Here is a 55,751-nt window from a genome sequence, read left to right on the forward strand (position 1 = left end):
ACATCGAGGCCGCCCGCGCCGGGTCCGAGGGCGACGGGTTCACCGTCGTCGCCGACGAGGTGAAGACCCTCGCCAGCGAGACGAAGCGGGCGACCGACGAGATAGCAACCTCCATCGACAGGGTCCACGACCAGGCCGACACGGCGGTCGCGGAGATGCGACACACCCGCAGCACCGTCGAGAGCACGCACGAGGCCGTCGACCGGGCCCTCGACGAACTCGACGCCGTGGTCCGGCGCGTGGACGACGTGGACGCGAGCGTCCAGGAGATAGACGACGCGACCGACTCGCAGGCCCAATCGACCCAGGAGGTCGTCTCGATGGTCGACGAAGTGGGCGAGATAAGCGACCGGACCGCGTCGGAGGCCGACACGGCGGCCGACGCCGCACAGGAGCAGACGACGGAACTGGCGGAGGTGTCGACCCGCGTCTCGACGCTCACGGAACGGGCCGACTCGCTGGAGCGCACGCTCGACCGGTTCGAACTCGCCGGGGCAGGGGCGTCGGCGAAGGGCGACGAGACGGTCGTGGAGTTCTGGCACGCGATGGGCGGTGAGAAGGCGCTGTTGCTCGAATCCCTCGCCGACGAGTTCGAGTCCCAGACCGAGGGCATCAGGGTCTCGCTGACCTCGAAGGGGAGCTACCGCGGGACGCTCGACGCGACGCTCGAGGCCGCGGCCGCCGGAGACGGCCCCACCGTGGCGCAGGTGTTCGAGATAGGCAGTACGCGCGCACGCGAGAGCGGGCACTTCGTGCCGGTCGAACGGCTGCTGCCCGCGGACCACGTCGACTCGCTCGTCGACCCGGTGTCGAACTACTACCGCATGGACGGGCAGTTGCAGTCGCTGCCGTTCAACGCCTCGAACCCGGTCCTCGCGTACAACCGCGACGCGTTCCGTGCGGCGGGACTGGACCCCGACGCACCGCCGAAGACGTTCGAGGCGGTCCGGAGCGCCGCCGAGCGACTCGTCGCCCGGAGTGGTGTGGACTACGGCATCACGTTCGCGAACTACTCGTGGTTCCTCGAACAGTGGTTCGCCGAGGCCGACGAGCTGCTGGTCGACGCGGACAACGGCCGCGCCGGGGTACCCAAATCGGCGTATCTCGACGACGAGTTCGGCCGGTCGCTCGTCGAGTGGTGGGTCGGCATGGAGGAGGACGGCCTCTATCTCGACCCCGGTATCGAGGCCCGCGGGGAGGCCCGAACCGCCTTCCACGCGGGCGACGCCGCGATGCTCGTCGGGTCCTCGTCGTCGTTGCAGGCCATCGAATCCGGTGCCGACTTCGACGTCGGAACGGGGATGCTCCCGGTCGAGGACGAACGGACCGGCGTCCTCGTCGGCGGGGCGTCGCTCTGGGTCAGCGACGGGGTACCCCGTGCGACGCGGGACGCGGTCGGGCAGTTCCTCACGTGGCTCACCGAGCCGGCCCAGCAGATGCGGTGGCACCGGGAGACGGGATACTTCCCGGTCCACGAGGCGGCGATTCCGGAGCTCCGCGCTGACGGATGGTTCGAACGGAACCCGCATTACGCCACCGCGTTCGACCAGCTGGTCGCCACGACGGACACGACGGCGACACGCGGAGCACAGATCGGCCCGTTCGACACGGTACGAACGGTGATAGAGGAGGGTATCGGACACATTACGAACGTCGAGCAGGTCGACGAGGAGTTGGCACGCGTCAACGAACAGGTGGAGAAACGGCTCCGAACGTACGCTAGAAACTGAAAGAACAATCGTTTCGTATTTTTTATCTGCGGTCGGCCGTCGTGAGTAATCTTTATAATGATTCACTATATTGTTTACTCACAAGGCGGGGTCTTGGATAAACAAGACTCGCCCGAACGGAGAACACACCAATGGCAGACACATACGTCGGCTCGATCGACCAAGGTACGACCGGTACGCGGTTCATGGTATTCGACCACAGCGGTCAGGTCGTCGCCAACGCGTACGAGAAGCACGAACAGATCTACCCGGAGCCCGGCTGGGTCGAACACGACCCGCTCGAGATCTGGGAGAACACGCAGGAAGTCGTCACCCGGGGCCTCGACGAGGCGGGCCTCGACGCCAGTCAGCTGGAGGCGCTGGGCATCACGAACCAGCGAGAGACGACGGTCGTGTGGGACGAGGAGACCGGCAAGCCGGTCCACAACGCGCTCGTCTGGCAGGACCGCCGGACGACCGACCGCGTCGAGGAGATCCAGGAGGCCGGCAAGGTCGAGGAGATCCGCGAGAAGACCGGCCTCGAGTGTGACGCGTACTTCTCGGCGACGAAGACCGAGTGGATCCTCGAGAACGCCGAGCCGCTGAAGATGCAGAGCTCCCGTGGGGAGGACCTGCAGGACCGCGCCGAGGCCGGCGAGCTCATGATGGGGACCATCGACACGTGGCTCATCTACAACCTCACCGGGAACCACATCACCGACGTCACCAACGCGTCGCGGACGATGCTGTACAACATCCGGGACCTCGAGTGGGACGACGACCTCCTCGACGAGTTCGGCGTCCCCGAGTCCATGGTGCCGGAGGTCCGCCCGTCCTCCGACGAGGACTACTACGGGACCACCGACCCCGACGGCTTCCTCGGCGAGGAGATTCCCGTCGCCGGTGCGCTGGGCGACCAGCAGGCCGCGCTGTTCGGTCAGACCTGTTTCGACGAGGGTGACGCGAAGAACACGTACGGCACCGGGTCGTTCTACCTGATGAACACCGGGACCGAGGCCGTCAAGTCCGACCACGGCCTGCTGACGACCATCGGCTTCCAGATGTCCGGCGAACCCGTCCAGTACGCGCTGGAGGGCGCCATCTTCATCACCGGCGCCGCCATCGAGTGGCTGGAGGACGTCGACCTCATCAACAACGCCGCCCAGACGGCGGAACTCGCCCGCTCGGTCGACTCGACCGACGGCGTCTACATGGTGCCGGCCTTCACGGGTCTCGGGGCCCCCCACTGGGACGGCCGCGCCCGCGGGACCATCGTCGGCATGACGCGTGGGACCCGGAAGGAGCACATCGTCCGTGCCACCCTCGAATCCATCGCGTACCAGACGCGCGACGTCGCAGAGGCCATGGAGGCCGACTCCGGCGTCGAGACGACGTCGCTGCGCGTCGACGGCGGTGCGGTCAAGAACAACTTCCTCTGTCAGCTGCAGTCCGACATCATCCAGACGGACATCGCCCGTCCGGAGGTCGACGAGACGACCGCGCTCGGGTCCGCCTACGCCGCCGGTCTGGCCGTCGGCTACTGGGACACCGTGGACGAGCTCCGCGACAACTGGCAGATCGACCGCGAGTTCAGCCCCGAGAAGGAGGCCGAGGAAGTGGACAAGCTCTACAGCCGCTGGGACGACGCCGTCGAGAAGTCCCTCGACTGGGCCAAGGAGGAGTAACGTATGGTGGCTGACCTCCTCCTCCAGATTCCGCTGTTCGGCGTGGAGGTGCCGCGCTTCATCGCGCTCCTGCTGGCCGCCTTCGCGGGCGGCGCGTTCGGGGCCGCGCTCGGCGCGCTCCCGGCGTTCTGTTTCACCGGGTTCATGGTCATCGCCGGCGAGGCCGTCAACATCCTCGTCGCCGAACTCGGTTCGGTGCTCGACATCGCCGGCGGCGAGATCGGCGTCGGCGTGACCGGCTCCATCGCCTTCGGTCCGGTCTTCGGCCCGCACGTCTCCTTCGCGGCCGGTGCGGCAGCGGCCGCCTACGCCGCGAAGAACGACGGCATGCCCGAACCGGCGGACGGTGACTACCACCCGGCGAAGGACATCGCGTACGCGCTGGGCACCCGCCCGGACATCCTCGCCGTCGGTGGGCTCTTCGGTATCCTCGGGCTGGTCATCACCCGCGTCTCGGCCGGCATCGGCGCGCCGTGGGACCCCATCGCCATCGCCGTGGTCCTCTCGGCCGTCGCCCACCGGCTCGCCTTCGGCTACCCGATCGTGGGTGCCGGCGACCGCAGCGTCCTCGACATGTCTCCCTTCGAGAAGGGCGAGGAACGCGTCGCCACCGACGGCGGAACCGTCGAGGCGACCCGACTGGCAGTCGAACCGTGGCTCCCCCACCAGTACAAGTGGGCGAACGTCGCCATGATCGGCATCGTCGCCGGCCTGCTGGGCGGCTGGATCGCCATCGTCACCGGCAGTGCCTTCCTCGGGTTCGGTATCTCCGCCGCGTCGCTGACGTTCCTGAACCTCGGCGTCGAGAAGATTCCGGTCACCCACCACATGACCCTGCCCGCCAGCACGGCGGCGCTCGCGGTCGCACCGCTGGGCGGCGAACCGGTCCAGATCATCGCTGCCGGGGTGTTCGGACTCATCGGCGCGCTCGCCGGTGAGACCATCCAGCGCATCTTCTACGCGCACTCGGACACCCACTTCGACCCGCCCGCCGCGGCTATCGTCGTCGCGACGTTCATCATCGGCGTGCTCGCTCTGGTCGGCGTCTTCCCGACGTCCGTCTGGATCCCGCTGCCGTAATTCACACGCCTTTTTGTTTATCAGAACGAGCGGTACATACCGAACATCCGAATCTAAGCATGGACATCGAAGCGCGAATCAAACGTCGGCAGCGCCGTGACGGCGAGCCGCGGCTGATTCAGGATTACGAATCGCTCTCGCCGGTGACGCACATCGAGGAACCGGCAGACCGGGGGCCAGTCCTCGAGCGACTGCTCGACCACCTCGACCCCGTTTTCGACGGGAAGCTGCCGCCGAACGCGTACGTCTACGGACCGAAAGGGGCCGGGAAGTCCGCGGTCGTGACCGCGCTCTTCACGCATCTCGAACAGCTCCCGACCGAGAACCGGGCGGTCATCCACACCAGTACGCGTGCACAGTCGCCGACCTCGCCGGCGTTCGTCTACGTCGACGCGCGCCAGACGACGAGCGAGTTCGCGTTCTACCACGCGGTGCTCGACGCGCTCGTCGAGGAGTCGGTGCCAGAACACGGCATCGGGACGGACACGCTCCGCTCGCGTCTCCACGAGGTGCTCGGCGGGACGCGCACCGGCGTCGTGGTCACCGTCGACCACGTCGGCGAGCCGCGAAGCACCAGCGAGAGCGACCTCGTGGACCTCTTCGCCGGCCTGCCGAGCAACGTCAGCTGGCTGGCCATCGGTCGGCTGAACCCGACGGAGACGGTCCTCACGGAGTACACCGCCGAGTCCATCCACGTCGACCACTACCAGCGGCAGATGCTGGTCGACGTCCTGATGACCCGGGCGTCGGTCGGCCTCGCTCAGCAGGCGCTGGACCACGGCCTCGCCCGCGACATCGCCGAGTGGGCCGACGGCGACTCCCACGACGCGCTCGCGGCGCTGTTCATCGCGACCGACCGGGCGAGCGCGGCCGGACGGGCCCAGTTGACGCCGGCCGATATCGAGGCGGCGTTCGAGGAGATGCCCGACCCCTGCGTCTCGCTGGGGGTCGTCCTCTCCCTGCCACCGAACCGGCAGGCGGTCCTCCGGGAACTGGTCGACCTCGGCCCGAAAGAGCGGTCCTCGGTCACGGCGACGACGGAGGCCATCAGCGGGTCGGCCGACGTCGACCTCTCGGCGGGGACGGTCAAGCGGTTCCTCTACGAGATGGCCGAGGCCGGCGTCGTCGAACGCGTCCAGTCCGAGGCACAGAGCGGGCAGGGACGGCCGCCCAGCAGGGTCGACCCGCGGTTCCCCCCGACGGTGTTCCGTCGGCTCTACGACCTGCGACAGTAGCGGGGCCCGCGACCACTGGGACGGCCCTCGGCGCGGGGCGGTGTGCGATGCGGTCCGCACCCGTCGAGACCCGTTCCAGTTCCCTTTTCACCATCCACGCGACCGTCGAGCGGTGCCGTCGCTCGCCGCCACAGAAGACGGAGAAGTAACGCCTCTCAGACCCCTCTGGCCGGGTCGCCGGTCCCCTCGGTCAGCGCCGAGGCGAGGGCGCCGCGGACGACCACGTCGTCCCCGAGCGTCGTCAACTGGATGTCGGGGATGTTCGACATGACCATCTGGTCCAGCCGGTCCCGGATGGGGTCGAGAATCTGTTCGGGGTTGTTGATGGCCACCGCCCCGCCGACGTAGATGACCAGCGGCGCGTACGAGTGGACGATGTTGGCGACGCCGATGGCGTTCCAGTGGCATATCTGGTCCAGCACGTGCGAGGCGAAGTCGTCCTCGCCGGCGTACTCGAAGACGTCCGCGGCGTCGAACCCCTCGGTCTCGATGGGGAGGGCCGTCTCGACGGGGTCCTCCCGGTGGAGTTGGGTGGCGTACCGCGGGATGTTCTCGCCGGAGCAGTACGCCTCCCAGTGGCCGTCGTGGCCACAGCCACACGTCATGAACCCGTGGGGGTCGATGGTCAGGTGGCCGACCTCGCCGGCGTTGCCGTCCCAGCCACTGAGGATGTTCCCGTCGACGGCGACGCCCGCACCGATGCCGGAGGAGATAGTCAGGTACACCATGTCGTCGGGGTTCCGGTCGGAGTTGTAGCGCTCCCCGATGACGCCGGCGTTGGCGTCGTTGTGGAGGTACACCTGCGAGGTGCCGAGCAGGTTCTCGACGGGACCGGTCAGCGGGATGCGGTCGATGGTGTCCGGGAGGTTCGCGGGGTTCTCGACGACGCCTTCGGCGAGGTCGAGCGGCCCGAACGAGCCGATACCGGCCGCCGTCACGTCCGTCGGTTCCACGTCGGCGGCGGCACACGCCTCGCGGAGTGCGTCCAGCACCGCTTCGGTGACCGCGATGCCGTTCGGCCCGCGCGGCGTCTCGCGCTTGAACGACGCTATCGGCGTTCCAGAGGCGTCACCGAGGACCGCACGGATGTGTGTCGCGCCGAGGTCGACCCCTGCGTATACGGCCATGTTGGTGGGTAGGTCGCCCTTCCGCTACTTAATAACACAGATTCGAGTACGCCCGTGTTACCGTGCGTCGTCGTCCAGTCGCTCGCGGCCGACGGCCTCCTCGTAGACGACGCCGCGTTCGGCGTCGAGCGTCACCACAGTCCCGTTCTCCACGTGCGCCGGGAGCTCGGCGTCCGAGACCATCGGGATGGAGAGTTCGCGGGCCACGATGGCGGCGTAGCTCGTGATGCCCTCGTGGGCATCCACGATGCCACCGAGACGGGTCGTGTCGCCGACGAACTCCCCGTCGAAGTCCTCCGAGACGGCGACGATGGCCCCGTCGGGAACGTCGGCGATGTCGCCGTCGTCGACGTGGTACACCTGTCCGGTGACCAGCCCGTCGACGACCGACCGGCCGCTCGCGACCGTCTCGGCGGCGACGTGGACCTTCAGCATGTTGGCCGTGTTCATCCCTTCGAGCTCCGTCATCATCCCGGAGAGGACGACGACGGTGTCGCCGCCGTCGGCCGCCTCGGTGTCGAGGGCCGACTGGACCGCGTTCTGGATGATGGCGTCGGCCCCGTCGGTGGTGTACTGGGTCGTGACGGGCGTGATGCCCCACGAGAGGGCCAGCCGCCGCCGGACGTCCTCGCTGGGCGTCGAGGCCACGATGGGAATCGACGGCCGGTACTTGGCGGCCTTCAGCGCGGTGTACCCGGACTCTGAAGCCGCGACGACGGCCGACGCCCCGATGTCACGGGCGAGGAAGCGGGCCGACCGGGCCAGCGCGTCCGTCCGCGTGTTGCCGGCCGTCGGGACACGCTGTTCGCGGGACTCGGCGTACTCCTCGCTGGACTCGACGTCCCGGACGATGCGGTCCATCGTCTCCACGACGCGAGTCGGGTGGTCGCCGATGGCCGTCTCGCCCGACAGCATCACCGCGTCGGTGCCGTCGAGGACGGCGTTGGCCACGTCCGAGGCCTCGGCGCGGGTCGGACGGCGGGAGTGGACCATCGAGTCGAGCATCTCGGTCGCCGTGATGACCGGGACCCCCGCCTGGTGGCACTTCCGGATGATGCGCTTCTGGATGATGGGGACGTCTTCGAGCGGGCACTCGACGCCGAGGTCACCGCGAGCCACCATGATGCCGTAGGCGGCGTCGATGATGGAGTCGAGGTTCTCGACGGCCCCCGCGCGCTCTATCTTCGCGATGATGGGGATGTCGACGCCGCGGTCCTCGAGCGCCTGATTTATCTCGTAGATCGCCTCGCCGTCGCGGACGAAGGAGGCGGCCACGAAGTCGGGTTCCATCTCCGCGGCGACGTCGAGCTCCTGCTCGTCGTTCTCGGTGATGGTCGGCAGGCCCAGTTCGACGCCGGGGACGTTGACCCCCTTGCGGGCGCCGAGTTCGCCGCCGTTCTCGACGTCGGCGTACACCACGTCGCCCTCGACGCGGTCGACCGTGGTCTCGATGCGACCGTCGTCCAGGAGGACGCGGTCACCCGGTTCGACGCCGGTGATGGACTGGGAGAGCCCGACCTCTTCGGGTGTCGCCTCGTCGCCCACCACGAAACGGATGCTCGACCCCTCGAAGAGGTCGATCGGCTCGCGGACGGGCGCTGTCCGGACCTCCGGGCCCGGCATGTCGAGCATCGATGCGACCGGGGAGTCGACGATGTCGTCGACCTCTCGGATGCGCTCTATCATCGTGCGCCGGTGCTCCGGCGACCCGTGGCTGGCGTTGAGCCGGGCGACGGACATACCCGCCTCCGCCAGCGACGCTATCTGGTCGACAGACTCGCTCGCCGGGCCGAGCGTACAGACGATTTTCGCGCTACGCATCGGTCGATACTCCCGACAACTGTCGTGAACGCACCGTTCGATGAATCATACTCGACCGTACCGAGCCAGGGGATAAGAAGCTTACCTGACGCCGCCAGTATCGCCGCCGTCACGCGACTTCAGCGCGAGATGGCTTCGGTGTCGCCGGCGATGACTTCGCGGACCTCGTCCGGGGAGACGACGGCGATGTCGCCGGGGACGGACCGCTTGAGCGCCGCCGTCGCCGCCCCCCAGGCGAGCCCGTCCGAAACGGGCGCGCCGGCGAGGTACTGCGAGAGGAACCCGCCCACGAAGGAATCGCCGGTCCCAACCGGGTGCGCGCTGGGGGCGTCGTAGGTCGGTTGTTCGTATACCTCGCCGTCTGCGAGCGCGAGCGCACCGTCGGCCCCCCGCGTCACGATCGTCACGTCGAACCCGTAGTCGTCGGCCAGACCACGGGCCACCGACTCGGCGTCGCCGCTCCGGCCGAGCACCGTCTCGGCGTCCCGTCGAGCGGCGACGAGGACGTCCACGTCGGGGAACAGGTCCGTCAGCACCGCCTTCGCCTCGGCCGGATCCCAGAGCTTCGACCGGTAATTGAGGTCGAAGCTCGTCACGGTGTCGGCGTCCTGTGCCCGGCCGAGCAGGTCCGCCGTCGTCGCCTCAAGCGTCTCGGAGAGGGCCGGCGTGATACCCGTGGTGTGGAACCCGGTCGCGTTCTCGACGGTCTCGGTGGGCAGTTCGGTTGTCGTCGCCGTCGTCACGCTCGCCCCCGCCCGGTCGTAGATGACCTCGTTGCCGCGGGGTGGCTGGCCCTGCTCGAGGTAGTAGGTGCCCTGTCTGGCCGCCTCGCTGTCGTCCCACACGACGTCGACGGTGACACCGTGGTTCCGGAGCTCACCGACGACGCGCCGACCGACGGAGGAATCGGGGAGCTTCGATGTCCAGACGGTGTCGAGGCCGAGGCGCTGTGCGGCGACGGCGACGTTGGACTCGGCACCGGCCGCCCGGACCCTGTACTGGTCCGCTGTCTCGAGGCGTTCCTCGTCCGGGGGCGACAACCGGAGCATGGTTTCTCCGAACGTGATCAGGTCGGTCATATGGCCCCCTCGTCGCCCGTTCGGTATAAATCCCTGAGAGTCGTCGCCGGTCGGGACGGCGGCGGCCGTTGACGTATCGTTTTCCGCCCATTTGTTGGCAGAATTGTACGTTTACGTTGATAATCTCCAAAGGCTTTTGTGCCCATCTTTTACACATCATGCCATGAATCGCAGGCAAGTGAGAAACAGGTCGCCGGTTTCTCGGCGTTCCTTCCTCGGGGCCGTAGGGGCGTCGGGACTCGCCGGACTCGCCGGCTGTGGTGGGAGCGGCGGGGGCGGCACACCCACCGGCGAACGTGCCGGGAACTTTCCCGTTACGGGGGAGACTGTCACGTTCGGGTTCGACGTCGCCCGCTCCGGCCCGTTCTCCACGATAGGCGAGGAGGAGCTTCGCGGCCACCGGCTCGCCGTCAAGCACATCAACGAGGGCGGCGGGTGGGTCTCGAACGAGTACTTCCGCCGCCTCTCCGGGGACGGCCTGCTCGACAAGACGGTCGAGGCGGTCGTGGGCGACACCGAGAGCGACCCGGAGGTGGCCCGCAGTTCGGCCGAGCGGATGATAGAGAGCGACGGCGCCATCATGCTCTCCGGCGGGTCGACGAGCGACACCGGACTCGCCCACCAGCGGGTGGCGGCCGAGAAGGAGACGGTCTACATGTCGACGATGGCCCACCTCGACACGCTGACCGGCGCGGACTGCAACCGCTGGACGTTCCGGGAGATGTTCAACTCCTACATGACCGCGAAGGCGCTCACGCCGGTCCTCGTCGAGGAGTACGGCGAGGACGTCAACTTCTTCCAGATGTACTCGCAGGACGACTGGGGGAACGGCCAGCGGGCGCTGATGGAGGAGTTCCTCACCGACGCCGGGTGGCAACCCGTCGGCAGCCTGAGCGCCCAGCTCGGAACGCACAACTTCGAACAGTACATGTCCGACATCGAGAGCGCCGACGAGGACGTGCTGGTGCTGAACCTCCGCGGCCTTGACGCGGCCAACGCCGTGCGTGCGGTTCGGGAGGCCTTCCCGGAGGAGAACGTGGTCATCCCGCTGTACACCCGTGCCGTCGCACAGACGGCGGGAGGTGCCATCGAGGACGTCATCGGGACCATCGCGTGGGACCCGTCCATCGAGACGCCGCTCTCCGAGCAGTTCCAGACGGCGTTCAGCAGGGAGTACGAGGGCGGGACCGGGTCGGCGTCGTCGTCGATACCCTCGGGCCCGGCCCACGTCGCGTACACCCAGACGCTCCAGTACGCACACGCCGTGGCCCGGGCGGGCACCTTCGACCCGGACGCGGTCATCTCGGCCCTCGAGGACTGGGAGTACGGGGCCGGCATCGGCGCACAGACCATGCGGGCGTGTGACCACCAGTCGATGCGTCCGGTCCCCATCGTCAGGGGGCGGCCCGGAGACCAGCAGGACTTCGGCCGGTACTACGACCTCATCGACACGACGCGGGAGGCGACCTACGAGTGTGCTGACGGACCAGCGGCAGCGTGTTCGCTGGGCGGAAACTAACAATGAGTGGACAGGATTCACCTTCGGCAGGGGCATCGGGCAGAGACGACGCGAGCGGGGGACTCCTCGCGACCATCGTTCCGGACGCGATCCGGCGCAACTTCGCGCTGAAGTTCGGTATCGTGCTCGTGGTGATGGCGCTGTCTGTCGGTGCCGTGGGTCTACTGGCGACCGACCAGGTCCGGACCTACACCGAGAACCAGGTGACCGACGAGTACCGCGGCATCGCCGCCCAGGAGGGGGACATCATCGAGCAGTGGTTCGAGCGGAACCGCCTCTCGGTGCAGTTCGTCTCGTCGAGCGACGTCTGGACCTCCGACGACGCCGAGGACCTCCGGGCCGAGCTCCGGAACCGGGAGGCCGGCCTCTCCGCGGACGTCGCCAGCGTCCACCTCGTCGAGCGGGAGATAACCGGGACCAGCATCGTCGCGAGCACGTCCCTCTCCGCGGGGACCAACGTCTCGACGGTCGACCGTGGCTGGACCACGGAGACGCAGTTCGACCGCGCCGGGGAGGTGGTCCACTCCGACGTCTACCAGACACAGACCGGTCCGGTCATCGGGTTCATGAGCCCGGTCGACGCGAGCCAGAACCGCTACATCGTCATCGAGTACGCCGCCGGGGAATCACCGAGTCGCTGCAGGGCTCCGAACGCTCCACGGGCGGGTTCACACAGGTCGTCAACGGCTCCAACGTCGTCATGCTCGACGAGGGACCGGACGGCGGCGTCGGTGACGCCCTCCTCCAGCCGTACGCGTCCGGTGACGAGGCGACGGCACCCATCAGCGCTGCCAACGACCTCCGCGGCCGGGACCGGGAGGCGGGCGTCGTCGCGACCATGCCCGCGAGCAGTGTCCTCGACGAGAAGTACACCGTCGGCTACTCCCCGATAGCGGGGACCGACTGGGTCGTGCTGGTCCACGCCCCCTACTCGGCCGTGTTCGGGTTCGTCGAGGACGTCCAGCTCTACGGCCTCGTCGGGACGGCACTGATGGTCCTGCTCATCGGGGGCGTCGGAGCGGCGCTGGGGTACAACACGGCGACGGCCATCGACCGCCTCACCCGCAAGACCGACCAGATGCGGCAGGGGAACCTCGACGTCGACATCTCGACGGCCCGCATCGACAACATCGGTCGCCTCTACGACGGGTTCGGCGACATGCGGAACGCGCTCAAACAGCAGATAGACGAGGCCGAGCGCGCCCGCAAGGAGGCGGAGGTGTCTCGCGCCGAGGCGATGGAGGTCAACAACTACCTGCAGGAGAAGGCCGAGGAGTTCTCCGACGTGATGGAGGCGGCCGCCGGCGGGAACCTGACCGAGCGCATGGAGACGGACGGCGAGAACGAGTCGATGGACCGCATCGCCGGCGAGTTCAACGGCATGATAAACGAACTCGAGAAGACCGTCGGCCAGCTGAAGAGCTTCGCCGACGACGTGGCCGACTCCGGGGACGTCGTGCTCACGAGCGCCGAGTCGGTCCGTGACGCCTCAGAGCAGGTCGCCGAGTCCGTCCAGAAGATATCCGACGACGCCTACGACCAGAAGGAGCGCCTCCAGACGCTCTCGGAAGACCTCGACCACCTCGTCGAGACGCTCGAACGACTCGAAGCCGAGAACCCCGAGGTCGACATGGGCGACTCGCTCGCCGAGTTCCGGACCACGGCGACGACGCTGCAGGAGGCCGCCGATACGAGCGAGGCCATGATGGCGGAGTCCGAGACGGTCGCCGGCGCCGCGGAGGAACAGGCCGCGGAACTCAACGAGGTCTCCACCCGCGCCGAACGGCTCAAGCGGTACGCCCAGCCGCTTGGTGACATCCTGAACCGCTTCGAGACGGAGGCCGAACACGAGTTCGTCTTCTCGGGCGGCCCGTCGCAGGGGCTGGCCGAGAACGACGACGAGTAGACGCCGCCGGCCGACGGCTCTCGGCACGCCTTCGTTCCGAACCAGTGGCCGGAATCCGGTGTCGGTGCTCAGGAGTCGGAGGTGCTGATGATGTCGCGGACCCGCGTCGCGGCGGTCAACACCGGGAACGTCCACGGTTCGTCGTCGTAGAGCAGCGAACAGAGGCTGGTCCGGTTCTCGCCGGGGAGAGACACCTGTCTGTCGAGGTGTTCCTGTCTGGTCGTGACGACGCCGTCCAGCGTCTCGGTGAACGTCGGCTCGTACCACTGCGGGACCGTCATCCCGTCGAGCTCCACGACGAGGTCGGACAGCGACTGCTTGGCTTCCGAGAGCGAGTCGGCCTCGTCGGCCAGCGTGTCGAGGAATCGCCGGCGCTCCGCGGCGGCGTCGCGAGCGGTCCTGACGAGCGCCTGTTTGTACGGCTCCGTGAACGCGCCCTGTTTGGTCCGGAGGCCCTCGGCCATCTCCTCGCCGAGTTCCAGCATCACGTTCTCGACGAGCGACTCCCCGTACACCTCGTCGTAGTGGGGCACGCTCACCACCGTCTCCCGGTACGCGTCACAGACGCGTTCGAGCTGCTTGCACTCCTGGCGGGACGAGTGGAACGCCACGGGTTGCCACGCCTGCGGGCCCGCGGTCGGGACGTCCTCGACGGCGTCGGCGAAGGCGTCGAAGGCCTCGGCCTCCGCCTCCACCTCGGTCGTCTCGCGTTCGACCACCTCCACGGCCGTCGTCACGGGAGACAGGACGTGCTGCCGGAAGGACTGGAGGTAGTGGGTCGCAGGGACGTTTGTGTCAATCATTACCACGGCTTCGCGTCCCGATAACTAAAATGTTTGTTTCACATACAAGGATTGCACCGTGTCGGAGTCGGTCGTATCGTCCGAAAATTACGGGAGACAATTATCGAGCCACTATGAATCACTATTTTTTATGTTTTCTTGTGTATCACAACGTTAAACACATATATTGGCGGTACTCAGAACTGCACAGTGCTGATGGCAAGACCGAAGACGCTGGCATCCGTGTCGACGGCCATGGCCCGTGCCGACTCCCCCCTCGTGCTCGTCGCCTGTGTGGCGCTCGTGGCGCTCGCCGGGTGCGGCACGTTCTTCGGGTCCGGTGGCGGTCAAAGCGGGAGCGACGGAACCCTGACACCGGCCCCTCGGCCCGAGGTGTCCACGGCGTCGCCGACCCCGGAACCGAACGGGCGGTCGCTGGCCGGTGACACCGAGCGGCGCGAGTACTGGGGTGGCATCACCGCCACGGCCAACCGAAGCGGCGTGGAACAACCTCGGTACCTCTCGCTGCGGCCGACCTGTCGGCGCCCGCCGGCGCTCGTCGTCCACATCCAGGTCAACGCCCTCCGCAACAACGACCCGGCGACAGACGAGGGCATCAACACGACGTGGCAGTTCGCCGCCCCGTCGAACCGGCGAGCGGTGGGGTCCTACGAGACGTTCGTCGAGGTCATCACGACGCAGTTCCGCCCCCTGTTGAATGCTTCCACGGTGACGTACGGACCGCTCGAACGCGACGGCAATCGGGCCCACCAGCGAGTGACGGTGTCCACCGGTGGAACGTCGACGACGTACCGGTGGCACCTCGCGCTCCAGGCGCCGCGGACCACGGACGAGTACGTCGGGTGCTGGATGACCACCGGCGTCACCATCGAGTGAGCCCGCGAGCGTCGACGAGCGAGCGAGGGGCAGACAGTACCGCCGGGCTCTGCCCCATACGACGGCGATGAGACGGGGGCACGACGGCTGAGACGGAAACGTCCAGCGGGACCCACTGTTAAGTCCGTCCCCGGTGAGTGACACACATGGCGGCTGCCAGACACGCCGACCGAACCGTGATAGTGACGGGTGCGGCCAGCGGCATCGGCCGCGGCATCGCGAGACGATTCGGTGAGGAGGGGGCGAACGTCGTCGTCGCGGACGTGCGCCGCGACCCGAAACAGGGCGAGAAGTACGACACCGACGTGACCACACCGACGGACGAACTCGTCCGGGAGGAGACGGCCGGCGACGCGACGTACGTCGAGACGGACGTCGGCGACCCGGAGAGCGTGGAAGCGATGGTCGAACGGGCCGTCGATACCTACGGCGGCGTCGACGTGCTCGTGAACAACGCGGGCATCCAGATCGTCGGCGACTCCCAGACGACCAGCGTCGAGGAGTGGCAGCGGTCCATCGACGTCGACCTGAGCGGCGCGTTCTACTGCGCGAAGTTCGCGATACCGCACATCGTCGAGCGCGAGGGCCAGATAATCAACGTCGGGTCAGTCCGCGGGTTCGAGGGCGGTGGCGGCCCGCCGTACGCCGCCGCGAAGGGCGGCGTCGTCAACATGACGCGCGACCTGGCGATGGAACTGGGCGAGGAGAACGTGCGCGTCAACTGCATCAACCCGGGGTACGTCGAGACGCCGCTACAGGACATCCTCACCGAGGAGGACATGGCCAAATCCCGCGAGCAGACCCTGCTCCCCCGCTTCGGTACGCCGGAGGACGTCGGCGACGCGGCCGTCTTCCTCGCGAGCGACGAGGCGGGGTTCGTCACCGGCGCGAACCTCCCGGTCGACGGCGGCTGGCTGGCCCACAGCGGCCTCTGAGTGGGGTCGACGCCGACCGCCGCGCCCAAACAATTATTCGAATCGCCCCCGCAGTCAGCCCATGCAGTTCGACTGGATGGTACAGTGTTACGCGGGCGCCGGCGTCCACCGGGACACGCCGATGCTCGACACTGTCGACCGCGAGACGGTACTGCAGGGCGTGGACGCCGCAGTGGACGTGGGGCTGGAGGGGCTCTGGGCACCGGACCACTTCATGCTGGGTCCGAAGGCCGAGGAGTACGAGGTGTGGACGCTCCTCTCCGCGCTGGCCGAGCGGACCGACGACGTCGACCTGGGCCCGCTCGTGGGCGCCATCACGTACCGGAACCCGGCCCTGCTGGCGAAGATGGCGACGACGGTGGACGTCCTCTCGGAGGGCCGCCTGCGTCTGGGACTCGGTGCCGGCTGGCACGAGGCGGAACACCGTGCCTACGGGTACGACTTCCCCGACGTCGGGACCCGCATCGAGATGCTGGAGGAGGGGATACAGGTCGTGAAGGCGATGTTCACCGAGGAGGTCCCGACCTTCCAGGGCGAGCACTTCACCATCGACGAGGCGCTGAACAACCCCAAACCCGTCAGCGACCCCCACCCGCCAATCGTCGTCGGCGGCGCCGGCCCGAAGATGCTCAGACTCATCGCCCGCCACGCCGACGAGTGGAACGTCGAGATAAGCGCCCGCGCCCGGGGGAAGCCTATCGACTTCAAAGTCCGGAAGTTCGAGGAGTACCTCGAAAACGAGGGCCGAGACCCCGACGATGTCGACCGGTCGTGGCTCGCACACGTCCTCGTGCGAGAGGACGAAGCAGCCGTCGAGGCGGCCGTCGACGACATCTTCCCGCTCCCGTGGGGCGAGGAGTCCGACATGGACGAGACGCTGGACGACGCCGAGGACGCCCGCCAGAAGGGGAGCATGCTCATCGGCACGCCCTCGCAGGTGGCGAGCCAGATAGCGGACATCCGGGACCTCGGTTTCGAGAAACTCCAGCTGATGTTCCTCGACTTCCCCGACACGTGGGGGATGGAACTGTTCGGCGACGAGGTGGCGCCGGCCTTCCAGTGACCGGCATCCCGATGCGGCTCCGGGGCTCGTGTACCGGAGCGCCGAACCTGCGCCACGGCCTGTTCCGTCGATGACGAGTACCGCCGCCGCGGCCTCGCCGAAGCCGTCGAGAACGGACGGCCCACGGGCTCGGTCCGGGCGAGACGCAGGCGTCCACGGTTCGCTTACGGACGCACGAGGCCGAGTGACGACGGCCCGATTCGGGTCTCGAACGGGGCGCGAGCGGCGCTATCGCGCGGTCCCACCCGCCCAGACCGTCACTCGGACTGCGGTCGGACGTAGGTCACCGGGCACGGTGCGTTGATGAGGACGCTCTGGGCGTTGCTGCCGAAGACGGCCTTGCCGACCGGCGACCGTGCGCCACCCGAGATGACGACGCGGTCGGCGTCCGTCTTCTCGGCGGTCGCCACGATGCCCTCGCTGACGTTCCCGACGACGCCGTCGACGTCGTAGTCGACGCCGTGCTCCTCGAAGCGGTCGCCGAGGTACTGGACCGACTGGTGGCGTTCGAGGACGACGTCGACGTCCTCGGCCGTCGCGCTCGGGTAGTCGAGCTCCGCGGCCACCTCGTCGAACGCCTCCCTGGTGAACACGTGCGTGAGGACGACCGTCGCACCGGTCGGCTTCGCGACCTGCATCGAGACGCGTGCGAGCTGGTCGAGTCGGTCGTCGTCCTCCGGGCCGATAGCGAGTACGATGGTGTCGAACGAGAGGTCCATCGCCGTCCCCTTCGACGGCGTGTGAAAAAACACCATCGGTCGCCGGGACCGGCGCGCTCAGGACTCCTCGGGTTCGAACCGCCAGACGCACTCCATGAACGGGATACCCGACTCGGGGTCCGCGTCGGCGTCGACGCCCGACTGCTTGAACTGGCCCGTGTAGCGTTCCCACTCTGCCACCGCCTCGTCGCCGTCGACGGCGTCGAGGTAGGCGTCCAGGTCCGCACACTCCAGGATGCAGACGGCCACGTCGTCCCGGACGTACAGTTCGAACTCCTCGACGCCGCCACGGTCCATCGCGTCGGTGACCGCCTCGGGCACGTCGTCGTGGGCCTCGACGTACGCCTCGCGCTGGTCGGGGTCGAGTCGCTGGACGTACACCGCTCGTTCGGTCTCCTCTGGCATGGTCGACACCTCTCGGGCTGTCTCAATGAGTGTTGTGCCGACGACCCCGAGAGTATTTGTACCGGGCCGACGGCAGATGGCCTATGGTCTCGCCTGCACTCATCCTGCCGCCGGACCCGGACGAACGCTGGCAGCTGGCCAGACAGATGGGCGTCGAGAAGGCGGTCGTCCACCCGCTCGAGATCGGCGACGGCCGGACCCACTGGAGCTACGACGACCTGCAGGGGCTGGCCAACTGGCTGACAGACGCCGGGCTCGAGTTCTCGGTCCTCGAGGGGTCGGTCCCCATCTCCGACCGCATCAGACTCGGACGCGAGGGCCGCGACGAGGACATCGAGGTGTTCAAGCAGTTCCTCCGGAACTGCGGCGAGGTCGGCATCCCGGTGGTCTGCTACGACTGGATGGCCGGCGTCCGGTGGGCGCGGACCGCCGCCCACGTCCAGTCCCGCGGTGGCTCCTACGTCACCGAGTTCGACGTCGAGAAGGTGCGAGGCGGCCCCGCACAGTTCGACGACGTGACCCACGCGGACGTCTGGGAGGCCATCGAGTACTTCTTGCGCGAGGTGACGCCGGTGGCCGAGGAGGCGGGCGTGAAACTCGGCCTGCACCCCGACGACCCGCCGCGGGAGTCCCTGCGTGGCACCCCGCGCATCGTCGACAGCGTCGAGGCGTACGACCGCGTGCTCGACGCCTACGACAGCGAGTACAACGGCGTCACCTTCTGTCAGGGGAACTTCGCCGCGATGGGTGCCGACATCCCCGCGGCTATCGAGCACTTCGGCGACCGCATCAACTTCGTCCACTTCCGGGACGTCGAGGGCGACGCGGACCGGTTCGTCGAGACGTGGCACGACGACGGCCCGACGGACATGCTGGCCGCGATGCGCGCCTACGAGGCCCACGTCGGCGACGACGTCCCGATGCGGCCCGACCACGTCCCCACGATGGCCGGCGAGGACAACTCGAACCCCGGCTACCACACGAAGGGGCGGCTGTTCGCCATCGGCTACATGCGCGGGCTCCGCGAGCAGGTGCGCGCGGACCGCTGACTCACACCTCGACGGCCGACCGGAACTCCGCCCGGCCGGTCACGCCGAGGTCGACGCGGTAGAGGCTCCCCGCCCCCTCGCCCTCTACGTCTCTCGTCTCGACGCAGGCCGTCGTCACGTAGGCGGTGTCGTACGCCTCGCCCGCGAAGGTCACCGACGACACCTTGCGCGGGTCGAACCGGACCGTCTCGGTACGGCTCCCCTCGGGGCTGAACCGAATCAGCTTGTGGCCGTCCCAGAACGCCGACCAGAGGTACCCCTCGCTGTCGACGGTCAGCCCGTCGGGCAGCCCCTCGATGCCGGTTGCGTCGACGACGGTCTGGGGGTTCGAGATGGCGCCGGTGGCGGGGTCGTAGTCGTAGCGATAGATGTAGCCCGGACAGTCCGGGTCGACCTCGCCGGTGTCGGTGAAGTAGAACCCGGAGCGGTCGAGCGTGAACCCCATGCCGTTCGGGAGGACACACTCCTCGCGGACGAGGTCGAAGCTCCCGTCGGTGTTCAGGCGGTACAGCCGTCCCGGTAGGTCACGGCCGGTGTCTGGCATCACCCCGGCGAAGACGCGCCCCTCGGGGTCGGCGACGACGTCGTTGAACCGCTCGTGGAACCGGTCCGGGTCCGGCTCCGTGACGACGTCGAGGGCTCCCGAGTGCTGGTCGAGCCGGCGGACCGCCCCGGCCTCCTGGAACAGGAGCAGCGTGCCGTCGGTCTGGATGGTGAACCCCCCGATGCGCTCGTCGGTGTCCTCGTAGACCAGTTCGTGGTCGTCGACCGCCGGGTCGTAGCTGTACAGTCGGCCCCGCGGGATGTCGACCCAGTACAGCAGTTCGTCGTCCGGGTGCCAGAGCGGCCCCTCTCCGGTCTCGCAGGCGACGTCGACGACGAGTTCTGGTGTCGGCATACCGTACCCTCAGACGCCTGTGACGTAAAATTATGCGCCGGGCGCGGCCGGTCAGTCGTCGTCCAGCAGGCCCGCGTCCAGCGTCCCCGTCGTCATCAGCTCGTTCAGCTCCTCGAGGTCGGTCTCCTCGGGCTGCTTGATGTCGACGAGGCGGCCCTGATAGAGGACGCCGATGCGGTCGGCGTGGGTGAGGACCGACTCGATGTTGTGGCTGACGATGACGATGGTGATGCCCTCCTCGGCCAGTCGGTCCAGCGTGTCCTGGACGAGGCGGGTCGCGTCGACGGAGAGGGCGCTCGTCGGCTCGTCGAGGATGATGACGTCCGGGTCGAACGCGAGGGCCCGGCCGATGGCCACGAGCTGGCGCTGTCCGCCGGAGAGGAACTCCACCTCGGTCTTGATGTCGACGTCCCGACCGAGTTGGTCCATCATTATCTGACGGGACCGCTCGTAGGTGGTCTCCCAGTCGATGAACGAGAGCGGCCCGATACCGCGCCGGGGGAACTGCCCCATGAAGATGTTCGTGGCGATGTCGAGGTCGTCCATCAGCGCGAGGTCCTGGTACACCGTCTCGATGCCGTTGTCGCGGGCGTCGGAGGGGTTCGAGAACCGGACCTCCCGGCCGTCCTTGTAGATGCTGCCTTTCGTCGGCGCGTGGACGCCGCTGAGGACGTTCATCAGCGTCGACTTGCCGGCGCCGTTGTCGCCGACGAGGGCGAAGATCTCGGACTCCCGGATGTCGAGGCTGACGTCGTCGACGGCGACGATACGCCCGAACTGCTTGGTGACGTTCTCGACGCGGAGTTTCGGCTCTCCGGCCTCGTCGGTCGCCGGACTGCTGGCGGCCTCCTGTTCGGCCGTCCCGCCGTCCTCGACGCTCATACCGCACCACTCGCGAGGATGCGAGCCCGGAGTTTGGCCTGCGTGCTGTACAGCAGTATCGCCGCCAGTAACACGAATCCGTTGACCATCTGAATCTGGGTGGCCCCGACCGCGGGGCTGTTGTTCAGTGCCGACTGCACGAGCTGGATGAGGACGACGCCGCCGAGTGCGCCGGTGATCTTCCCGCGACCGCCGAACAGGCTGATACCGCCGATGACCGCGCCGGCGAACGCCTGGAACACCAGCCCCTCGCCGATGAGCGGCGGGACGACGCCGACGAACCCGGTCAGCATCAGCCCGGCAATCGCCGCCAACAGCCCGCTGATGGTGTAGACGACGATGATGAGCCGTTCGGTGTCGATGCCGACCTCCCGGGCCGACTTCTCCGAACTCCCCAGCGCGTACACCGCCTGCCCGAACGTGGTGAAGCGCATGAGCAGGCCGAACACGAAGAAGGCGAACAGCAGCACGCCGATGGCGAACTCCGGGGTGCCCCCGACCTGCACGTACAGGCGCGGCAACCCCGTCACCGGCTGGGTCTGCATCGCCGTCTTGCCGCCCTCGAAGATGATGAGGAAGGCGAGCGTCTGCAGGAACGGGTTCAGCCCGACCTTCGCTATCATGATGCCGTTGACGAGGCCGATGAGCGCCCCCGTCACGAGGATGATGCCGAACCCGGCCCACGGGTTCGTGGTGACGCCCCAGCAACTGGGGCACGTGCCCAGGACCATGCCGGTGAACATCGCCGAGAAACCCGCTATCGACCCGATCGAGAGGTCGAAGTGCCCTGACAGCAGACACAGACTCTCGGCGAGCACCAGCAACCCGATGGGGACCGCCGCCCAGAGCACGAGCCGGATGGCCTGCACGTTCCGGAGCGTCTGCGGGACGAACACGAGGACGCCGAGGATGACGACGGCCAGTATCGGCCAGATCATGTTGTCCAACAGGGTCAGTATGACGTCGTCTCTATCGCCGAACGTTCGCCCGATGAAGCCTTGTTCCGTAGACATAGTGTAGGGGAGTGGAGTGTCGGTAGAGACCGCGCTCAGCCCCAGACGTTACCCCAGAGGAACGGTTGGTCGTAGTTCTCCTGCGTGATGACGATGCTGTTGGTCCGGAACCACGGGTGGCCGTTCTGCTCGCGCATGATGCCGGGTTCCCAGATGGGTTCGGACCACATCTCGACGCCCTTGTGCTGGCCGGGTTCGATCGTCAGCTGGTCCGAGGTGACCTCGGAGCCGACCTCGGGGATGACGCTGTCGTCCATCCCCGACTCGACGTACTGTTTCATGTACTGCATGGCGATGGGGTTGTAGAAGTAGTTGGGCTGGTCGACGGCGGCGTCGATGGTCCCCTCGCCGACGAGCGGGTTCACCTCCGGACTGCCGTCCATCTGCGTGAGCACGATGTGCCCCTCTTCGCCCTTCGGCACCAGCATGTCGAGGTTCCGGAGGGCCTGCACCACGCCGAGCCCCATCGAGAGGTTCCCCGAGTAGATGCCGTCGACGCGGCCGTTGGCGTTGACCCACTCCTGGACGGTCGACTGGGCCACGTCACGGGCGTACTCGCCGTTGAGCGTCTGGACGACCTCGATGTTGTCCTGTTCGGCCATCACGTCGAGGAACCCCTGCGAGCGCTGGTTGGCCGACTGGTTGCCCTGGACCCCGCGGACGTTGAGGACGCGGTAGCTGTCCTTGTCCGGGTATTGTTCCTCGAGCGCCGAGACCATCTGCTCGGCCGAACTCGCGCCGCCGTCGTAGTTACTGAACCCGACGTACAGCGGAATCTCGGAACTGGAGGTGTCGGCGTTGGTCGCGAACACCGGCTTCCCGGCGTTCATCGCCTCGTTGATGGCGCCCTCCGCGGCGCCGGTCGACCAGACGCCGACGAGGATGGCGTCGTGGTCCCCGTTCGTGAAGTCCCGGATGTCCTGTACCTGTTTCTGGGCGCTCTGCTGGTTCGGTCTGACGTCCAGTTCGATGCCGAGGTCCTGCGCGTAGAACTCGGCGGCCTCGATGTACGCGGTTATCCACGACCCACCGCGGACGTACGCGGACATCCCGACCTTCTCCAGCGTGTTGCCGCCACCGCCACCGTTGCCGCCGGTGGTGGTGCCGCCGCCGTCGCCGCCGTCGCTGCCGCCGTCGCCACCGTCACTGCCGCCGTCACCGCCGTCGCCGCCGTTCCCGCCACAGCCGGCGATCGAGACTGTGGTAATCGCAGCACCGGTCGCCTTGATAAATCGACGTCTGGTATTGTCTGCCATACACGGCTGAGATTGAGAGTGAACCTACATAAAGCTTGTCGAAAAACCATTATAAAAGCCACAGCGTGGCCGTTCGAAGCCGGTTAGGGCCACGTTTCGCCAAATGGCTGACCGATGGTGAGACGGTTCCCCGACCGAACAGCCGTCGCTGTGGCGGACCAGTTGTGACGGAAGTGTCGTTCGTTCTGCACGTTCGCTCGCTAAACAAAAACGGGGTCCGGATCCGACTGTCGACGACGATACGGAAGTCGGCGAAAGCAGCGGGAAAATCGGTGCCAATCTGTAACGACATCGTTACTAACGATTGTTCGTGACTGTTTCGAGCGAGAACTGCACACTTCTGCACGCGACGTCGACGCTCGAAGCCGGCGGCGGTAGCTTCTTCTCGACAGGTCGCGGATGTGGGGGTCGTGAAGCTCTACATCGACACGGCGGACCGTGACCGTATCGCCGACGCCGTCGCGCTCGGCGTCGTAGACGGCGTCACTACGAACCCGTCGATCGTGGCGGAGGCGGGACTGGAGTACCGCGAGGCCGTCATCGCTATCGCCGACCTCGTCGATGGACCCGTGTTCGCACAGGTCGTCGCCGACGACGTGGACGGGATGGTCCGCGAGGCCCGCGGCTATCAGGAGTGGGCCGACGACGTCGTCGCGAAGATTCCGGCGACCCGTGAGGGGTTCGAGGCGCTCGCACGCCTCCGCGACTCGGGCGTGCCCGCCGGCACGACGGTCGTGTTCTCCGTCGAACAGGCCGTGTTGGCGGCGAAGAACGACGCCTCGTTCGTCGCGCCGTACGTGGGGCGGCTCGACGACGCCGGCGAGGACGGCGTCGAGACGGTCCGGCGGATACAGTCGATATACGACGCCTACGGCTTCGAGACCGACGTGCTGGCCGCGAGCATCCGGAACACGACGCAGGCCGTCGCGCTGTACGAGGCCGGCATCGACGCGGTGACGCTGTCGCCCGACGTCCTCTCCGACCACGTCCCGCACCCGAAGACCGATGAGGGTGTCGCTGGGTTCGCCGCCGCGTGGGGCGACAGGGGGAGTCCCCTGGAGGAGTGAGCGGAGCAGTAGCTAAGTAGCGCCCCGGTGAACCCTCTGTCATGACCTCGGACCCGACGGTGCTGGTGGCAGGCGACACGCTCGTCGACTTCGTCCCGGAGCGACCGGGGCCACCGGGTGCGGCCGGCGGCTATCGACCGAAGTTCGGCGGGTCGGGGGCGAACGTCGCCCTCGCCCTCGACCGTCTCGGCGCGCCGCCGCTGTTCTGGACGCGCCTTGCGACGGACGACTTCGGAGCCTTCCTGCGTTCTCACCTCGAGGACTCGGCGATTCCCGACGCGTTCGTCGTCACGGACACAGAGGCCCGGACCACGCTGGCCGTCGTCACCCACGACGCCGACGGCGACCGGTCGTTCACCTTCTACCGCGAGGGCGGCGCTGACACGCGCCTCCGGACTGGCACCGTCCCCGACGAGACGCTGGAGACGGTGTCGTGGGTCCACACGACCGGCGTCACCGAGAGCGTCGAACCCAGCCGGTCGGCGACGCTCGACCTCCAGCAGCGGGCGGCCGAGCGCTGTACCGTCTCGCTCGACCCGAACTGGCGACCGGAGATGTGGGAGAGCCACCACGAGTTCCGTGCGGTCGTCCGCGGGTCGCTGGATGCCGTCGACGTGGTCAAGGCGACGCCTGAGGACCTCGCCGCGGCCGGGTTCGAGGATGACGACCCCGAACGCCTCGCTCGGGCCGTCACCGACTACGGCCCGCACACCGTCGTGTTGACGATGGGCGACGCGGGCGCGGTGTGCTACGGAACCGACGCCAGTCCCGTGCAGGGCGTGGCCCGCCACCCCGGCTACGACGTCGACGTCGTCGACACGACGGGGGCCGGGGACGCGTTCCTCGCGGCGTTCATCGCCGCGTTGACCAACGGGGTCCGAGACGCCGACGACGCCCTCGCGCTGGCGAACGCGGCGGGGGCCGTCGCCACGACGCAGGCTGGCGCCGTGTCGGCGCTGACCGGGTTCGAGCAGATACGGCAGTTCCACGACGATATTCCGTGGGCAGTGTAGGCGTCCCGGACAGACGCACACCTGTTCCGCGCTGGTGAACACAACTATATGAGAGGGTTTCGTATCGGGCGTATGGCCGGGCAGACAAACACCATCGACGCGACCAAGACGTCGTTGCGAATCATCGAGGAGCTGAAACGCCTCGACGGGGCGGGGGTCACCACCGTCGCGGACGAACTCGGCATCGCGAAGAGCACCGTCCACAACCACCTCCGGACGCTCACGGAGGAGGAGTACGTCAACTGCGAGGACGGCGTCTACCGCGTCGGCCTCCGCTTTCTCGAACTCGGGGAGTACACGCGCAACCGGATGGACATCTACGAGAAGGCCCGCCCCGAGGTGCTCGCACTGGCCGAGGAGACGGGCGAGATGGCCAACGCTGCCGTCGAGGAACACGGGACGGGCGTCTACATCACGCGGGCGGAGGGGACCGAAGCCGTCAGCGTCGACACCTACGCCGGCAAGCGCGTGAAACTCCACTGCACCGCGCTCGGGAAGACGATCCTCGCCGAACTGCCCGAGGACCGCGTCGACGAGATCATCGAGGCCCACGGGCTCCCGGAACGGACGGAGAACACCATCACCGACCCGGACGAACTGAAGGCGGAACTCGACGCCATCCGTGACCGGGGGTACGCCTACGACCGCGAGGAACGGCTGCCGGGGCTGCGGTGTGTGGCCGCGCCGGTCGTCTCCGAGGACGGCCGCGTCGTCGCGGCGCTCAGCGTCTCCGGACCGACGACCCGCATCAAGGGGGACCTGTTCCACGAGGAGATTCCGGAGCTGCTCCGCTCCTCGGCCAACGTCATCGAGATAAACATGGCGTACTCGTAGGCGCTCCGTCGGACGGTGGGACAGAAGTTAGTTTCAAGTGACACGAACACCGAGCTACTGTATGGCTCCCCCGTCGCTGAGAGCGCGGTTACTGGACGGCGAGACGCTCCTCGGGACGTTCCAGCTCCTCGACTCGCCGATGGCCGCCGAGATGGCCGGCGTCGCCGGGTTCGACTTCACCATCCTCGACCAGGAACACGGCCCGCTGACCGCCGAGTCCTGCGTCGGGATGTGTGCGGCCGCTGAGCGTGCCGGTGCCGCGCCCGTCGTCCGCGTCCGGAACAACTCCGAGGCCGAGATACAGCGGGCGCTGGACATCGGCGCGGCCGGCGTCGAGATTCCGCAGGTCGAGACGGGCGCGGACGCCCGGGCGGCCGTCGACCACGCACGGTTCGACCCGCTCGGGTCACGCGGGTTCTCGCCGTACGTCCGCGCCGGGCGGTACACGGGGGACGACGACTACACCGACCGGCAGAACGAGACGACGGCGGTCATCGTCCACATCGAGGGCGAACGCGGCGTGGAGAACCTCGACGACATCGTCGCCGTGGACGGCATCGACGTGCTGTTCCTCGGCCCGTACGACATGTCGCAGTCGCTCGGCATCCCTGGACGGGTGCGGGACGACCGCGTCGAGGCCCTGATGCAGGAGGTCTGTGACCGGGCGGCGGACGCGGGGAAAGTCGTCGGGACGTACGCCGACGACCCGGAGATGGCCCGACAGTGGATGGCCGCCGGCGCACAGTACGTCGCCGTCGGCGTCGACGGGGCGGTCCTCACCCGTGCCTTCGAGGACATCGTGGAGGCGGTGGCCGGGTAGTCCCGACCGCGAGACCGCCGGTAGCTCTTTTGTCACTGGAGGTGAACGACCGGTATGGAACTGACAGCGCTGACGGAGGCGTTCGACCGCCGCGACTGGCAGGACGTGACCGAGACAGACGACCCCGTCCGCTTCGCGATGGTGGGGCTCGGCTGGTGGACCCGGGAGCAGGCGATGCCGGCCGTCGCCGCCGGCGACCTCTGCGAGACGACGGTGCTGGTCAGCGGCGACCGGGAGAAGGCCGAGTCCGTCGCCGCCGACGCCGAGACGGTGGAACACGCCGTCACCTACGAGGAGTTCCACGACGGCGCCGCCAGCGAGGCCTACGACGCCGTCTACGTCGTCACGCCGAACGCCCGCCACTTGCCGTTCGTCGAGACGGCCGCCGAACTCGGGAAGGACGTCCTCTGTGAGAAGCCGATGGAGGCGACCGTCGACCGCGCCGAGCGGATGGTCGCGGCGTGCGACGAACACGACGTGACGCTGATGGTCGCCTACCGGATGCACACCGAACCGGCCGTCCGGCGGGCCAGAGACCTCATCGACGCGGGGTACGTCGGCGACCCGGTGTTCGTCCACGGCAACATGAGCGAACCCATCCTCGACCTCGTCCCGGACCCGGACCAGTGGCGGCTCGACTGGGAGCTCTCCGGCGGGTGCGCGGCGATGGACATCGGCATCTACTCGCTGAACACCGCCCGGTTCCTGCTCGACGCCGACCCGGTGCGCGTACAGGGGTCGGTCGCCTCCGTACAGCAGGAATTCGAGGACGTCCCCGACGAACACGCCGCCTTCCAGGTCGACTTCCCGGACCACACGTTCGCCGTCTGCACGGCCAGTCAGAACGCGGCGATGGCGAGCCACATCAGGGTGACCGGCACCGAGGGCGAGGTCCGCGTCGAACCGGCCTTCTACCCGTGGGACGAGCGGCGACTCCACGTCTCCCACGGCGGGTCCGACCTCGACGTCTCCTTCGAGCAGATAGACCAGATGGAGGAGGAGTTCGAGTACTTCTCGCACTGCCTGCTGACCGGCGAGGACCCGTACGCCGACGGGGAACACGGACTGGTCGACATCCGGACGCTGAAGGGAGTCTACGAGGCCGCTGAGGACGGGCGCGCGGTCGAACTCCGCTAGGTCTCAGCGGTGGGTCGACGCTGGGACGACCCCCGACGACCCGAGGTCCACCCGGTCGCCGATGCGGACCACCTCCAGCTGTCGGGGGAACTCGTAGGACGCGACGTGTTCGTGCAGGCCCTTCGGGTCCCCGGCCACGCCCTTCCACATGTCGAAGTGCGAGGGCAGGAGGCGGTCCAGTCGCAGGTCGTTCGCGGCCTCGACGACCTCGTTCTCGGTCATGTACCACTTCGTCGGTCGCGTCTCGCCGGCCTCGGTGTGGTGGATGCGGCCGACGGTGCCGAACGCGAGGACGCCGAGGTCGACGTCGAACGCCTCGCCGATGTCCTCGAAGGCGTCGGCCGGCTTGCTGTCCCCCGGGTGGAAGAACGTCCCCGCGTCGTGCTCGACGACGTAGGAGACCGGCTCGATGGCGTCCTTGTCGTCGGCCCCTCGGACGTTGACGGTGAAGTCCCCGACCGTGAAGGAGTCGCCCTCGTCGACGACCGACCGCCGCCCCTCTTCGACCCGGAGGTCGCCGTCGTAGTCGGGCGACTCGTAGGACGCCCGTGGTGCGTACAGCGTCCCGCCGTCGTCGAGGAGCGGTCCGTACGACGGCGGGTGCATGTGGTCGATGTGTTCGTGCGTGACGAGGACGGCGTCGGCCGTCGCGTCGGCGGGGTCCAGCGGGACTGGAAGCAGGCGGAGCAGTTTCGGCGGGTCGCCGTCGCCGAAGTACGGGTCGACGTACAGCGTCGTCGTCGCCGACTTGAGGACGAAGCCGTTACAGCCGAGGTACCAGACGGCGACGCCGTCGGGCGTGGCCTGCGCTATCTCCTCGGCGAGCCAATCCCCCCACGTCGCGTGTATCGTGTCCTGTGTCATGTGTGGTGTCCGCAGTCGGTCCAGCCGTTCGGAGTCGTGGCCGACTACTGTATCGAGCCGGCCCGCGTGGAGTCGAACGGACGGACGCCGCCCGCGTTCAGCCGAAGTACTGGCCGAGGTAGTCGGCGGCGTTGTCCTGCGTGACCTCCAGCCCTTCGATGACGATGGTGTCCTCGACGTCCTCGCCGGCGAGGTGGGCCATGCCCGTCTCGATGGCCGTGTTGACCATCTCCTCGGGCAACTGCGCGATGGTCCCATAGTACTGGTTGTCCGAGAACAGTTGCACCCACGCCTCCGTGCCGTCGATGCCGGTGACGGGCACCGACATGTTCGCGTTCCGGAGCGCCTGGTGCACGCCCAGCGCCATCAGGTCGTTCTGGCAGAACACGCCGTCTATCTCGTCGCCGTACTGGGTGATGAAGTCCTCCATGACGCTCAGGGCGTTCTGCGTGGAGAACTCGCCGGTCTGGCTGGCGAGGCGGCTCAGACTGTCGTTCTCGCTGACGGCGTTGCTGAACCCCTCGCCGCGGTCGTTCGTCACGCTCGCTCCGGGGGTCCCCTCCAGCTGGACGACGTTGTAGGTGTCTTTCTGCTCCATCTCCTGCATGAAGGAGAGACACAGTTCCGTCGACCGGCGGCCGAGTTGGACGTTGTCGGAGGCGACGTAACTCACCGTGTCGCCCTCGGCGACGTTGCGGTCGATGGCGACGACGGGGATGCCGGCGTCGTTGGCCTGTCGGATGGCGCTGATGACACCCTCGGCCGTGATGGCCGAGATGAGCAGGAGGTCGACCTCGTTCGAGATGGCCGTCTCGACGTCGGAGACCTGCGTGCTCTGTGAGTTGCCGGCGTCGTAGAACGTCGAGTCCGACGCGATGGTCCCCTCGCTCTTGGCGGCGTCGAACGCGTTCTGCATCCGGGCGAAGAACGTGAACTCCAGCGACGGGACCGAGAGCGCGACGGACGGCGGCCCGCTCTCGGTCGTCGTCTGCTCGCCGCCACCGTCCCCGCCGTCACCACCGTCGCCGCCGTCGCCAGCGGTAGTTTCGGTCGTCCCGTCGGTGCCGTCGCCGCCGTCACCGCCGCCGCCGTCGCCGCCACAGCCGGCGACGAGCGCTGACCCTGCGATGACACCGGTGCGGAGAAACCGTCGTCTGGGAATGTCGCGTGACATACACTACCACAATTTGACACGCGGCGTGATAGAAGTATCGGTGAGAATGAAAGTAACTTCAGTTATCAGGACTCAGTCCTGTCCGACGACGTTCGCGAGGACGGCCAGCATCAGGACGATGCCCTGCGCGACGAGTTGGCCCGAGGGGCCGACGCCCATGAGGTTCAGGCCGTTCTGGAGCACGCCGAGGATGAGGACGCCGACGAGCGTGCCGACCATGTTCCCGGACCCGCCGAAGAGGTTGGCGCCGCCGAGGATGACGGCGGCGATGGGCGGAAGGAGGAGGCCGGACCCCATCGTCGGGATGGCGCTCCCGAGCCGGCCGAGGGTGACGAGGCCCGCGATGGCCGCGAACACGCCGGAGATGACCAGCGTCCCGAGGCGCACGACCGGGACGTTGATGCCCATGCGCTCCGCGGCCTGCCTGTCGCCCCCGATGGCGTAGATGTAGAGGCCGAACCTGGTGTACGAGAGGAGCAACTGCGAGAGGACCAGCAGCGTGAGGAAGACGACGACGATGCTGGGGAACCCGAACACCCGCGACCCGCCCAGCGCGGTCAGCGACGCGGGGAGACCGATGATGGGACGGTTCCCGGAGACGATGAGACCGAGCCCGTCTGCGAGGAACAGCATCGCCAGCGTCGTCATGAACGAGGGGACGCCGAACCGGGCGGTGACGAACCCCGAGACGGCGCCGAACGTCCCGCCCAGGGCCAGGCCGACGACGATGGCCGCCGCGACCGGAATCGCGAACCCCTCGAACAGGCGCGCGCCGACGGCCAGCGTCGCGATGGTCAGCCCCGATATCTCCATCACCTGCGCGATGCTCAGATCGATCTCCGCACAGAGGATCGGGAAGGTGACGCCGATGGCCATGATGCCGATGATGGACACCTGCTGGAGGACGTTCACCTGGTTGCCCACTGTGAGGAACCGGTCGTTCAGGACGGTGAACGCGACGTAGAGGCCGACGAGACCGAGTATCGGGCCGTACTGGCCTATCTGTTCGAGCGTCACCTGCTCCCGGGCAGCGCCGAAGTCGACGGCCGTTCGCGCCATGCCGTATCGGTTCTGTCGTCGCGGTATTATAACTTTGGCACAGTTGACAGGTCTGCGCTCGCCCCGCGACCCGTCCCGCTCGGGCGAACGCTTTTATTGTCCCACCGACATTTCAGAGTCATGGCCGAGGCGACTCAGCGCGACGTCGACCACATCGTCGAGATGGAGGGGATAACGAAGACGTTCGGCGAAGTGGTGGCCCTAGAGGACGTCACGTTCCGCCTCCGGCGCAACGAGATCCTCGCGCTGGCGGGCGACAACGGCGCCGGGAAGTCGACGCTCATCAAGTGTCTGGCCGGCGCCCTCCAGCCGGACTCGGGGACGATATCCATCGACGGGGAGCGCGTCGAGATCCCGAACCCGCGCGTCGCGAAGGACCTGGGCATCGAGACGACGTTTCAGGACCTCGCCGTCGCCGGCAACCTCACCGTCACGCAGAACATCTTCCTGGGCCGCGAGACCGTCAGCGGGCCCGACAGCCTCTTCGGCGTGCTCGACAAGTCGGCGATGCGAAAGCGCGCACAGGAGCTGCTCGACGACCTCGAGATACACGTCGACGTCGGCGAGAAGGTGTCGAACCTCTCGGGCGGGGAGCGCCAGCTCGTCAGCATCTCGCGGACGCTCCTCTCGGACCCGAAGATCGTCATCATGGACGAACCGACGAGCGCCCTCTCCGTCGAGGGCGCCGACAGGGTCCTCGAACTCATCGACCGGATGCAGAGCCAGGGCATCTCCATCGTCCTCATCTCCCACAACCTCGACTACATCCGGCGGGCCGCCGACCGCGTCCACGTCCTCCATCAGGGCCGCAGTGCCGGCATCATCGACGCCGACGAGTTCGACCAGGACGAGATCGTCAGGCGCATGGTCGGCGGGCTGCCCGAGGAGGAGCGCGGCGAGCAGGCCGCGGACCTCTGAGAACGCCGGTCAGGGGCGCTTGACGTACAGCACCGGACAGTCCGCGTTCAGGAGCACCTGCTGGGCGTAGTCGCCGAACATCGCCTTGCCCGCGGGGGACCGTCGCTCGCCGCCGACGACGACGAGCGTCGCGCCCAGTTCGTCGACGCGGCGGACGGCCTGTTCGGCCGGGTTGCCGCCCGCGACGCCCCGTATCTCGTAGTCGACCCCGTGCTCGGTCAGCGCGTCCACCGGCGGCTTGATGGCCTCCTGCCGGGCCGCGAGTTCGTCCGGCGAGAGCGCCCCGCTGGTCGGGTCGACGTCCATCTGTTCCAGCAGCGACTCGTAGTCGCCCTCCGGGAACAGGTAGAGGATGTACACCGTCGCGTCGTCCTCGACGACGTCGATGGTCGCATCGACGAGGTCGTCGACGGCGTCTCTGTCTTCGGGGGCGATACACAACAGGACTCGTTCGTGTGGCATACCTCCCGTTCGACGGTCCACTAATTAGGTATTCCGGCGACGCGGCGGACCAGTCCTCACGCGTACTCCCGCCGACCCGTCTCGTTGGCCTCGACGAAGTCCCAGTCGTAGTCGACGCCCAGTCCCGGGCCGGCCGGGACGGGCACGGTCCCCGCGTCGTCGACGGCGTCGAGGTCGTCGCTGTAGCCGCCCTCGTACACCGGCGGCGTCGTGTTTGGCGCCTCGGGGTGGACCAGCGCCATCTCGTAGTAGTTCGCGTTCCGCGTCGCCGCGATGCAGTGGCGCTGTGCCGGGCCGGGCGCGTGGAACTCCACGTCCAGTCCGAACCCCTCGGCGGCGTTCGCAATCTTCGTCGCCCCGGTGATGCCGGCGTCGTACTCCGGGTCCGCACGGACGAAATCCGTCGCTTCCGTCGCCACGAAGTCGGTGTGTGGTTCCAGCCCCCGGACGTGTTCGGTCTGGAGGAGAGGCGTGTCGAGGTGCTGGCGGAGTTTGCGGTGACCGTGCTGGGAGATGCCCCCGTCCCGATACGGGTCCTCGTACCAGAGGTAGCCGTGGTCGTCACAGGCCCGGCCCACCTGCAGGGCCTCGGCGAAGGTGTCGAGGTCACACGCCGGGTCGAGCATCAGGTCCATCTCGTCGCCGACCCGGTCGCCGACGGCGCGGACCGTCGCTTCCAGCAGGTCCGGGTCGCGCCAGTCGCCGTCCCACCCGTGGACCTTGTAGCCGGGGTATCCCATCTCCAGACACGCCTCCGCGAAGTCGGCGTACGCCTCGGGCGAGTCCAGCCCCCCGCTCCGGTCGCCCTGATACGTGGAGGCGTAGGCCGGCAGTCGGTCACGATAGCTCCCGAGCAGTTCGTGGATGGGCGCGCCGTACTTCTTGCCTGCGTAGTCCCAGAGGGCGATGTCCAAGGGTCCGATGCCCATCCGGTCGTACTTCCGGAGCGCGCGCTTCAGTTCCGACCAGTGGTGCTCGCGCCGCGTCGGGTCGCGGCCCACGAGGTAGTCTGCGACGGTGTTTATCTGGGCGGCGCCGGGCGAGTTGCTCCCCACGTACTCCCCGGTTAGCCCGTCGCTAACCGTGATTCTCACGGCGAACAGCCGCCGCTCCATCACGTTGCCGGGGTCGTAGACGACGTCGAACCCGCCCGGCGGCGTCCCCACGTCCGGCAGGTCGTAGCTGAACTCGACGGTCTCGATGCGCTCTATCGTCGGGGCCATACCGGTGTGAGACGCAGTGACAGGATAAACGTCTAGGGTGAGTAACCAGTCTACCCCTCGTGAATCGCCTCGAACGTCCGGTGGGCCAGGTACGAGTAGTCCCGCGCCGAGAGGAACGGGGCCTCCTCGACCCACGAGAGACAGGCCTCGTAGTCGGCCCAGTCGTCCATCCATGGGTAGTCGGACCCGAGCATCAGTCGCTCGGCGCCGAACCAGTCGGCGAGGTGGCGGACGTACCCCCAGAGGTCCTCGTAGGGCCAGCCCGCCTCGCTGGACCGCGGGAGCGAACTCACCTTCACGGCGACGTTGTCGTGGTCGGCCAGCGACTCGAAGTCCGTCCACGGTGCCTCGTCCGGGTCGGTCGTCTCGTCGGGGTAGGCCATGTGGTCGACGACGATTTGCACGTCCGGGTGGCGACCGGCCAGCGTCTCCAGCATCGAGAGCTGCTCGGCCTTCGGGAAGACGAACACCGAGGCGTCCTGCTCGGCGGCTTCGTCCCAGACCGGTGCCAACTCGTCGTCGAGTATCCAGTCGGCCGTCCGGTCCAGCTCCGTCGAGTGCTCCGCGTAGGCCAGACAGGCGTGCATCCTGACGCCGAGCATCCGGTCGTGACCGACGACGCGCCGGAGGTCCGCCCGGACCTGTTCGGGGTCGCCGTAGAAGTCCATCAGCCCGACGCCCCACAGCCGCTCGGGGTAGGCCTCGATGGAGCGCATCGTGTACTCGTTGGCTCGCACGCCGCGGCCGTACAGCGGCGTCGTGACCATGACGCTCTCCTCGACGCCCGCGGCGTCCATGTCGGCTATCAGGTCGTGGGCGGTGTAGGCGCCCTCCCACCCCGGCGGCAGGAGGTCGACCGGCCACGGCAGTTCCTCGGTGTCGGGACCCCACGTGTGCGTGTGCGTGTCTACGAATCGCATCGGTTCACTCCAGGTTCCCCCCGCCGCTCACTCTGACGATGTCCCCGACGACGTAGTCGGCCCGGTCGCTCGCGAGCCACAGCACCGCGTCCGCGAGGTCCTCTGGTTGGCCGAGTCGACCGAGGGGACGGCTCTCGCCGCGCGCTCGGAGTATCTCCTCGGCGGTCCGGTCCGGGTCGTCCCTCGCTTCCACCTCGGCCTCGTAGCGGGTCTGGGCGGTCTCCGTCACGTCCGTCGAGACGGCGTTCATCCGGATGCCGTGTTCGGCGAGTTCCTGCGCCATCCGCCACGTCAGCCCGTTTATCGACGTCTTCGAGATGCCGTACAGGCCGAACGGGCCGGTCCGCCGGTCGCCCGCCTGACTCGTGTGGTTGACGATACAGCCCTCGATTCCCTCGGCTATCATGTGCTCGGCGACGAGTTTCGCGGCGTAGAACTGCGAGCGGACGTTGACGTCCATCGTCCGGTTCCACTGGTCGAGCGTCGACTCGACGAGGGAGTCCTCCCGGGGCCAGGTCGCCGCGTTGTTGACGAGCAGGTCTATCTCGTCGAAGGTGTCGACGGCCGTCTCGACGAGTCGCTCGATGGCCCCCGGGTCGCCGACGTCGGCCGCGACGCCGACGGCGTCGCCCGACCCGCGGTCGGCCAGTTCGTCGGCCACCTCGCTCACCTCCGTCTCGTCCCGCGCGTTGACGACGACGTTCGCGCCGGCGTCGGCGAGCCCCTCGGCGATTCCCCGGCCGATGCCCTTCGTCGACCCGGTGACGACAGCGGACTCGCCCGTGTAGTCGTACTCGGTGTGCCCTACCATGACACAGTACTCGTCTCACCACGCCGTCATGAATCCACCGGTGAGAGCGGTCAGCGGGCCGACACCGTCGTCTGCGTCAGTCGGGGTCGGTCGGCCGGCGCGTGGCGGCAATCGCCCGGGGAGCACGCACGTTTATTGTGATGGTATCTCATGGTACCAGTATGGCGCCGGAGATTACCAGCATCGAGTCAGTGGAGTTCTCCTATCCTATCGAGGACGTGGGCACCGACCAGCACGGGTTCAACCTCGTCTACGAACCCGGGTCGGTGACCGAGCGGAAGCTGTTCGGCATCAAGATCCACACGGACGAGGGCATCACGGGCGAGTACGTCGGCGGCAACTCGCCGGGGGCGGCCCAGATAAACACCTTCGCGAACTACCTCGTCGGGAAGAACCCGCTGGAACGGGAGAAACACTGGAGCGAGGTGAAACGCGCGCTCCGGAAGTACGACCGGATGGGGATGGGCCCCATCGACATCGCCCTCTGGGACTTCGCCGGGAAGTACCACGACGCCCCCATCCACGAACTGCTGGGCACCTACCGCCGGAAGTTCCCGGCCTACGCGTCGACGTACCACGGCGACGAGAACGGCGGCCTCGACACGCCCGAGGCCTTCGCGGACTTCGCAGAGGAGTGTCTCGAACTGGGCTACGGCGCGTTCAAGATCCACGGCTGGGGCGGGAGCGAGGGGTCGCGCGACTTAGACCGGGAGATAGCGGCGGTCCACGCGGTCGGCGACCGGGTCGGCGACGAGATGGACCTGATGCACGACCCGGCCTGCGAACTGGAGACGTTCGCCGACGCGCTGAAACTCGGCCGCGCGCTGGACGAGGTGGGGTTCTTCTGGTACGAGGACCCGTACCGGGACGGGGGCATCTCCCAGCACGGTCACCGCAAACTCCGGCAGGCGCTGGACACTCCCATCCTCCAGACCGAGCACGTCCGCGGCCTCGAACCGGCGACGGACTTCGTCGCCAACGAGGCCACGGACTTCCTGCGGGCGGACCCGGAGTACGACGCCGGCATCACCGGGGCGATGAAGCGCGCAAGCGTCGCGGAGGGGTTCGGCCTCGACGTGGAGTTCCACGCCCCCGGCCCGGCACAGCGCCACTGCATCGCGGCCATCCGCAACACCAACTACTACGAACTCGCGCTGGTCCACCCGGACTGTCCCAACACGCAACCGCCCGTCTACGAGGGCGACTACTCGGACATGATAGACACCGTCGACGAGAACGGCATGGTCGAGGTGCCCGACGGCCCGGGACTGGGCGTCGACTACGACTGGGACTACATCGAGGACAACCAGACCGGGAGCCTCCACACCTACGAGTGAGATGACGTACAGAGCCGGTATCATCGGAACGGGCGGTATCGCTGGGATGGGCATCCTCGGGATGCACGACGAGGAGGACATCGGGAAGAAGAAGGTCAGGGCCAGCCACGCGGGCGGCTACGACGCGACCGAGGGCGTCGAACTGGTCGCGGTGGCCGACGTCGACGAGGAGAAACTGGCCCGTTTCGGCGAGGCGTGGGAGATTCCTCGGGACCGGCGGTACGTCGGCCACGAGGCGATGCTCGACGCCGAGGACCTCGACGTCGTCTCGGTGTGCACGCCGTCGTATCTCCACGCCGACCACGTCGTCGACGCGGCGCGGTCGGCGGCCGACCCGTCGCTGGTCTGGTGCGAGAAGCCCATCGCCTCCTCCGTGACCGACGCCGAGGAGATGGTCGACGTCTGCGCGGAGACGGACACCGAACTGCTCGTCAACCACTCGTTCCGGTTCACGACCAAACTCCAGCGGCTCCGCGAGCTGGTCCAGGAGGAGGACATCATCGGCGACGTGCACGCCGTCGCCACCCAGTTCCGGATGGAACTGCTCCGCAACTCGACGCACCTGCTCGACACGCTCGTCTACCTGCTGGACGACCGGGCCGACACCGTCTCCGGGTACATCACCGGGGAGAACGAGGCCGTCGACTCGCTGGAGGCGGCCGAGCGGGTCGACGACGCCGGCGGCGGCGGGTTCGTCGTCATGGACGACGGCACCTTCGTCACCATCGACTGCACCATCCCGCGGGCGGAGTCGTCGATGACGCTCCAGTTCGTCGGCAGCGAGGGGAAGCTCTACCTCAACAACGACGACGGCGAGTGGCGCTACTGGCGGCTCGAGGACGGCGAGCACGTCGAAGAACCGCTCCCCGGCATCGAGGGCGCCTGGACGTGGGACGAGGACTACCGCGACGCCTTCGCGAACGCCGCCCGCGACGTCGTCGCCGTCCTCGACGGCGACCGCTCGAACCCGTCGACGGGCGAGGAGGCCACCCGCTCGCTCGAGATGATCGCCGGGTTCTACATCTCGCACTACACCGGCGGGCAGGTGTCGATTCCGCTGGACCGGCCGCTGCGGGACGTGACCATCACGTCGTGGTGACCGACTCCCCGCCGGTCGGCGTTCCGCAGGAGTGAACGACAGTTCGACCTGTGCAGTCGCGTCGTTTTTCATCCCGGAATCCGAATAGGTCGTATGGACGACGCCGACGTGGTCACGCTGACGTACCGCGCGAGCGGGTCGGCCGACGTCGCGGCGTCGCTGCGTGAGGCGACCTTCCGGCAGTACCTCCGCCGGTCGAAGGCCGGCCCGGTCGCCGTCGGTGACGAGTGGGACGAGGTCGTCAACGACGGGTGCGGGACGACGACGGCCGTGACGCTCACCGTGACGGCGGTACGCGGGGGCGAGACCGTCGGCGAGAGTACCCGGTTCACGGTGTCGCCGCCCGTGGACTCCTGACCGACGCAGCCCGCGTCCGTTCGGCTAGAGTGAACGACGCGTAGCATCTCCGCTCCTGCCGGATTCTCGAACACGTAACATACGTACGTTCGTTAGGATACGTGGCCGTTGCCGTTCTCCCAGCCCGCCTCTGCGTTCCGCAGGACCGAACATCTGTCTGGCCCGTCCGGACGCCTCGGCGACGGTGTGAGGGCGGCCGAGAGGGCGCGGCGGACGTGTGCGCCTGTGTCGGCCCCCCGCTCAGACCGGCGTCACCGGGTTCGAGAGCCGACCGATACCCTCGATGTGGACGTCGACGCGGTCGCCCTGCCGGAGCGTGAACCCCTCGTCGGGGACCAGCGACGTCCCGGTCAGCAGCACGGTCGTCTCCGGGACCGTGTTGTGGCGGGTGAGGAAGGAGACGAGTTCCTCGCAGGTCCGGACCATCTCTCCCGTCGAGGTGACGCCCTGATACACGCGCTCGTCGTCGCGGTCGACGGTCATGGTCATCTCGAGGTCGTGCGGGTCGCCGACGGCCGCCGGCGTCGCCACGCAGGGGCCCAGCGAGCAGGCGCGGTCGTATATCTTCGCCTGCGGGAGGTACAGCGGGTTCGCGCCCTCGATGGACCGACTGCTCACGTCGTTGCCGACCGTGTAGCCGACGATGTCGCCCTCGTAGAGGACGATGCCGAGTTCGGGTTCCGGGACGTCCCACTCGGAGTCGCCGCGGATGCCGACGGCGTCGCCGGGGCCGACCGTCCGGCTCGGCGTCGCCTTGAAGAATATCTCCGGCCGCTCGGCCTCGTACACGTCGAGGTACATCTCGGGCATCCCGCTCTCGGCCTCGCGGGCTTGCTCGCTTATCTCGTAGGTGACGCCGGCGGCCCACACCTCGTCGACCTGCGGGGCGGCGCAGTCGGCGGCGTCGGGTCGGTCGACCGCGACGGCGTCCTCGAACAGTCCGCGCGCCACGGCGTCGGCGGACTCGTCGGCGACGTCGGCGACGTGCGCGAGGTCGGTGAAGGCCGTCACGCTCGACCGGGCAGCGGTCAGGTCGTAGGCGTCGTCCCCGTCGCGCGCGACGAGTCGTGGCTCCCCGCCCGCGACTGTGCGGTAGTAGCGCATACGTGTCTACTGCACGCCGGGGGCTCTTGTCGGTTCCGGTGGCCCACCAAAACTTTATCGTAGCCCGCGCGTGTCGGTTGATTCGATGGTCGATACGTATCACAACTACGTCGACGGCGAGTGGGTAGCCGCCGAGACGGGCGAGACGTTCGAGAACCGCAACCCCGCCGACCGGAGCGACGTGGTCGGCGCGTTCCAGCAGTCAGGCGTCGAAGACGCGGAACGCGCCGTCGAGGCCGCGGCCGCCGCGAGCGAGGCGTGGGCCGACACACCGGGGCCGGAGCGCGGGGCGATTCTGCGGGCCACGTCGCAGGCCCTCGAGGCACGCAAGAACGAACTGACGGAGACGCTCGTCCGGGAGGAGGGGAAGGCCCGGCCGGAGGCGGCGGGCGAGGTCCAGCGAGCCGTCGACATCTTCTCGTACTACGGGGCGAAGGCCAGCGACATCGGCGGCACGGTCAAGTCCTCGAGCAGTCGGGACACGACGCTGTACACGAAGAACGAGCCCATCGGCGTCGCCGGGCTCATCACGCCGTGGAACTACCCCATCGCCATCCCCGCCTGGAAGATAGCGCCGGCGCTGGCGACGGGGACGACCGTCGCGTTCAAGCCCGCCTCCGCTGCACCGAACGTCGCCCGGAAACTCGTCGAGTGTCTCGACGAGGCGGGCCTCCCAGACGGCGCCCTCAACTACGTGACCGGGCCCGGCAGCGCCGTCGGCAAGACGTTCTCGACACACGAGGCCGTCGACGCCGTCTCCTTCACCGGGAGTTCGGCCGTCGGGAACACCGTCGGCGAACAGGCCAACGAGACGGGCAAGCGCGTCCAGCTGGAGATGGGCGGGAAGAACCCGGTCGTCGTGATGGACAGCGCTGACGTCGACGAGGCCGTCGACATCGCCGCCAGCGGCGCGTTCGGCGTCACCGGGCAGGCCTGTACGGCCACCTCGCGGGCCATCGTCCACGAGGACGTCTACGACGAGTTCGTCGAGGGCGTCGTGGCGGCCGCCGAGGCCATCGAGGTCGGGCCGGGCCTCGACGGCGCGGACATGGGACCGCAGGTCAACCAGAGCGAACTCGACAGTACGCTCGAGTACGTCGACGTCGGCCAGTCGGAGGGCGCGACGCTGGAGACCGGCGGCGGCGAGGTCGACGCCGGCGACGGGTTCTTCGTCGAACCGGCGGTGTTCTCCGGCGTGGAACCCGACATGCGCATCGCACAGGAGGAGATATTCGGGCCGGTCCTCGCGGTCATCCCGGTCGGTAGCTACGAGGAGGGCCTCGAGGTGGCCAACGACGTGCGCTACGGGCTCTCGGCGAGCATCGTCACGCAGGACCTCTCCGAGGCCCACGACTTCGTCGACGAGTCCGAGTCCGGCGTCGTGAAGGTCAACGAGAAGACGACCGGCCTCGAACTCCACGTCCCCTTCGGCGGCATGAAGGACTCCTCCAGCGAGACGTACCGCGAGCAGGGCGACGCCGGCCTCGACTTCTACACCCTCTCGAAGACGGTGTACCTGAACTACTGAGGGGGCTGGCCGGTTTCACCGTCGGTTTCGGGTGCCAGCAGTTCCACCGGATGGCGCGGCGTCCGCGTCAGTAGTGCGTCTATCTGTTCGAGACAGGAGGTGCCGCTGGCGACCACCGGCCGGTCCGAGACCCCCTCGCCCTCCAGCTGGTCGGCCAACCGCTCGCCCACGTCGACGCTGAGTTCGTAGTAGTCGCTCTTGTAGCCGAAACTGCCCGCCATGCCACAGCACTCGACGTCCGTGACCGCCACGTCGTAGCCCAGTCGCTCGAGGACGGCGACGGTGTGGGCTTCCAGCCCGAGGGTCCGCTGTTGGCAGTGGGCGTGGTAGGCGATTGCTCCGGCGTCGACGCCGTCCAGCGCAGCCTCGTGTGCATCGCCTTCGAGCAGTCCGTAGACGTACTCCATGACCTCGTAGCTGTGTTCGGCGAGCGCCTCGAACGAGGACTCGTCGACCAGTTTCTCGTACTCCGAGACGAACATCGCGTGGTCGCTCGGCTCGATGACGACGACGTCCCGGCCGTCCCGGATGTGGGGGGCCAGCGTCTCGTGGACCCGTTCGGCGTGGTCTCTCGCGGTGGCGACCATACCTTGCGAGAACGGGGCGCGGCCGCTCGACGGCACCTCGGGCACCACGACGTCGACGCCGAGCGCCTCAAGGACCTCGACGGTCGCCTTCCCGCGGTCGACCTGCACGTGGTCGGTGTAGAGGTCGGGATACACGACGGCCCGGCGGCGAGGCTCCTCGACGGTCGACGCTCGGTTCGCGAACCACTCGACGAACGTCTCGCGCTGGAACTGCGGGAGGTCCCGGCGCGGGTCAACGCCGAGCGCCCGGTCCATGAACCAGCGAGCGGTCTGCGTGTCGGCCAGCCAGTTCGAGACGGGCGCGGTGGCGCTCCCGAGCCTCGCGACGGTGTCGAAGTTGCCGAAGAAGCGCTTCTGGAGGGGCGCCCCCTCGGCCTCCTCGTCGGGAGTCAAGCCGTCGACCAGCCAGTCTGCGGGCCGCTCGCCCTCGCGGTTGATCCGGTCCCGGACGACCGTGTTTATCCACGGGATGTCGATTTTGACCGGACAGGCATCGACACACCGGGTGCACCCCGTACAGAGGTCGTTGAACTCGGCGGCGGTGTCGAGTCCCTCGATGCCGGCCTCCCACCCCGTGGCGATGCCCCCGGAGTACGTCTCGCCGCCGAAGGCGTGGCCGCCGACGCTCTGGAAGTTCGCACACGAGTTCGCACACGCCGAGCAGCGGATGCAGTACAGCGTCTCGCGCAACTGGTCGTCGTCCCGCATCGCCAGCCGGCCGTTGTCGACGAGGACCAGGTGGAACTCCCGGTCGTCCGGGAACTCGGAGAGTGGCGTCTCGTCGTCCGCGAAGTCGACCACGGGCGTCTCGACCGGGGGCGTCAGCAGCGAGACGTAGGAGGTGATGTCCTGTCCCGTCCCGGAGCGACCGATGAGTTCGACGAACGGCTGGAAGTCGGCGACGCTGGGGACGACCTTCTCGACGCCGGCCACCGCGATGTGGGTGTCCGTCGCCGCCACCGTCTTCCGTGCGTTGCCCTCGCTGGTCACCAGCGCCATCGTCCCCGAGTCGGCGGCGAGGAAGTTCGCGCCCGTGATGCCGACCTCGCTGTCGACGATGCGCTCGCCCAGTTCCGCCCGCGCGAACCGGGTCAGCTCCTCGGCCGTCTCCAGCGGTTCGTCGGGGTCGAACAGCTCGTTGAACAGGTCGGCGATGGATTCGCGGGACTTGTGGATGGCCGGCGCGACGATGTGTGAGGGCGCCTCCTCGGCCAGCTGGAGGACCCACTCGCCGAGGTCGGTCTCCAGCACGTCCACGCCGTCGGCTTCCAGCGCCTCGTTGACCTCCAGTTCCTCGCTGGTCATCGACTTGCTCTTGACGACGCGGTCGGCGTCCCGCTCGGCCACGACCGACCGGATGTACTCGTTGGCGTCGGCGGCGTCGTCGGCGATGTACACCGTCCCGCCGTTCTCGGTGACGGCCGTCTCCAGTCGGTCGAGGAGCTCTGGCAACCGCTCGATGGAGTCCTCCTTGATGGCTCGCGCCTCGTCTTTGAGCGCCTCGTAGTCCTCCAGGTCGGCCACCGAGGCGTACCGACCCTCGTTGAACCCCTGCGTGTTCTCGGCGATGGCGGCCCCCTCCGTCCGCATCAGGTCGCGGATGTCGTCGGCCCGCGACATCAGCCGTCCTCCGTGACGACGACGTGGACGTCTTTCGGCCCGTGGGCCCCGCGGACGAGGGCACCCATGTCCGCCGTTGCGCTCGGGCCGGTGGCGAGTATCGTGCTTCCCCGTGCCTCGTCCACCTCGGCCCCCAGCGATTCGATGGCCGTCTCCATCTCCTCGACGAGGTCGGCCGCACGGACGACGAGGACGTGGGTGTCGACGAAGAGGCTCACCAGTTCGCTCCCGCGCTCGGTCTGTTCGAGCGCGACCGTCCCGTAGTCACTCACGCCGAGGCGTGCACCAGTGACGCCCGTCCGCGCGGACCGCAGCTCCGCAGGGGTGGGGTCGACCGTGACGTCGGTGTCGGTGAGTGCGAACGCGTCGTCGCCGAACGTCTCGTCGAGTGCGACGCCGACCGCCGGCTGCTCGGCCACCTCTGCTACCGTCGTGGCGACCGACGTGCGGTCGGTGCGCGTCACCGGTACGTCGTACTCGGCGAGCGAGGACTCGAAGGCAGCGACCGTCTCCGTTACCATTGCTGTGTGGACACACGGAACACACAGACATAAACGTTCGAGCCCAGCGCCGGGTCAGCGTCCACCGTGCCGCTACTCGGCGAGGATCCCCTTTCCCAGTTCCGGCGAGCCGCGGACGCGCCGACACTTCGCGACACCGGCGAGACGACATCGGCCGAATCGGCCAAAACGGGACGCTCACTGGGTTCCTCTCCAATTTCTACGGATGGCCAGCACTCGACACAGTAGACGAATTCAGTATAGCGGCATGAAGTTTACGAGTTCGAGAGCAGTCGTCAGAATTGGCCAATATTCTACATTAATGTCGACGCTCACGCTCAGGGACAGGCGCAGAGTCAGGATTCGAAGGTGTACTCGACGAGGTACTTCACGAGGTACAGAGAGACGACGAGGCTCACGAGCATCACCACGACGACGATGAGCAGCATGAACAGACGGACCGTACCGGGATCTGCCATCCTACCGCGGCCTCCCGCGTCGCTGGTGCCCATGTCGTGTCGCGCGCATACTCGTCTCGAACCGGCCCAGTGACAAGCCATTTTGGATTCGGCCGTCGCTACCAGGGGCAGATGTCTTCACTGGACCCTGGTCGGTGGCGCTTCTCGACACGGTGCTGTGGATGCGGTAGCAGACGTCTCTGTGCTCAGAGACGAAGGTGAGCGTCCGCCACTCGAATCGACGGACACCATTCGGGGCCTCGAGCGAGACCGGTGTAGACTGAGCGTCTCTATTCAACAGCGATTCCGGCACGCACCCGCGGTCTTCAGCTACGTTCGTCACGGTGCCCTGAGTGGTGAGCGCGTCGAGATAGGTTCTCAGGGGAGCGTGGACGGTCTGTTAGTAGGTCAGCCCGCCCACACCATCGCTGAGACTGCCGACCCCTCACACTAACGCGCCTTACGAGGAGAGCCCGCAATAGACGGGTAAGACACCGTCTGCACCACCGCAACACGCCAGTCGACCGTGGGGGGTGGCGAAACGACTGACCCTGTCGCGGCACAGCGAACCAACTGGGGGCGGCTACAACTCACCCGCAAGAGACACCCCTTTTTCGAGAGCATTACGGTAGTACATACAGTCACAGGCGTACCCAGCGAGCACGCTAGCGTGGGCCTGGACACGAACGGTCGGAGATTGTGGACCCCAGTCCTCCGAGGATGACGTCCGCCTAGTCGACCGGGAGTAGCAGCTGGCGCGCTTGCTGAGATATCCGATGGGACCGCACTGTCGTCGAACCACGGTGTCCGGTACGTCGGGCCCTGGGGGTTCCGTCGGATAACGGGCACAAGATGACGTGGTCAGTCACTAAATCAGGGCGATACACCACCATCGGTTGGTGTCCGCATCGGTTGGACATCAAGCGCGCTGTACGAATCTGGAGCTCTGCTGCCTGTTCGATTTCCGACATCAGCCCGTGCGGTCGGTGGGGAGCCTGAGCAAAGTACGTCGCCGACCCGCTCGACGAGGGAGGACCTGTTTGCTGCGACTCCGTCGGAACGGAAACGCCGTGCAGAGCAGCTCTGTTTAGATTTGTGAATCTGTGACCTAGTATCGCGCAGGAGACCGAGAGTTATCTATTAGATGCGTGTGAGTATACCCAAATTGCCGTCGTTGACAGACCCATAAGCACAAATAAAGGCTTTTATCTGTTAGGATGGGGCTACTTTGAAGTGGCCGGGGTGAGTGACGCTAGCTATGACAGCGGACAGTGATGCAACGGAACGGACGTCGGTCAGGACGTACGTGCCGGCCTATCAGAAAGAGCAGTGGCGCGAACACGCGTCGGAGCTCGACATGAGCCAGAGCGAGTTCGTACGTACGATGGTGCAGGCGGGCCGGAGCGGGTTCGAAACGGCCGAATCGACGTCGAAGACCGGCACGCAGAACGACCCCGGACAGTCGGAACACGGTTCCTCGGACGCAACCCCTGGGGTCGACGGCCTGAAGACGCGGGTGCAGGAGGTTCTCTCCGACGGGGGCCACTACGACTGGGACGAACTGCTCGCGGAGCTCACCGACGACATCGAGCAGCGTCTGGACGAGACCCTGCAGGAGCTCCAGTCTGCTGGTCGGGTCCGCTACAGCGGTCGGCACGGGGGGTACGTGTTGGACGAATGAGTTCCGACGCCGCCACGCCGGACGCGGGCGAGGACCCCGTCGGGTACTTCCTCGACGATATCACGTACCACGGCAAGAGCGACCGGACGCGGTCGTTCTACGAGCGGGTCCTCCGTGACTTCGAGTCGTTCCTCGCCGAGGGCGGGCGCCCGATTCCGGTCGCCGAGGCGTCCCACCGCGACTGCATGGCCTACGTCCACGGTCTCCGCGGGGCGAAGAGCGAGAGCACGGTCGCCACGTACGCCTCCTACCTCCACCGGTTCTACGCGTACATGACGCAGGTCGGCACCTTCGATTCGAACCCGATGACGCTGGTGATGGAGGAGATGGACGAGTCGATCAACACCGACCCGACGCGACGCGAGATAGGCCTCCCGGCGATGCGGTCGTTCGTCGCAGAGATCACCCATCCCCTCGAACGGGCCGTCGTCGTCACGCTGCTCAAGACCGGGATGCGTGTCGGCGAACTCTGTAATCTCGACGTGCGTGACCTGAACCTCGCGGACGCGGGCCCGCGACCCGACGTGCCAGTCCGTGCCGGACTGGACGGCCGCCCGGACTCGCTGTACGTGTCTGCAGCCCCGACCCGCGGCGAGGCCGTCAACGGCGAGGAGCGGACGGCCTCGAACAAGCGAAGACGGGACACCACGGTCCCCGTCGACGACGAGTTAGCCGCCGTCCTGCGACGTTGGCTCGCAATACGGCCGGACACGCAGTCGCCGGCGACGCCGCTGTTCGTCTCGACGAGCGGGGACTGGGGCCAGCGCTTGACGCCGGACATGGTCCACCACCTCGTCGAGACGCACGCCCGCGACCACGGCTGGTACCGGGACGGTGGCGGCGCCGAGGAGAACGTGACGCCCCACTACTTCCGGCACTTCTTCACCACGCACCTGCGCGACCGAACCGGAGACCGTGGGGTCGTGAAGTACCTCAGGGGCGACGTGGCACAGGACGTCATCGACACCTACACCCACGAGTGGGGCAACCGCGTCAGGGACGTCTACACCGCAAATATCTACGACCTCCTGTAGCAGAAAGGGATTCTGTCCTCTGCAGAGCGACGGTAATCTGGCCTCTGTCGAACTCGTAAACCGTATAGCGCTATATCGAATGCTCGGTGAGGCTCTGCCACAGCGGCGTCTCGGCCGACACAGGAACGGCTTAAACCGCCGGAATCGGATGTGCTCACAATAGTACTCGTGTTAGTCTGGGCGTTCGAGGGTGCCCATGCCGCGACCACGGACGGTTGTCCGAACAGAGAAGATTTATTGCAATACGGATGCAGCGGTTTAGTATGTCGACGCCAGAAGAAGTTAGTAACTCGGCCCGGTTCGCCGTCGAGAACATCGGCGGTATCGACGAGGCCGAACTGGACATCTCGCCCGGAGTGACGATCCTCTCGGGCAAGAACGCGACCAACAGGACGTCGTTCCTGCAGTCCATCATGGCCGCGATGGGGAGCCGACAGGCGACGCTCAAGGGCGACGCCGACGAGGGGCGTGTCACCTTCGAGTACGACGACGAGGTGTACGAACGGACGCTGAAGCGCGCCGGCGACAGCATCCAGTTCTCGGGCGAGGGCTATCTCGACGACTCGGCGGTCGCCGACCTCTTTGCCTTCCTCCTGGAGACCAACGAGGCGAGACAGTCCGTCGCCCGGGGCGACGACCTCCGGGACGTCATCATGCGTCCGGTCGACACCGAGGCCATCAAAGAGGAGATCCGACGCCTCGAACAGGAGAAAGACGACATCAACGACGAACTCGCGACCATCGAGTCCCGGAAGCGGGACCTCCCGGACCTCGAACAGGAGCGCAACTCCCTCCGCGAGCAGATAGCGGACAAGCGCGACGAGCTCGCGGCGAAGGAGGCGGAGATAGACGAGAGCAGTCACGACATCCAGGAGAGCCGCCGGGAACAGGAGAAGCTCGAGGAGCGCCTCGACGACCTGCGCAGTACCCGCTCGGACCTCGAATCGCTCCGACAGCGTATCGAGTCCAGAGAGGAGAGCATCCGTTCGCTCAAGCAGGAGCGGAGCGAACTGGCGGACGAACTGGAGGAACTGCCCGAGACGCCGATGGGGGACATGGACCACCTCGAGAGCGAGATCGAGCGCCTCCGGGAACAGCGCCAGAGCCTCAACAACGACATCTCCGACCTCCAGAGCCTGATCCAGTACAACGAGGAGCGCCTCGAGTCCGAGGACTACGAGGTGCTGGGCGACATCGAGGGCGAGGCCGGAGACGCGGGCAACGGGTCGGTCACGGAACAGCTCCTCGAAGGGGACGACGAGACGGTGGTCTGCTGGACCTGTGGCTCGTCGGTGGAGCGCGAGCAGATAGAGGAGACCGTCGACCGGCTCCAGAGCCTCCGCGAGGAGAAGCTGAACGACCTCTCGGAGATAAAGAGCGACCTCGAGGACCTCAAGAGCGACAAGCGCGAGGCGGAGGAGGAACAGCGCCGTCGCGAGGAGGTCGAGCGGAAGCTCGCCGACGTCGAGAGCGAACTCGAACAGCGCACCGAGCAGGTCGACTCGCTGAAGGACCAGCGCGAGGAGCTCACCGACGAGGTCGAGGATCTGGAGTCTGCCGTCGAGGAGCTGGAGTCGGAGGACTTCGAGGACATCCTCGAACTCCACCGCGAGGCCAACCAGCTCGAGTTCGACATCGACCGGCTTGAGTCCGACCTCGACGACGTCACCGAGGAGATAGAGGAGATAGAGGCGATGGTCGAGCGGGCCGACGAACTCCGCGAGGAGCGCGACGAGCTCGTCGACGAACTCACCGACAAGCGGACGAAGGTCGGCCAGATAGAGACCGAGGCCGTCGAGGCGTTCAACGAGCACATGGACGCCGTGCTGGACATCCTCGGGTACGAGAACCTCGACCGCGTCTGGATAGAGCGCATCGAGCGCACGGTCCAAGAGGGCCGGCGGAAGGTCGACAAGAGCGCCTTCGAGCTCCACATCGTCCGGAGCACGGAGAACGGGGCGGCCTACGAGGACACCATCGACCACCTCAGCGAGAGCGAGCGCGAGGTCGTCGGCCTCATCTTCGCGCTGGCGGGCTACCTCGTCCACGACCTCCACGAGACGGTGCCGTTCATGCTGCTGGACTCGCTGGAGGCCATCGACGCCGACCGAATCGCCGCGCTCGTCGACTACTTCGCCGACGCCGCGGAGTTCCTCGTCATCGCGCTGCTCGAGGAGGACGCGCAGGCCCTCGACGACGACTACACCCGCGTCACGACCATCTGAGCCCAGTAGCCTTTTCAAGGCGAGTTGCGAAGAGAGGGTAGAGAATGAGTTCAGACACCGACGACCGTCCGTCGAGCAAGGTGGCGCGGCTGCTCGACGAGTACGGCCTCGAGGAGTTCGGGAGGGAGTTGGAGCACCGCTGGACCGGCGACGGCTACGAGCGGATGAGCCTCAGGGACCTCGCGGACTACTTCAACAAACGACTCCTCGAACAGGCGCTCAGGGACGCGGGGCAGGCCGCCCTCGACAGCGACGTGGAGACGACGTATCGGAACCTCACCGACGACGACGTCAGCACCGGTGTCCGGACCGACACGCGGACCCGCCTGGAACGGGAGGGACTCGACGTCGAGTCGCTCGAACGGGACTTCGTCACCTATCAGGCGATACGGTCGTACCTCAAGGAGTGGCGCGGCGCGGAGTACCAGCAACCGACCGACGAGGAGAAGCGGGCGAACGACCGGGAGAGCATCCAGCGACTGCTCACGCGCACGCTGTCCGTGACCGAGGACCGCATCGAGAAACTCCGGGACACGGACCGCATCGACGTCGAGGAGTTCGAGGTGTTCGTCGACGCGCAGGTCCTCTGTCAGCGCTGTGGCACCCAGTACGCCGTCACGGAGTTCATCGACAACGGCGGCTGTGACTGTCTGCGGGACGACGAGTGACGGACCCGTCGGCTCCGTACGCCGTCCTTACGAGCCTCCGTAGAACCAAGATGCCACCGGCCCGGTGGTCGCTCGACTGTCGTCGATGGCCCTGCGGAACAAAGCGGGGCCTAGACGGTGTCCACAGTGACGGCGCCCGGTTATCGGTCCGCTGAACGTCGAGTATCCGCTCGTTTCCTCGGACGGAAGTTCTGAGAACGAGGCGTAAGACCGTCCTATCCGGCCGTCGGGTGCACATACTAAATACGTGATGTCGTGTGCGGCGAGACATGACGTGTGATACCATGGAACAGGCGGGTGGTGACCGATGACGAACTGGCAGTCGGGGCCGGACGGCGAGGACGGGCCCCGCCACGACCACCTCGAGGCCATCTTCGTGAAGGTGACCGGGACCGAGAAACTGGTCGAGGAACAGACTCAGGACGACTCGGCGTCCAGGGAGGTCGGTGCCGACGGGGAGGGACGGTCACAGACGCTCTCCGAGTACGTCTCGACGATGGTCAGAGACGACGGCCTCACGGAGACGTTCGCCGAACCCGACACCGCACCGACCCCGGAGTGACCTGTTCCCCAGCCCGGACGTAGGCTTATTAGGCGGCCCAGCCAACGTGTTACTGTGGTATCATGACCGTACAGGACATCGCGCGCACGGCGGTGATGACCGCACAGCGAGACCAGACGACGGGGAACCTGGCCACGGTGATGAAAGAGGAGGACGTCGGGAGCGTCGTCGTCGTCGAGGACCGCCACCCGGTCGGCATCGTCACCGACCGGGACCTGACGCTGCACGTCGTCGAACCGCGGGCCGACCCCGCCGACGTCACCGCCGGGGAGGTGATGACCGAGACGCCGGTGACGGTCCACGCCGACGCGGGGATCTTCGAGGCGACGGCGGCGATGTTCGAGCACGCCGTTCGCAGGCTGCCGGTGGTCGACGGGGAGGGCAACCTCACGGGCATCGTGACGCTGGACGACATCGTCGTGTTGCTCACCGACGAGCTGGACAACCTCGCCGGCGTCATCGAGGCGGAGTCCCCGCCCTACTGAGTCCGGATAGCGTCGGGAACCCCGCGGCCGGCGCTCAGTCGCCGTCGAGCAACCGGCCGTGGACGTCTATCTCGCCGTCCCGGATTCTGGTGCTGCTGATCCGCTTGCCGTCCTCGGCGACGACGAACGGCGAAGTGTGGATCTCGAGCGGGCGGTACCCGCGCTCGATCCGCACGTCGTTGAGTTCGTGGGCGCGTTGCTGGGCCTTGCCCTCCGGCGCGACGACGAGCGCGTCGGCGTCCTCCCGCGTCGCCGCGGGGCCGAACGTATCGGAGATCTTCACTATCTCGTGGCTCGCAGTGTACGCCTGGCCGACCCGGGCGAGCGTCTCCGCGAGGGCGTCGCGGCGCTCGTCGAACGACCCGAGGAGGTCGGCGTGTGCGGGGTCGCTCCGCGTCTCGCTGGCGAGGTCGGTGGAGGTGAGGCCGACGACGACGTGGCCGTCCCCCTCGCCGTCGTGGCTCGCCGTCTGGAAGGCGCTGTGGAGGAGCGCACGGTGGCCGTTGTGGAGCGGGGTGAACGTCCCACCGAGGATGGCGATGCGGTCTGTGTCTGGCATGGACAGGGGTTCGACCGCTACCGTCGTATAAGTGCGGGGCTCCCGTCGACGCCGCCGGGTCCGGACCCGTAGCCCCCGCGAGTAAGTGACAAAATTATAACTATCGTGGGCGCGAACTCCGACCATGGAGAGCATCCTGTTAGCCACGGATGGGAGCGAGTACGCACGTGCGGCCGCCGAGCGCGCCATCGACGTCGCGGCCGAGGAGGGGGCCCGTCTGCACGTCATCTGCGTCGTCGACGAACGGCGGTTCAACGAACCGGCGCTCAGTTCCGCCGAGCTGGCGACCATCTTCGCCGAGGACCACGCTCACATGTGCGTAGCCGACGTGCGCGAGATGGGCAGGCGGTCCGGCGTGGAAGTCGAGGGGGTCACGCGGCACGGGCTGCCACAGGACGTCATCCTCGAGTACGCCGACGAGGTGGGCGCGAGCACCATCGTCATCGGTGAACACGGCTCCCACGAGACACACTTCTCCGGCGTCGGCCGGAAAGTCACCGAGCAGGCGGACCGCGAGGTGCTCATCGTCGAGGCGGCACCCGAAGCCTGAGCCGGGCGACCACGCAATTGATTACCTATCGTGTCATTCATCTAATCGTATGGAGTTCGACGAGTTCACCGGCACGATACAGCACCGACTCGAACTGCCGGACACGGGGCGAACGCTCCGAGCGATTCGGGCGACGCTGATGACGCTGGGGGAGCGCATCCCGGGGGGAGCGGCCGAGGACCTGGCCGCGTCGCTCCCGATGGAGATACGCTGGTACATGACCGGCGCCGTCCACGAGCACGGCCAGCGGTTCGACTGGTCGGAGTTCGTCACCCGGGTCGGCGACATCGAGAACGCGGACCGGCCGGACGCCGCCTACCACGCACGGGTCGTCGTGGACCTCGTCGCGTCCGTCGTCCCGCCGTCCGATTTCCGGCAACTCCGCGACCAGCTCCCCGAGAGCGACGACGACGAGGGCTGGGGCAACCTGTTCGAGGTCGTGGACGCCGGCGGCTGGAGCGAGGCACGGGAGGCCCAGACTGGCGGCGGGCCACAGGGGTGACCGGAGCGACGGGACCGGTCCGTGGCGCTTCGACTCGGCCTGACCGGCGACGTGATGCTCGGTCGCCTCGTCGACGAGCGGCAACTCCACCGGTCGGTGACGGCGGTGTGGGGCGACCTGCTCGAGCGGCTCCGCTCGCTCGACGGCCTCTGTATCAACCTCGAGTGCTGTCTCTCCACGCGCGGGCGACAGTGGCAGCGCACCCGACGGACGTTCCACTTCCGGGCGAGGCCCGAGTGGGCGATACCCGCGCTGGAGGCCGCCGGCGTCGACTGCTGTGCGCTGGCGAACAACCACGTCCTCGACTACGAGGAGCCCGCGCTGCTGGACACGCTCGACGAATTGGACGAAGCGGGCATCGCCCACGCCGGCGCTGGTCGGACAGCGAATGCCGCGCTCGAGCCGGCATTCCTCACCGTCGGCGACTCCTCGGTGGCCGTCGTCTCGGTGACCGACAACACGCCGGAGTACGCCGCGACGGCGACGACGCCCGGGACGGCCCACGTCGAGATAGACGTCGAGAACCCGGAGACGCGCCGGACCGTGGAGACGGCGCTGGGACAGGCCCTCGCTCAGGACCCGGACCTGCTGGTCGCCTCGCTCCACTGGGGACCGAACATGGAGACCGAGCCGCCCCCGGCGTTCCGGACCTTCGCCCACTGGCTGATAGACGAGGGCGTCGACGTCGTCCACGGGCACAGCGCCCACGTGTTCCAGGGCGTCTAGGTGTACGACGGCTGCCCCGTGCTCTACGATACCGGCGACTTCGTCGACGACTACGCCGTCGACCCGTCGCTGCGGAACGACCGGAGCTTCCTCTTCGAACTGTCGCTGACGTCGTCGGGTGACCCGGTCGAACTCCGGCTCCACCCGACCGAGATAGCCGACTGCGCCGTCCACGAGGCCGGCGACGGAGCGGCCTCGTGGAGCCGCGACAGGATGCGCGAGCTGTCCGCCCCGTTCGGCACCGACTTCGAGCGGGAGGGCGCGGCACTCGTCTGTCCGCTCGGCGGATAGCTTCATCAGGCGGGGGCCGCTATCGAGGACCATGCGTCTCCAGATAGACACCGACGAGCGCGTCACCGTGGGCGACGTCACGGACGACGTCGCCGCTGCGGTGCCCGACGACGTAACGGAGGGCGTCTGTACGGTGTTCGTCCGTCACACTACTGCCGGCGTCTGCGTCAACGAAGCCGAACAGCGCCTCCTCGCCGACGTCGAAGACGCGCTGGAACACCTGGTCCCCGCAGACGGGGCCTACGCTCACGACAGGCTCGACGGCAACGCCGACGCCCACCTGCGGGCGATGCTCCTCGGGTCGAGCGTCTCCGTCCCGGTGCGGGACGGCGACCTCGCGCTCGGGACGTGGCAGTCGGTCCTGTTCGTCGAGTGCGACGGACCCCGCACACGCGCGGTGGACGTGACCGTGACACCGTCGTAGGAGGTGGTGGCAGGACCCGGGACGGGTCACGGAAGCAGCCGGGTGGTGGTGCTTCGGAGACAGTATCCGTGTCCAGACGCCCGTCTGCCGCGCGTCGAACGCCGGCGGACGTCGCTCGCCGGTCGCATCGACCGGCAGACACGGTTCCGTATCGTTACGGACCCGTGAGGATGGGGGCACTTACGGGCAGCCTGTGTCCAGTACGCGGGATATGTTCGTACGCTCGGCGGCCGACCTGTGGGGACGCCGGACCGGTGTCCCTCCCCGCTCGTCAAACGCGGACTTACCGCGTCGACTACCGCACCGGTCTGTAGATTTCGTCTCCTTACTGGGCCTTCGAAGGAAGTAACCCGCGTATGGTCATAATGGTGTGTGAACAAGGTAGGGGCGTCGCGGCCGAGGCCGAGGCCTCCACTGGTCCTGTCCCTCGCCCACGTCGCGACGAGAGCGATACTCTCGACCCGAGGCGGGTCGGGATTTCGACGGCCGAAGCGGAGCGTGTGGTGCACGTCCGAACCCAACGTGCGGACCGGGCACCTGGGAGTCACCGGTCCTATCGTACCACCGCTTTCCCGGCGACGCCGTGCGAGTGTAGACCCGGACGACAACGTCTCCGTCGAGCGGCAGCGCCGCCGAGCGCCGCCGGTCGCTCACTCGTCGGCCGCCAGTTCGTCCTCCGCTTCCTCCTCCTCTCGTCGCTCTTCGGCCGCCTCCGCCTTCTCGCGTTCGTCCAGTTCCTCGTCCAGTTCGCGGTCCCGCTGTCGGTCGTCCTCCTCGCGCCCCTTGTCGTCTCGGCTCTCCTTGGTGTCGGCCATACAGGTAGACGGACGGCCCACACCGACTTAATGGTAGTGAGGTGTCAGATACGGAGCCGATTAGCTTCTCGTCACCGCTGTCCGAAAGGCCGACTTGTTCAACAGCCAGGACAGGGCGACGCGGGGTAGCGCGGCTATACTATTGTGCGACGGCGTCGACACACTGACCGCCAGAGTCGCCTCTGGCGTGATACGATGGCACACCAATACAGCTGCAGCGCCTGTGACTTCATGGTCCGGTCGGAGAGCGAGGACGAGGTCGTGGAACTGGTACGGACCCACGCCGACGAGAAACACGACATGGCCGTCGACGAGAGCGACGTCCGCAGCGGTATAGAGAGCGTCGAGGTCACGCACTGACGCCGGCGACGTCGGCGCTCGTCCACGGGGATGCTCGTGTCCGCCGTGCCTGAACGCCCTCGGGCCGAGCGGCGGTGCGCGACGACCGCCACGGGGACGGCTACGAGCGGGCGCCGGGGACACTGCTTACCGACCGCGGCCGCCGGCACGAGCGCGCCTACCGGTGTGGGCCGTTCGCTTGTGTGTCAATAACTACGCCGAGCGCCCGCGACTCTGTGAGACATGGCCCAGGAACCGACAGAGAGCGCCGCGACCACGGCGGCGGCCGACCGGACGGATTCGCTGCGGGACCGCGTCCGCGGGGACGTTATCACACCCACGGACCCGGGCTACAACGAGGCCCGGTCCATCTGGAACGCGATGATAGACCGCCACCCAGCGCTCGTCGTCCAGTGTACCGGGACGGCCGACGTGGTGGCGGCCGTCGACTTCGCCCGGGAGAACGACGTCGAGCTGAGCGTCCACGGCGGCGGCCACAACGTCGCGGGCAACGCCGTCACCGACGGCGGCCTGATGGTGGACCTCTCGCCGATGTCGGGCGTCCGCGTCGACCGCGAGGCCCGGACGGTGCGCGCCCAGGGCGGCGCGCTGCTGGGCGACGTGGACCACGAGACGCAGTTGTTCGGTCTGGCGACCCCACTGGGCGTCGTCTCCGAGACCGGCGTCGCGGGGCTGACGCTCAACGGCGGGTACGGTCACCTCTCCCGGGAGTACGGGCTGGCGGCCGACAACCTCGTGTCGGCGGACGTGGTGACCGCCGACGGGTCGGTCCGCGTCGCCAGCGAGGACCAACACGAGGACCTGTTCTGGGCGATACGGGGCGGCGGCGGGAACTTCGGCGTCGTCACCTCCTTCGAGTACGAGCTCCACGAGGTCGGTCCGGAGGTGGACGCCCTGTTCGTCTGGTTCCACGGGGA

Annotated in this window: 53 protein-coding genes and 2 pseudogenes (2 of these 55 running past the window's edge); 32 read left to right on the top strand and 23 right to left on the bottom strand. The window is 67.6% G+C overall.

Going from position 1 to position 55,751, the window contains the following annotated elements; all coding sequences use genetic code 11:
* The 4 genes from ACV7GQ_RS08125 to ACV7GQ_RS08140 form a co-directional block, all read left to right on the top strand.
* Window positions 1-1,730 carry the 3' portion of an extracellular solute-binding protein gene (locus ACV7GQ_RS08125; protein WP_470313009.1) on the top strand. 793 nt of this gene lie to the left of the window's left edge, so the window shows 1,730 of its 2,523 coding nt (coding positions 794-2,523); the start codon falls outside the window, past its left edge; it ends in the stop codon at window positions 1,728-1,730.
* Window positions 1,731-1,861: 131 nt separating this feature from the next.
* The gene (gene glpK / locus ACV7GQ_RS08130; protein ID WP_470313010.1) at window positions 1,862-3,394 is read left to right on the top strand and encodes a glycerol kinase GlpK; all 1,533 of its coding nucleotides are present in this window, start codon (window positions 1,862-1,864) and stop codon (window positions 3,392-3,394) included.
* A gap of 3 nt (window positions 3,395-3,397) precedes the next feature.
* Window positions 3,398-4,474 (top strand): DUF7973 family transport facilitator, encoded by a 1,077-nt coding sequence (locus ACV7GQ_RS08135; RefSeq protein WP_470313011.1) that lies wholly within the window; start codon window positions 3,398-3,400, stop codon window positions 4,472-4,474.
* A gap of 59 nt (window positions 4,475-4,533) precedes the next feature.
* Window positions 4,534-5,709, top strand: a complete 1,176-nt coding sequence (locus ACV7GQ_RS08140; protein ID WP_470313012.1) for a Cdc6/Cdc18 family protein — start codon at window positions 4,534-4,536, stop codon at window positions 5,707-5,709.
* A 155-nt stretch (window positions 5,710-5,864) separates the two neighbouring features.
* Here ACV7GQ_RS08140 and ACV7GQ_RS08145 read toward each other — a convergent pair whose 3' ends face one another.
* The 3 genes from ACV7GQ_RS08145 to kdgK1 form a co-directional block, all read right to left on the bottom strand.
* The gene (locus tag ACV7GQ_RS08145) at window positions 5,865-6,836 is read right to left on the bottom strand and encodes an ROK family protein (RefSeq protein WP_470313013.1); all 972 of its coding nucleotides are present in this window, start codon (window positions 6,834-6,836) and stop codon (window positions 5,865-5,867) included.
* Window positions 6,837-6,893: 57 nt separating this feature from the next.
* On the bottom strand, window positions 6,894-8,657 hold the full coding sequence (gene pyk / locus ACV7GQ_RS08150) for a pyruvate kinase (protein ID WP_470313014.1): 1,764 nt from the start codon (window positions 8,655-8,657) through the stop codon (window positions 6,894-6,896).
* A 119-nt stretch (window positions 8,658-8,776) separates the two neighbouring features.
* A complete protein-coding gene (kdgK1, locus tag ACV7GQ_RS08155; protein ID WP_470313015.1) occupies window positions 8,777-9,736 on the bottom strand; it encodes a bifunctional 2-dehydro-3-deoxygluconokinase/2-dehydro-3-deoxygalactonokinase in 960 nt (319 codons plus the stop codon).
* Window positions 9,737-9,899: 163 nt separating this feature from the next.
* Here kdgK1 and ACV7GQ_RS08160 point away from each other — a divergent pair, with 163 nt between their 5' ends.
* Both ACV7GQ_RS08160 and ACV7GQ_RS08165 read left to right on the top strand, forming a co-directional pair.
* On the top strand, window positions 9,900-11,255 hold the full coding sequence (locus tag ACV7GQ_RS08160; protein WP_470313016.1) for an ABC transporter substrate-binding protein: 1,356 nt from the start codon (window positions 9,900-9,902) through the stop codon (window positions 11,253-11,255).
* A gap of 2 nt (window positions 11,256-11,257) precedes the next feature.
* Window positions 11,258-13,161: pseudogene (locus ACV7GQ_RS08165) on the top strand (PDC sensor domain-containing protein).
* 68 nt (window positions 13,162-13,229) lie between these two features.
* On the opposite strand, the gene ACV7GQ_RS08170 reads toward ACV7GQ_RS08165, so the two are convergent.
* Window positions 13,230-13,964 carry a DUF7260 family protein gene (locus ACV7GQ_RS08170; RefSeq protein ID WP_470313017.1) on the bottom strand — a complete coding sequence of 245 codons (735 nt, stop codon included), beginning with the start codon at window positions 13,962-13,964 and terminating at the stop codon, window positions 13,230-13,232.
* 195 nt (window positions 13,965-14,159) lie between these two features.
* Between ACV7GQ_RS08170 and ACV7GQ_RS08175 the strand changes: the two genes are divergently transcribed.
* The 3 genes from ACV7GQ_RS08175 (at window position 14,160) to ACV7GQ_RS08185 (ending at window position 16,838) form a co-directional block, all read left to right on the top strand.
* A complete protein-coding gene (locus ACV7GQ_RS08175; RefSeq protein WP_470313018.1) occupies window positions 14,160-14,840 on the top strand; it encodes a DUF4864 domain-containing protein in 681 nt (226 codons plus the stop codon).
* Window positions 14,841-14,986: 146 nt separating this feature from the next.
* Window positions 14,987-15,775, top strand: coding sequence for an SDR family NAD(P)-dependent oxidoreductase (locus tag ACV7GQ_RS08180; protein WP_470313019.1), 789 nt, complete (start codon window positions 14,987-14,989; stop codon window positions 15,773-15,775).
* A gap of 61 nt (window positions 15,776-15,836) precedes the next feature.
* Entirely contained in the window at window positions 15,837-16,838 is a 1,002-nt protein-coding gene (locus ACV7GQ_RS08185; protein WP_470313020.1) for an LLM class flavin-dependent oxidoreductase, read from the top strand.
* A gap of 257 nt (window positions 16,839-17,095) precedes the next feature.
* Here ACV7GQ_RS08185 and ACV7GQ_RS08190 read toward each other — a convergent pair whose 3' ends face one another.
* Window positions 17,096-17,557, bottom strand: coding sequence for a universal stress protein (locus ACV7GQ_RS08190; RefSeq protein ID WP_470313021.1), 462 nt, complete (start codon window positions 17,555-17,557; stop codon window positions 17,096-17,098).
* 57 nt (window positions 17,558-17,614) lie between these two features.
* The gene (locus tag ACV7GQ_RS08195; protein ID WP_470313022.1) at window positions 17,615-17,962 is read right to left on the bottom strand and encodes an L-rhamnose mutarotase; all 348 of its coding nucleotides are present in this window, start codon (window positions 17,960-17,962) and stop codon (window positions 17,615-17,617) included.
* A gap of 83 nt (window positions 17,963-18,045) precedes the next feature.
* Here ACV7GQ_RS08195 and ACV7GQ_RS08200 point away from each other — a divergent pair, with 83 nt between their 5' ends.
* Window positions 18,046-19,011 carry a mannonate dehydratase gene (locus ACV7GQ_RS08200; protein ID WP_470313023.1) on the top strand — a complete coding sequence of 322 codons (966 nt, stop codon included), beginning with the start codon at window positions 18,046-18,048 and terminating at the stop codon, window positions 19,009-19,011.
* A 1-nt stretch (window position 19,012) separates the two neighbouring features.
* Here ACV7GQ_RS08200 and ACV7GQ_RS08205 read toward each other — a convergent pair whose 3' ends face one another.
* From ACV7GQ_RS08205 to ACV7GQ_RS08220, 4 genes are read right to left on the bottom strand one after another with little or no spacing between them, the layout of a single operon-like run.
* The gene (locus tag ACV7GQ_RS08205) at window positions 19,013-19,909 is read right to left on the bottom strand and encodes an SMP-30/gluconolactonase/LRE family protein (RefSeq protein WP_470313024.1); all 897 of its coding nucleotides are present in this window, start codon (window positions 19,907-19,909) and stop codon (window positions 19,013-19,015) included.
* 51 nt (window positions 19,910-19,960) lie between these two features.
* A complete protein-coding gene (locus ACV7GQ_RS08210; protein WP_470313025.1) occupies window positions 19,961-20,791 on the bottom strand; it encodes an ATP-binding cassette domain-containing protein in 831 nt (276 codons plus the stop codon).
* Entirely contained in the window at window positions 20,788-21,804 is a 1,017-nt protein-coding gene (locus ACV7GQ_RS08215) for an ABC transporter permease (RefSeq protein WP_470313026.1), read from the bottom strand. Before ACV7GQ_RS08215 ends, ACV7GQ_RS08210 begins: the two co-directional genes overlap by 4 nt.
* 35 nt (window positions 21,805-21,839) lie before the next feature.
* Window positions 21,840-23,060: a sugar ABC transporter substrate-binding protein gene (locus tag ACV7GQ_RS08220; RefSeq protein ID WP_470313027.1), complete on the bottom strand. Its 1,221-nt coding sequence runs from the start codon at window positions 23,058-23,060 to the stop codon at window positions 21,840-21,842.
* 410 nt (window positions 23,061-23,470) lie between these two features.
* On the opposite strand from ACV7GQ_RS08220, the gene ACV7GQ_RS08225 reads away from it, so the two are divergent.
* The 5 genes from ACV7GQ_RS08225 to gfo6 all read left to right on the top strand — a co-directional run bounded on the left by ACV7GQ_RS08225 (window position 23,471) and on the right by gfo6 (window position 27,931).
* A complete protein-coding gene (locus ACV7GQ_RS08225) occupies window positions 23,471-24,127 on the top strand; it encodes a transaldolase family protein (protein ID WP_470313028.1) in 657 nt (218 codons plus the stop codon).
* A gap of 41 nt (window positions 24,128-24,168) precedes the next feature.
* Window positions 24,169-25,140, top strand: a complete 972-nt coding sequence (locus tag ACV7GQ_RS08230) for a carbohydrate kinase family protein (RefSeq protein ID WP_470313029.1) — start codon at window positions 24,169-24,171, stop codon at window positions 25,138-25,140.
* Window positions 25,141-25,212: 72 nt separating this feature from the next.
* Window positions 25,213-25,974, top strand: a complete 762-nt coding sequence (locus ACV7GQ_RS08235; RefSeq protein ID WP_470313030.1) for an IclR family transcriptional regulator — start codon at window positions 25,213-25,215, stop codon at window positions 25,972-25,974.
* A gap of 61 nt (window positions 25,975-26,035) precedes the next feature.
* Window positions 26,036-26,794 (top strand): HpcH/HpaI aldolase family protein, encoded by a 759-nt coding sequence (locus tag ACV7GQ_RS08240; RefSeq protein ID WP_470313031.1) that lies wholly within the window; start codon window positions 26,036-26,038, stop codon window positions 26,792-26,794.
* A gap of 54 nt (window positions 26,795-26,848) precedes the next feature.
* Entirely contained in the window at window positions 26,849-27,931 is a 1,083-nt protein-coding gene (gene gfo6 / locus ACV7GQ_RS08245) for a D-xylose 1-dehydrogenase Gfo6 (protein ID WP_470313032.1), read from the top strand.
* Between the two features lie 3 nt (window positions 27,932-27,934).
* On the opposite strand, the gene ACV7GQ_RS08250 is transcribed toward gfo6, so the two are convergent.
* The 3 genes from ACV7GQ_RS08250 to ACV7GQ_RS08260 all read right to left on the bottom strand — a co-directional run bounded on the left by ACV7GQ_RS08250 (window position 27,935) and on the right by ACV7GQ_RS08260 (window position 31,028).
* Window positions 27,935-28,795 carry an MBL fold metallo-hydrolase gene (locus ACV7GQ_RS08250; protein WP_470313033.1) on the bottom strand — a complete coding sequence of 287 codons (861 nt, stop codon included), beginning with the start codon at window positions 28,793-28,795 and terminating at the stop codon, window positions 27,935-27,937.
* Between the two features lie 97 nt (window positions 28,796-28,892).
* Window positions 28,893-29,969, bottom strand: a complete 1,077-nt coding sequence (locus ACV7GQ_RS08255; RefSeq protein ID WP_470313034.1) for a substrate-binding domain-containing protein — start codon at window positions 29,967-29,969, stop codon at window positions 28,893-28,895.
* Between the two features lie 72 nt (window positions 29,970-30,041).
* A complete protein-coding gene (locus tag ACV7GQ_RS08260; RefSeq protein WP_470313035.1) occupies window positions 30,042-31,028 on the bottom strand; it encodes an ABC transporter permease in 987 nt (328 codons plus the stop codon).
* A 120-nt stretch (window positions 31,029-31,148) separates the two neighbouring features.
* Between ACV7GQ_RS08260 and ACV7GQ_RS08265 the strand changes: the two genes are divergently transcribed.
* Complete coding sequence (locus ACV7GQ_RS08265; RefSeq protein WP_470313036.1) at window positions 31,149-31,946, top strand: ATP-binding cassette domain-containing protein; 798 nt, start codon at window positions 31,149-31,151, stop codon at window positions 31,944-31,946.
* Between the two features lie 9 nt (window positions 31,947-31,955).
* On the opposite strand, the gene ACV7GQ_RS08270 is transcribed toward ACV7GQ_RS08265, so the two are convergent.
* Genes ACV7GQ_RS08270 through ACV7GQ_RS08285 form a run of 4 tightly spaced genes read right to left on the bottom strand, consistent with a single transcriptional unit; the run spans window position 31,956 to window position 35,362 of the window.
* Window positions 31,956-32,408, bottom strand: coding sequence for a universal stress protein (locus ACV7GQ_RS08270; RefSeq protein ID WP_470313037.1), 453 nt, complete (start codon window positions 32,406-32,408; stop codon window positions 31,956-31,958).
* A 56-nt stretch (window positions 32,409-32,464) separates the two neighbouring features.
* The gene (locus tag ACV7GQ_RS08275; RefSeq protein WP_470313038.1) at window positions 32,465-33,631 is read right to left on the bottom strand and encodes an enolase C-terminal domain-like protein; all 1,167 of its coding nucleotides are present in this window, start codon (window positions 33,629-33,631) and stop codon (window positions 32,465-32,467) included.
* A 50-nt stretch (window positions 33,632-33,681) separates the two neighbouring features.
* Window positions 33,682-34,551, bottom strand: a complete 870-nt coding sequence (locus ACV7GQ_RS08280; RefSeq protein WP_470313039.1) for an amidohydrolase family protein — start codon at window positions 34,549-34,551, stop codon at window positions 33,682-33,684.
* 4 nt (window positions 34,552-34,555) lie between these two features.
* Window positions 34,556-35,362 (bottom strand): SDR family NAD(P)-dependent oxidoreductase, encoded by an 807-nt coding sequence (locus ACV7GQ_RS08285; RefSeq protein WP_470313040.1) that lies wholly within the window; start codon window positions 35,360-35,362, stop codon window positions 34,556-34,558.
* A gap of 161 nt (window positions 35,363-35,523) precedes the next feature.
* Here ACV7GQ_RS08285 and ACV7GQ_RS08290 point away from each other — a divergent pair, with 161 nt between their 5' ends.
* From ACV7GQ_RS08290 to ACV7GQ_RS08300, 3 genes are all read left to right on the top strand, one after another.
* On the top strand, window positions 35,524-36,699 hold the full coding sequence (locus ACV7GQ_RS08290) for a mandelate racemase family protein (RefSeq protein ID WP_470313041.1): 1,176 nt from the start codon (window positions 35,524-35,526) through the stop codon (window positions 36,697-36,699).
* A gap of 1 nt (window position 36,700) precedes the next feature.
* Entirely contained in the window at window positions 36,701-37,798 is a 1,098-nt protein-coding gene (locus tag ACV7GQ_RS08295) for a Gfo/Idh/MocA family protein (RefSeq protein WP_470313042.1), read from the top strand.
* A gap of 93 nt (window positions 37,799-37,891) precedes the next feature.
* Window positions 37,892-38,155 (top strand): DUF7968 family protein, encoded by a 264-nt coding sequence (locus tag ACV7GQ_RS08300; RefSeq protein ID WP_470313043.1) that lies wholly within the window; start codon window positions 37,892-37,894, stop codon window positions 38,153-38,155.
* A gap of 240 nt (window positions 38,156-38,395) precedes the next feature.
* Here the strand turns inward: ACV7GQ_RS08300 and ACV7GQ_RS08305 are convergent, their stop codons facing one another.
* Window positions 38,396-39,259: a fumarylacetoacetate hydrolase family protein gene (locus ACV7GQ_RS08305; RefSeq protein ID WP_470313044.1), complete on the bottom strand. Its 864-nt coding sequence runs from the start codon at window positions 39,257-39,259 to the stop codon at window positions 38,396-38,398.
* An 85-nt stretch (window positions 39,260-39,344) separates the two neighbouring features.
* Between ACV7GQ_RS08305 and xacF the strand changes: the two genes are divergently transcribed.
* Complete coding sequence (xacF, locus tag ACV7GQ_RS08310; protein ID WP_470313045.1) at window positions 39,345-40,787, top strand: 2,5-dioxovalerate dehydrogenase; 1,443 nt, start codon at window positions 39,345-39,347, stop codon at window positions 40,785-40,787.
* On the opposite strand, the gene ACV7GQ_RS08315 is transcribed toward xacF, so the two are convergent.
* From ACV7GQ_RS08315 to ACV7GQ_RS08325, 3 genes are all read right to left on the bottom strand, one after another.
* The gene (locus ACV7GQ_RS08315) at window positions 40,781-42,994 is read right to left on the bottom strand and encodes an LUD domain-containing protein (protein ID WP_470313046.1); all 2,214 of its coding nucleotides are present in this window, start codon (window positions 42,992-42,994) and stop codon (window positions 40,781-40,783) included. The two genes, xacF and ACV7GQ_RS08315, sit on opposite strands and share 7 nt — an antisense overlap.
* The gene (locus tag ACV7GQ_RS08320; protein ID WP_470313047.1) at window positions 42,994-43,515 is read right to left on the bottom strand and encodes an LUD domain-containing protein; all 522 of its coding nucleotides are present in this window, start codon (window positions 43,513-43,515) and stop codon (window positions 42,994-42,996) included. The genes ACV7GQ_RS08315 and ACV7GQ_RS08320 overlap by 1 nt, the downstream gene beginning before the upstream one ends.
* A gap of 335 nt (window positions 43,516-43,850) precedes the next feature.
* The gene (locus tag ACV7GQ_RS08325; RefSeq protein WP_470313048.1) at window positions 43,851-43,973 is read right to left on the bottom strand and encodes a hypothetical protein; all 123 of its coding nucleotides are present in this window, start codon (window positions 43,971-43,973) and stop codon (window positions 43,851-43,853) included.
* Between the two features lie 1,237 nt (window positions 43,974-45,210).
* On the opposite strand from ACV7GQ_RS08325, the gene ACV7GQ_RS08330 reads away from it, so the two are divergent.
* The 6 genes from ACV7GQ_RS08330 to ACV7GQ_RS08355 all read left to right on the top strand — a co-directional run bounded on the left by ACV7GQ_RS08330 (window position 45,211) and on the right by ACV7GQ_RS08355 (window position 50,607).
* Window positions 45,211-45,633 (top strand): DUF5805 domain-containing protein, encoded by a 423-nt coding sequence (locus ACV7GQ_RS08330; RefSeq protein ID WP_470313049.1) that lies wholly within the window; start codon window positions 45,211-45,213, stop codon window positions 45,631-45,633.
* Window positions 45,630-46,667: a tyrosine-type recombinase/integrase gene (locus tag ACV7GQ_RS08335; RefSeq protein WP_470313050.1), complete on the top strand. Its 1,038-nt coding sequence runs from the start codon at window positions 45,630-45,632 to the stop codon at window positions 46,665-46,667. Before ACV7GQ_RS08330 ends, ACV7GQ_RS08335 begins: the two co-directional genes overlap by 4 nt.
* A 263-nt stretch (window positions 46,668-46,930) precedes the next feature.
* Window positions 46,931-48,892: an archaea-specific SMC-related protein gene (locus ACV7GQ_RS08340; RefSeq protein ID WP_470313051.1), complete on the top strand. Its 1,962-nt coding sequence runs from the start codon at window positions 46,931-46,933 to the stop codon at window positions 48,890-48,892.
* 44 nt (window positions 48,893-48,936) lie between these two features.
* Window positions 48,937-49,560 (top strand): rod-determining factor RdfA, encoded by a 624-nt coding sequence (gene rdfA / locus ACV7GQ_RS08345; RefSeq protein WP_470313052.1) that lies wholly within the window; start codon window positions 48,937-48,939, stop codon window positions 49,558-49,560.
* Window positions 49,561-49,867: 307 nt separating this feature from the next.
* Complete coding sequence (locus tag ACV7GQ_RS08350) at window positions 49,868-50,122, top strand: hypothetical protein (RefSeq protein ID WP_470313053.1); 255 nt, start codon at window positions 49,868-49,870, stop codon at window positions 50,120-50,122.
* 62 nt (window positions 50,123-50,184) lie between these two features.
* Complete coding sequence (locus ACV7GQ_RS08355; protein ID WP_470313054.1) at window positions 50,185-50,607, top strand: CBS domain-containing protein; 423 nt, start codon at window positions 50,185-50,187, stop codon at window positions 50,605-50,607.
* 34 nt (window positions 50,608-50,641) lie between these two features.
* Here ACV7GQ_RS08355 and ACV7GQ_RS08360 read toward each other — a convergent pair whose 3' ends face one another.
* Entirely contained in the window at window positions 50,642-51,166 is a 525-nt protein-coding gene (locus ACV7GQ_RS08360) for a phosphopantetheine adenylyltransferase (RefSeq protein ID WP_470313055.1), read from the bottom strand.
* Between the two features lie 124 nt (window positions 51,167-51,290).
* Here ACV7GQ_RS08360 and ACV7GQ_RS08365 point away from each other — a divergent pair, with 124 nt between their 5' ends.
* The 4 genes and pseudogenes from ACV7GQ_RS08365 (at window position 51,291) to ACV7GQ_RS08380 (ending at window position 53,659) form a co-directional block, all read left to right on the top strand.
* On the top strand, window positions 51,291-51,716 hold the full coding sequence (locus ACV7GQ_RS08365) for a universal stress protein (protein WP_470313056.1): 426 nt from the start codon (window positions 51,291-51,293) through the stop codon (window positions 51,714-51,716).
* A 49-nt stretch (window positions 51,717-51,765) separates the two neighbouring features.
* Window positions 51,766-52,218, top strand: a complete 453-nt coding sequence (locus tag ACV7GQ_RS08370; RefSeq protein WP_470313057.1) for a DUF2267 domain-containing protein — start codon at window positions 51,766-51,768, stop codon at window positions 52,216-52,218.
* A 21-nt stretch (window positions 52,219-52,239) separates the two neighbouring features.
* Window positions 52,240-53,235, top strand: a pseudogene (locus tag ACV7GQ_RS08375) (CapA family protein).
* Window positions 53,236-53,266: 31 nt separating this feature from the next.
* Entirely contained in the window at window positions 53,267-53,659 is a 393-nt protein-coding gene (locus ACV7GQ_RS08380) for a secondary thiamine-phosphate synthase enzyme YjbQ (protein ID WP_470313058.1), read from the top strand.
* A 650-nt stretch (window positions 53,660-54,309) separates the two neighbouring features.
* Here the strand turns inward: ACV7GQ_RS08380 and ACV7GQ_RS08385 are convergent.
* Window positions 54,310-54,474, bottom strand: a complete 165-nt coding sequence (locus tag ACV7GQ_RS08385; protein WP_470313059.1) for a hypothetical protein — start codon at window positions 54,472-54,474, stop codon at window positions 54,310-54,312.
* A 195-nt stretch (window positions 54,475-54,669) separates the two neighbouring features.
* Here ACV7GQ_RS08385 and ACV7GQ_RS08390 point away from each other — a divergent pair, with 195 nt between their 5' ends.
* Together ACV7GQ_RS08390 and ACV7GQ_RS08395 are read left to right on the top strand one after the other, a co-directional pair.
* Window positions 54,670-54,834 (top strand): DUF1059 domain-containing protein, encoded by a 165-nt coding sequence (locus ACV7GQ_RS08390; RefSeq protein ID WP_470313060.1) that lies wholly within the window; start codon window positions 54,670-54,672, stop codon window positions 54,832-54,834.
* A 222-nt stretch (window positions 54,835-55,056) separates the two neighbouring features.
* Window positions 55,057-55,751 carry the start of an FAD-binding oxidoreductase gene (locus ACV7GQ_RS08395; protein ID WP_470313061.1) on the top strand. Its footprint extends 721 nt past the window's final position, so the window shows 695 of its 1,416 coding nt (coding positions 1-695); the start codon lies at window positions 55,057-55,059; its stop codon lies beyond the right edge, outside the window.

Source organism: Haloarcula sp. MBLA0163 (assembly GCF_055632435.1).

Coding starts and splice junctions, on each gene's coding strand:
- ACV7GQ_RS08320 (WP_470313047.1), bottom strand. CDS start 43,515: ATGGTAACGGAGACGGTCGCTGCCTTCGAGTCCTCGCTCGCCGAGTAC.
- ACV7GQ_RS08390 (WP_470313060.1), top strand. CDS start 54,670: ATGGCACACCAATACAGCTGCAGCGCCTGTGACTTCATGGTCCGGTCG.
- ACV7GQ_RS08185 (WP_470313020.1), top strand. CDS start 15,837: ATGCAGTTCGACTGGATGGTACAGTGTTACGCGGGCGCCGGCGTCCAC.
- ACV7GQ_RS08285 (WP_470313040.1), bottom strand. CDS start 35,362: ATGGTAGGGCACACCGAGTACGACTACACGGGCGAGTCCGCTGTCGTC.
- ACV7GQ_RS08275 (WP_470313038.1), bottom strand. CDS start 33,631: ATGGCCCCGACGATAGAGCGCATCGAGACCGTCGAGTTCAGCTACGAC.
- ACV7GQ_RS08360 (WP_470313055.1), bottom strand. CDS start 51,166: ATGCCAGACACAGACCGCATCGCCATCCTCGGTGGGACGTTCACCCCG.
- ACV7GQ_RS08145 (WP_470313013.1), bottom strand. CDS start 6,836: ATGGCCGTATACGCAGGGGTCGACCTCGGCGCGACACACATCCGTGCG.
- ACV7GQ_RS08260 (WP_470313035.1), bottom strand. CDS start 31,028: ATGGCGCGAACGGCCGTCGACTTCGGCGCTGCCCGGGAGCAGGTGACG.
- ACV7GQ_RS08160 (WP_470313016.1), top strand. CDS start 9,900: ATGAATCGCAGGCAAGTGAGAAACAGGTCGCCGGTTTCTCGGCGTTCC.
- ACV7GQ_RS08280 (WP_470313039.1), bottom strand. CDS start 34,551: ATGCGATTCGTAGACACGCACACGCACACGTGGGGTCCCGACACCGAG.
- ACV7GQ_RS08230 (WP_470313029.1), top strand. CDS start 24,169: ATGACCTCGGACCCGACGGTGCTGGTGGCAGGCGACACGCTCGTCGAC.
- ACV7GQ_RS08365 (WP_470313056.1), top strand. CDS start 51,291: ATGGAGAGCATCCTGTTAGCCACGGATGGGAGCGAGTACGCACGTGCG.
- ACV7GQ_RS08330 (WP_470313049.1), top strand. CDS start 45,211: ATGACAGCGGACAGTGATGCAACGGAACGGACGTCGGTCAGGACGTAC.
- kdgK1 (WP_470313015.1), bottom strand. CDS start 9,736: ATGACCGACCTGATCACGTTCGGAGAAACCATGCTCCGGTTGTCGCCC.
- ACV7GQ_RS08190 (WP_470313021.1), bottom strand. CDS start 17,557: ATGGACCTCTCGTTCGACACCATCGTACTCGCTATCGGCCCGGAGGAC.
- ACV7GQ_RS08385 (WP_470313059.1), bottom strand. CDS start 54,474: ATGGCCGACACCAAGGAGAGCCGAGACGACAAGGGGCGCGAGGAGGAC.
- ACV7GQ_RS08135 (WP_470313011.1), top strand. CDS start 3,398: ATGGTGGCTGACCTCCTCCTCCAGATTCCGCTGTTCGGCGTGGAGGTG.
- ACV7GQ_RS08305 (WP_470313044.1), bottom strand. CDS start 39,259: ATGCGCTACTACCGCACAGTCGCGGGCGGGGAGCCACGACTCGTCGCG.
- ACV7GQ_RS08295 (WP_470313042.1), top strand. CDS start 36,701: ATGACGTACAGAGCCGGTATCATCGGAACGGGCGGTATCGCTGGGATG.
- ACV7GQ_RS08210 (WP_470313025.1), bottom strand. CDS start 20,791: ATGAGCGTCGAGGACGGCGGGACGGCCGAACAGGAGGCCGCCAGCAGT.
- ACV7GQ_RS08380 (WP_470313058.1), top strand. CDS start 53,267: ATGCGTCTCCAGATAGACACCGACGAGCGCGTCACCGTGGGCGACGTC.
- ACV7GQ_RS08175 (WP_470313018.1), top strand. CDS start 14,160: ATGGCAAGACCGAAGACGCTGGCATCCGTGTCGACGGCCATGGCCCGT.
- ACV7GQ_RS08240 (WP_470313031.1), top strand. CDS start 26,036: ATGGCTCCCCCGTCGCTGAGAGCGCGGTTACTGGACGGCGAGACGCTC.
- ACV7GQ_RS08250 (WP_470313033.1), bottom strand. CDS start 28,795: ATGACACAGGACACGATACACGCGACGTGGGGGGATTGGCTCGCCGAG.
- ACV7GQ_RS08200 (WP_470313023.1), top strand. CDS start 18,046: ATGGTCTCGCCTGCACTCATCCTGCCGCCGGACCCGGACGAACGCTGG.
- glpK (WP_470313010.1), top strand. CDS start 1,862: ATGGCAGACACATACGTCGGCTCGATCGACCAAGGTACGACCGGTACG.
- gfo6 (WP_470313032.1), top strand. CDS start 26,849: ATGGAACTGACAGCGCTGACGGAGGCGTTCGACCGCCGCGACTGGCAG.
- ACV7GQ_RS08180 (WP_470313019.1), top strand. CDS start 14,987: ATGGCGGCTGCCAGACACGCCGACCGAACCGTGATAGTGACGGGTGCG.
- ACV7GQ_RS08340 (WP_470313051.1), top strand. CDS start 46,931: ATGTCGACGCCAGAAGAAGTTAGTAACTCGGCCCGGTTCGCCGTCGAG.
- ACV7GQ_RS08325 (WP_470313048.1), bottom strand. CDS start 43,973: ATGGCAGATCCCGGTACGGTCCGTCTGTTCATGCTGCTCATCGTCGTC.
- ACV7GQ_RS08140 (WP_470313012.1), top strand. CDS start 4,534: ATGGACATCGAAGCGCGAATCAAACGTCGGCAGCGCCGTGACGGCGAG.
- ACV7GQ_RS08220 (WP_470313027.1), bottom strand. CDS start 23,060: ATGGCAGACAATACCAGACGTCGATTTATCAAGGCGACCGGTGCTGCG.
- ACV7GQ_RS08315 (WP_470313046.1), bottom strand. CDS start 42,994: ATGTCGCGGGCCGACGACATCCGCGACCTGATGCGGACGGAGGGGGCC.
- pyk (WP_470313014.1), bottom strand. CDS start 8,657: ATGCGTAGCGCGAAAATCGTCTGTACGCTCGGCCCGGCGAGCGAGTCT.
- ACV7GQ_RS08195 (WP_470313022.1), bottom strand. CDS start 17,962: ATGCCAGAGGAGACCGAACGAGCGGTGTACGTCCAGCGACTCGACCCC.
- ACV7GQ_RS08355 (WP_470313054.1), top strand. CDS start 50,185: ATGACCGTACAGGACATCGCGCGCACGGCGGTGATGACCGCACAGCGA.
- ACV7GQ_RS08370 (WP_470313057.1), top strand. CDS start 51,766: ATGGAGTTCGACGAGTTCACCGGCACGATACAGCACCGACTCGAACTG.
- ACV7GQ_RS08205 (WP_470313024.1), bottom strand. CDS start 19,909: ATGCCGACACCAGAACTCGTCGTCGACGTCGCCTGCGAGACCGGAGAG.
- ACV7GQ_RS08215 (WP_470313026.1), bottom strand. CDS start 21,804: ATGTCTACGGAACAAGGCTTCATCGGGCGAACGTTCGGCGATAGAGAC.
- ACV7GQ_RS08290 (WP_470313041.1), top strand. CDS start 35,524: ATGGCGCCGGAGATTACCAGCATCGAGTCAGTGGAGTTCTCCTATCCT.
- ACV7GQ_RS08335 (WP_470313050.1), top strand. CDS start 45,630: ATGAGTTCCGACGCCGCCACGCCGGACGCGGGCGAGGACCCCGTCGGG.
- ACV7GQ_RS08350 (WP_470313053.1), top strand. CDS start 49,868: ATGACGAACTGGCAGTCGGGGCCGGACGGCGAGGACGGGCCCCGCCAC.
- ACV7GQ_RS08235 (WP_470313030.1), top strand. CDS start 25,213: ATGGCCGGGCAGACAAACACCATCGACGCGACCAAGACGTCGTTGCGA.
- ACV7GQ_RS08265 (WP_470313036.1), top strand. CDS start 31,149: ATGGCCGAGGCGACTCAGCGCGACGTCGACCACATCGTCGAGATGGAG.
- rdfA (WP_470313052.1), top strand. CDS start 48,937: ATGAGTTCAGACACCGACGACCGTCCGTCGAGCAAGGTGGCGCGGCTG.
- ACV7GQ_RS08255 (WP_470313034.1), bottom strand. CDS start 29,969: ATGTCACGCGACATTCCCAGACGACGGTTTCTCCGCACCGGTGTCATC.
- ACV7GQ_RS08170 (WP_470313017.1), bottom strand. CDS start 13,964: ATGATTGACACAAACGTCCCTGCGACCCACTACCTCCAGTCCTTCCGG.
- ACV7GQ_RS08300 (WP_470313043.1), top strand. CDS start 37,892: ATGGACGACGCCGACGTGGTCACGCTGACGTACCGCGCGAGCGGGTCG.
- ACV7GQ_RS08270 (WP_470313037.1), bottom strand. CDS start 32,408: ATGCCACACGAACGAGTCCTGTTGTGTATCGCCCCCGAAGACAGAGAC.
- xacF (WP_470313045.1), top strand. CDS start 39,345: ATGGTCGATACGTATCACAACTACGTCGACGGCGAGTGGGTAGCCGCC.